Annotated in this window: 57 protein-coding genes and 1 pseudogene (1 of these 58 only partly in view); 22 read left to right on the forward strand and 36 right to left on the reverse strand. The window is 70.9% G+C overall.

Translation table 11 applies throughout. From position 1 onward, the window contains the following. The first annotated feature begins 483 nt into the window (after positions 1-483). Entirely contained in the window at positions 484-672 is a 189-nt protein-coding gene (locus tag ABEA10_RS27565) for a DUF397 domain-containing protein (RefSeq protein WP_329255654.1), read from the forward strand. Between the two features lie 281 nt (positions 673-953). Here the strand turns inward: ABEA10_RS27565 and ABEA10_RS27570 are convergent, their stop codons facing one another. Next, a complete protein-coding gene (locus ABEA10_RS27570; protein WP_345468875.1) occupies positions 954-1,877 on the reverse strand; it encodes a sulfotransferase family protein in 924 nt (307 codons plus the stop codon). Positions 1,878-2,080: 203 nt separating this feature from the next. Here ABEA10_RS27570 and ABEA10_RS27575 point away from each other — a divergent pair, with 203 nt between their 5' ends. Beyond that, entirely contained in the window at positions 2,081-3,292 is a 1,212-nt protein-coding gene (locus ABEA10_RS27575) for an MFS transporter (RefSeq protein ID WP_345468876.1), read from the forward strand. A 62-nt stretch (positions 3,293-3,354) separates the two neighbouring features. On the opposite strand, the gene ABEA10_RS27580 is transcribed toward ABEA10_RS27575, so the two are convergent. The 5 genes from ABEA10_RS27580 to ABEA10_RS27600 all read right to left on the reverse strand — a co-directional run bounded on the left by ABEA10_RS27580 (position 3,355) and on the right by ABEA10_RS27600 (position 8,031). Continuing rightward, positions 3,355-3,540 (reverse strand): hypothetical protein, encoded by a 186-nt coding sequence (locus tag ABEA10_RS27580; RefSeq protein ID WP_329255664.1) that lies wholly within the window; start codon positions 3,538-3,540, stop codon positions 3,355-3,357. Between the two features lie 97 nt (positions 3,541-3,637). Then, positions 3,638-4,441 (reverse strand): histidinol-phosphatase, encoded by an 804-nt coding sequence (hisN, locus tag ABEA10_RS27585; protein ID WP_345468878.1) that lies wholly within the window; start codon positions 4,439-4,441, stop codon positions 3,638-3,640. A gap of 344 nt (positions 4,442-4,785) precedes the next feature. Next, the gene (gene rsgA, locus ABEA10_RS27590; protein WP_329255669.1) at positions 4,786-5,772 is read right to left on the reverse strand and encodes a ribosome small subunit-dependent GTPase A; all 987 of its coding nucleotides are present in this window, start codon (positions 5,770-5,772) and stop codon (positions 4,786-4,788) included. A gap of 2 nt (positions 5,773-5,774) precedes the next feature. Then, complete coding sequence (gene aroA, locus ABEA10_RS27595) at positions 5,775-7,025, reverse strand: 3-phosphoshikimate 1-carboxyvinyltransferase (RefSeq protein WP_345468880.1); 1,251 nt, start codon at positions 7,023-7,025, stop codon at positions 5,775-5,777. A gap of 448 nt (positions 7,026-7,473) precedes the next feature. After that, a complete protein-coding gene (locus ABEA10_RS27600) occupies positions 7,474-8,031 on the reverse strand; it encodes a DoxX family protein (RefSeq protein ID WP_345468881.1) in 558 nt (185 codons plus the stop codon). Positions 8,032-8,041: 10 nt separating this feature from the next. On the opposite strand from ABEA10_RS27600, the gene ABEA10_RS27605 reads away from it, so the two are divergent. Beyond that, positions 8,042-9,088, forward strand: a complete 1,047-nt coding sequence (locus ABEA10_RS27605; protein ID WP_345468883.1) for an SOS response-associated peptidase — start codon at positions 8,042-8,044, stop codon at positions 9,086-9,088. Between the two features lie 19 nt (positions 9,089-9,107). After that, positions 9,108-9,440, forward strand: a complete 333-nt coding sequence (locus ABEA10_RS27610; RefSeq protein ID WP_329255681.1) for a TraR/DksA family transcriptional regulator — start codon at positions 9,108-9,110, stop codon at positions 9,438-9,440. Between the two features lie 134 nt (positions 9,441-9,574). Here the strand turns inward: ABEA10_RS27610 and ABEA10_RS27615 are convergent, their stop codons facing one another. Further along, positions 9,575-10,339 carry a class I SAM-dependent methyltransferase gene (locus ABEA10_RS27615; protein WP_345468885.1) on the reverse strand — a complete coding sequence of 255 codons (765 nt, stop codon included), beginning with the start codon at positions 10,337-10,339 and terminating at the stop codon, positions 9,575-9,577. A 262-nt stretch (positions 10,340-10,601) separates the two neighbouring features. On the opposite strand from ABEA10_RS27615, the gene ABEA10_RS27620 reads away from it, so the two are divergent. From ABEA10_RS27620 to ABEA10_RS27645, 6 genes are all read left to right on the forward strand, one after another. Next, positions 10,602-11,222, forward strand: a complete 621-nt coding sequence (locus ABEA10_RS27620) for a sigma-70 family RNA polymerase sigma factor (protein ID WP_329255689.1) — start codon at positions 10,602-10,604, stop codon at positions 11,220-11,222. 37 nt (positions 11,223-11,259) lie between these two features. Continuing rightward, positions 11,260-11,526: a mycothiol system anti-sigma-R factor gene (rsrA, locus tag ABEA10_RS27625; RefSeq protein ID WP_285570332.1), complete on the forward strand. Its 267-nt coding sequence runs from the start codon at positions 11,260-11,262 to the stop codon at positions 11,524-11,526. Between the two features lie 251 nt (positions 11,527-11,777). Then, the gene (locus ABEA10_RS27630) at positions 11,778-13,118 is read left to right on the forward strand and encodes an HD-GYP domain-containing protein (RefSeq protein WP_345468886.1); all 1,341 of its coding nucleotides are present in this window, start codon (positions 11,778-11,780) and stop codon (positions 13,116-13,118) included. Positions 13,119-13,173: 55 nt separating this feature from the next. Continuing rightward, complete coding sequence (locus ABEA10_RS27635) at positions 13,174-14,439, forward strand: HD-GYP domain-containing protein (protein WP_345468888.1); 1,266 nt, start codon at positions 13,174-13,176, stop codon at positions 14,437-14,439. 92 nt (positions 14,440-14,531) lie between these two features. Next, entirely contained in the window at positions 14,532-15,860 is a 1,329-nt protein-coding gene (locus ABEA10_RS27640) for an acetyl-CoA carboxylase biotin carboxylase subunit (RefSeq protein ID WP_345468889.1), read from the forward strand. A gap of 72 nt (positions 15,861-15,932) precedes the next feature. After that, complete coding sequence (locus ABEA10_RS27645) at positions 15,933-16,145, forward strand: biotin/lipoyl-binding carrier protein (RefSeq protein ID WP_285570319.1); 213 nt, start codon at positions 15,933-15,935, stop codon at positions 16,143-16,145. Between the two features lie 235 nt (positions 16,146-16,380). Here the strand turns inward: ABEA10_RS27645 and bsaP are convergent, their stop codons facing one another. The 9 genes from bsaP to ABEA10_RS27690 form a co-directional block, all read right to left on the reverse strand. Continuing rightward, the gene (gene bsaP / locus ABEA10_RS27650; RefSeq protein ID WP_345468890.1) at positions 16,381-16,566 is read right to left on the reverse strand and encodes a biotin synthase auxiliary protein BsaP; all 186 of its coding nucleotides are present in this window, start codon (positions 16,564-16,566) and stop codon (positions 16,381-16,383) included. Positions 16,567-16,736: 170 nt separating this feature from the next. Beyond that, the gene (locus tag ABEA10_RS27655; protein ID WP_345468891.1) at positions 16,737-17,273 is read right to left on the reverse strand and encodes a GNAT family N-acetyltransferase; all 537 of its coding nucleotides are present in this window, start codon (positions 17,271-17,273) and stop codon (positions 16,737-16,739) included. A 90-nt stretch (positions 17,274-17,363) separates the two neighbouring features. Next, a complete protein-coding gene (gene mctP, locus ABEA10_RS27660) occupies positions 17,364-18,983 on the reverse strand; it encodes a monocarboxylate uptake permease MctP (protein WP_345468892.1) in 1,620 nt (539 codons plus the stop codon). Then, complete coding sequence (locus ABEA10_RS27665; protein ID WP_345468894.1) at positions 18,984-19,229, reverse strand: DUF3311 domain-containing protein; 246 nt, start codon at positions 19,227-19,229, stop codon at positions 18,984-18,986. Positions 19,230-19,347: 118 nt separating this feature from the next. After that, positions 19,348-20,118, reverse strand: a complete 771-nt coding sequence (locus tag ABEA10_RS27670) for a hypothetical protein (RefSeq protein WP_345468895.1) — start codon at positions 20,116-20,118, stop codon at positions 19,348-19,350. A gap of 49 nt (positions 20,119-20,167) precedes the next feature. Beyond that, positions 20,168-21,187: a biotin synthase BioB gene (gene bioB, locus ABEA10_RS27675; RefSeq protein WP_345468896.1), complete on the reverse strand. Its 1,020-nt coding sequence runs from the start codon at positions 21,185-21,187 to the stop codon at positions 20,168-20,170. Next, positions 21,184-21,939, reverse strand: a complete 756-nt coding sequence (bioD, locus tag ABEA10_RS27680) for a dethiobiotin synthase (RefSeq protein ID WP_345468897.1) — start codon at positions 21,937-21,939, stop codon at positions 21,184-21,186. Before bioD ends, bioB begins: the two co-directional genes overlap by 4 nt. 214 nt (positions 21,940-22,153) lie before the next feature. Next, the gene (locus ABEA10_RS27685; RefSeq protein ID WP_329255710.1) at positions 22,154-22,906 is read right to left on the reverse strand and encodes a GntR family transcriptional regulator; all 753 of its coding nucleotides are present in this window, start codon (positions 22,904-22,906) and stop codon (positions 22,154-22,156) included. A 15-nt stretch (positions 22,907-22,921) separates the two neighbouring features. Continuing rightward, positions 22,922-24,088, reverse strand: a complete 1,167-nt coding sequence (locus tag ABEA10_RS27690; protein ID WP_345468898.1) for an 8-amino-7-oxononanoate synthase — start codon at positions 24,086-24,088, stop codon at positions 22,922-22,924. 39 nt (positions 24,089-24,127) lie between these two features. On the opposite strand from ABEA10_RS27690, the gene ABEA10_RS27695 reads away from it, so the two are divergent. Further along, a complete protein-coding gene (locus tag ABEA10_RS27695) occupies positions 24,128-25,609 on the forward strand; it encodes a sensor histidine kinase (protein ID WP_345468900.1) in 1,482 nt (493 codons plus the stop codon). Positions 25,610-26,064: 455 nt separating this feature from the next. Here ABEA10_RS27695 and ABEA10_RS27700 read toward each other — a convergent pair whose 3' ends face one another. Together ABEA10_RS27700 and ABEA10_RS27705 are read right to left on the reverse strand one after the other, a co-directional pair. Then, positions 26,065-26,319 (reverse strand): WhiB family transcriptional regulator, encoded by a 255-nt coding sequence (locus ABEA10_RS27700; protein WP_285570288.1) that lies wholly within the window; start codon positions 26,317-26,319, stop codon positions 26,065-26,067. Between the two features lie 252 nt (positions 26,320-26,571). Beyond that, positions 26,572-27,498, reverse strand: coding sequence for a diacylglycerol/lipid kinase family protein (locus ABEA10_RS27705; RefSeq protein WP_345468901.1), 927 nt, complete (start codon positions 27,496-27,498; stop codon positions 26,572-26,574). A gap of 85 nt (positions 27,499-27,583) precedes the next feature. On the opposite strand from ABEA10_RS27705, the gene ABEA10_RS27710 reads away from it, so the two are divergent. After that, on the forward strand, positions 27,584-27,961 hold the full coding sequence (locus ABEA10_RS27710) for a hypothetical protein (RefSeq protein WP_345468902.1): 378 nt from the start codon (positions 27,584-27,586) through the stop codon (positions 27,959-27,961). 177 nt (positions 27,962-28,138) lie between these two features. Here ABEA10_RS27710 and ABEA10_RS27715 read toward each other — a convergent pair whose 3' ends face one another. From ABEA10_RS27715 to sodN, 3 genes are all read right to left on the reverse strand, one after another. Further along, complete coding sequence (locus ABEA10_RS27715) at positions 28,139-28,897, reverse strand: RNA polymerase sigma factor SigF (protein ID WP_345468949.1); 759 nt, start codon at positions 28,895-28,897, stop codon at positions 28,139-28,141. Positions 28,898-29,003: 106 nt separating this feature from the next. Beyond that, positions 29,004-29,423: an ATP-binding protein gene (locus ABEA10_RS27720; RefSeq protein WP_285618314.1), complete on the reverse strand. Its 420-nt coding sequence runs from the start codon at positions 29,421-29,423 to the stop codon at positions 29,004-29,006. A gap of 308 nt (positions 29,424-29,731) precedes the next feature. Beyond that, positions 29,732-30,133 (reverse strand): superoxide dismutase, Ni, encoded by a 402-nt coding sequence (gene sodN / locus ABEA10_RS27725; RefSeq protein ID WP_329255720.1) that lies wholly within the window; start codon positions 30,131-30,133, stop codon positions 29,732-29,734. A 91-nt stretch (positions 30,134-30,224) separates the two neighbouring features. Here sodN and sodX point away from each other — a divergent pair, with 91 nt between their 5' ends. Beyond that, positions 30,225-30,536 (forward strand): nickel-type superoxide dismutase maturation protease, encoded by a 312-nt coding sequence (gene sodX / locus ABEA10_RS27730; RefSeq protein WP_345468904.1) that lies wholly within the window; start codon positions 30,225-30,227, stop codon positions 30,534-30,536. Here the strand turns inward: sodX and ABEA10_RS27735 are convergent. From ABEA10_RS27735 to ABEA10_RS27755, 5 genes are all read right to left on the reverse strand, one after another. Beyond that, the gene (locus tag ABEA10_RS27735; RefSeq protein WP_345468906.1) at positions 30,497-31,054 is read right to left on the reverse strand and encodes a CGNR zinc finger domain-containing protein; all 558 of its coding nucleotides are present in this window, start codon (positions 31,052-31,054) and stop codon (positions 30,497-30,499) included. The genes sodX and ABEA10_RS27735 overlap by 40 nt on opposite strands. A 370-nt stretch (positions 31,055-31,424) precedes the next feature. After that, positions 31,425-32,177 carry an amino acid ABC transporter ATP-binding protein gene (locus ABEA10_RS27740; protein ID WP_345468950.1) on the reverse strand — a complete coding sequence of 251 codons (753 nt, stop codon included), beginning with the start codon at positions 32,175-32,177 and terminating at the stop codon, positions 31,425-31,427. A gap of 80 nt (positions 32,178-32,257) precedes the next feature. Then, entirely contained in the window at positions 32,258-33,208 is a 951-nt protein-coding gene (locus tag ABEA10_RS27745; RefSeq protein ID WP_345468908.1) for an amino acid ABC transporter permease, read from the reverse strand. 7 nt (positions 33,209-33,215) lie between these two features. After that, entirely contained in the window at positions 33,216-34,115 is a 900-nt protein-coding gene (locus tag ABEA10_RS27750) for an ABC transporter substrate-binding protein (protein ID WP_329255728.1), read from the reverse strand. A gap of 113 nt (positions 34,116-34,228) precedes the next feature. Then, positions 34,229-35,083 (reverse strand): ABC transporter substrate-binding protein, encoded by an 855-nt coding sequence (locus tag ABEA10_RS27755; protein ID WP_345468911.1) that lies wholly within the window; start codon positions 35,081-35,083, stop codon positions 34,229-34,231. A gap of 436 nt (positions 35,084-35,519) precedes the next feature. On the opposite strand from ABEA10_RS27755, the gene ABEA10_RS27760 reads away from it, so the two are divergent. After that, entirely contained in the window at positions 35,520-36,626 is a 1,107-nt protein-coding gene (locus ABEA10_RS27760; protein WP_345468913.1) for an NAD(P)-dependent malic enzyme, read from the forward strand. A gap of 178 nt (positions 36,627-36,804) precedes the next feature. Then, entirely contained in the window at positions 36,805-37,773 is a 969-nt protein-coding gene (locus tag ABEA10_RS27765) for a zinc-binding dehydrogenase (protein WP_345468914.1), read from the forward strand. On the opposite strand, the gene ABEA10_RS27770 is transcribed toward ABEA10_RS27765, so the two are convergent. The 6 genes from ABEA10_RS27770 to ABEA10_RS27795 all read right to left on the reverse strand — a co-directional run bounded on the left by ABEA10_RS27770 (position 37,770) and on the right by ABEA10_RS27795 (position 46,192). Further along, positions 37,770-39,143: a PQQ-binding-like beta-propeller repeat protein gene (locus ABEA10_RS27770; protein WP_345468916.1), complete on the reverse strand. Its 1,374-nt coding sequence runs from the start codon at positions 39,141-39,143 to the stop codon at positions 37,770-37,772. The genes ABEA10_RS27765 and ABEA10_RS27770 overlap by 4 nt on opposite strands. A 425-nt stretch (positions 39,144-39,568) precedes the next feature. Further along, positions 39,569-40,288 (reverse strand): PadR family transcriptional regulator, encoded by a 720-nt coding sequence (locus ABEA10_RS27775; RefSeq protein ID WP_345468917.1) that lies wholly within the window; start codon positions 40,286-40,288, stop codon positions 39,569-39,571. Further along, complete coding sequence (locus ABEA10_RS27780; protein ID WP_345468918.1) at positions 40,285-41,112, reverse strand: DUF4097 family beta strand repeat-containing protein; 828 nt, start codon at positions 41,110-41,112, stop codon at positions 40,285-40,287. Before ABEA10_RS27780 ends, ABEA10_RS27775 begins: the two co-directional genes overlap by 4 nt. Positions 41,113-41,294: 182 nt before the next feature. Beyond that, positions 41,295-41,474, reverse strand: a complete 180-nt coding sequence (locus tag ABEA10_RS27785; RefSeq protein ID WP_329255740.1) for a DUF6104 family protein — start codon at positions 41,472-41,474, stop codon at positions 41,295-41,297. 180 nt (positions 41,475-41,654) lie between these two features. Continuing rightward, complete coding sequence (locus ABEA10_RS27790; RefSeq protein ID WP_345468919.1) at positions 41,655-45,356, reverse strand: multifunctional oxoglutarate decarboxylase/oxoglutarate dehydrogenase thiamine pyrophosphate-binding subunit/dihydrolipoyllysine-residue succinyltransferase subunit; 3,702 nt, start codon at positions 45,354-45,356, stop codon at positions 41,655-41,657. A 305-nt stretch (positions 45,357-45,661) separates the two neighbouring features. After that, positions 45,662-46,192, reverse strand: coding sequence for a hypothetical protein (locus ABEA10_RS27795; protein WP_345468921.1), 531 nt, complete (start codon positions 46,190-46,192; stop codon positions 45,662-45,664). Between the two features lie 238 nt (positions 46,193-46,430). Between ABEA10_RS27795 and ABEA10_RS27800 the strand changes: the two genes are divergently transcribed. Then, a complete protein-coding gene (locus ABEA10_RS27800; RefSeq protein WP_345468922.1) occupies positions 46,431-47,366 on the forward strand; it encodes a GlxA family transcriptional regulator in 936 nt (311 codons plus the stop codon). A gap of 15 nt (positions 47,367-47,381) precedes the next feature. Here the strand turns inward: ABEA10_RS27800 and ABEA10_RS27805 are convergent, their stop codons facing one another. Then, positions 47,382-48,404: a serpin family protein gene (locus ABEA10_RS27805; RefSeq protein ID WP_345468923.1), complete on the reverse strand. Its 1,023-nt coding sequence runs from the start codon at positions 48,402-48,404 to the stop codon at positions 47,382-47,384. Between the two features lie 31 nt (positions 48,405-48,435). Further along, entirely contained in the window at positions 48,436-49,338 is a 903-nt protein-coding gene (locus ABEA10_RS27810) for a glutathione S-transferase family protein (RefSeq protein ID WP_345468924.1), read from the reverse strand. Between the two features lie 109 nt (positions 49,339-49,447). Between ABEA10_RS27810 and ABEA10_RS27815 the strand changes: the two genes are divergently transcribed. Next, entirely contained in the window at positions 49,448-50,143 is a 696-nt protein-coding gene (locus ABEA10_RS27815) for a DedA family protein (protein ID WP_345468925.1), read from the forward strand. A 120-nt stretch (positions 50,144-50,263) separates the two neighbouring features. Next, positions 50,264-51,163, forward strand: a complete 900-nt coding sequence (locus tag ABEA10_RS27820; RefSeq protein WP_345468926.1) for an SDR family oxidoreductase — start codon at positions 50,264-50,266, stop codon at positions 51,161-51,163. Here ABEA10_RS27820 and ABEA10_RS27825 read toward each other — a convergent pair. Then, positions 51,164-52,169: pseudogene (locus ABEA10_RS27825) on the reverse strand (RNA-guided endonuclease InsQ/TnpB family protein). A gap of 206 nt (positions 52,170-52,375) precedes the next feature. On the opposite strand from ABEA10_RS27825, the gene ABEA10_RS27830 reads away from it, so the two are divergent. Continuing rightward, positions 52,376-53,179, forward strand: coding sequence for an enoyl-CoA hydratase/isomerase family protein (locus ABEA10_RS27830; RefSeq protein WP_345468927.1), 804 nt, complete (start codon positions 52,376-52,378; stop codon positions 53,177-53,179). A gap of 110 nt (positions 53,180-53,289) precedes the next feature. Here ABEA10_RS27830 and ABEA10_RS27835 read toward each other — a convergent pair whose 3' ends face one another. Further along, positions 53,290-53,949, reverse strand: coding sequence for a cupin domain-containing protein (locus ABEA10_RS27835; RefSeq protein ID WP_329255761.1), 660 nt, complete (start codon positions 53,947-53,949; stop codon positions 53,290-53,292). Between the two features lie 120 nt (positions 53,950-54,069). On the opposite strand from ABEA10_RS27835, the gene ABEA10_RS27840 reads away from it, so the two are divergent. The 3 genes from ABEA10_RS27840 to ABEA10_RS27850 all read left to right on the forward strand — a co-directional run. Further along, positions 54,070-54,726: a DUF1707 SHOCT-like domain-containing protein gene (locus ABEA10_RS27840; protein ID WP_345468928.1), complete on the forward strand. Its 657-nt coding sequence runs from the start codon at positions 54,070-54,072 to the stop codon at positions 54,724-54,726. A 100-nt stretch (positions 54,727-54,826) separates the two neighbouring features. Further along, complete coding sequence (locus ABEA10_RS27845) at positions 54,827-55,663, forward strand: L,D-transpeptidase family protein (RefSeq protein WP_345468929.1); 837 nt, start codon at positions 54,827-54,829, stop codon at positions 55,661-55,663. 7 nt (positions 55,664-55,670) lie between these two features. Next, positions 55,671-56,412: the 5' portion of an LLM class flavin-dependent oxidoreductase gene (locus ABEA10_RS27850; protein WP_345468931.1), read on the forward strand. Its footprint extends 242 nt past the window's final position; the window shows 742 of its 984 coding nt (coding positions 1-742); the start codon lies at positions 55,671-55,673; the stop codon falls past the right edge of the window.

Raw genomic sequence — 56,412 nt, forward strand, 5'->3', positions numbered from 1 at the left:
AAGGAAGAGGAGAGGTGACCCCGCGGTCAACGCGGAGAGTCCCTCTCCTCTTTCTTGTTTTTACGGTGAAATGAAGGGGGAGAGGTCAACCGCGGTACGCGGGCGGCCTCTCCCCCTTTCTTTTTCGCCGGCGGGGTCACGCTGAGGCTGTACGGTCTCGGCGGCGCGAGTGCACCGATATAGCGCGATACGCCGACATTCGCCCGGTTGGTGATGATGGTGCCGATAGAAGGGGGCCTCCTGGCGCTCCTTGGAGCTCTTCCGGCTGATCTGGATACCGTCGATCTCGGTGAGGGATGGCCTGGGGAGGAACGGGGCGACCGACCGTACGGTGGACATGAGGCCATTGCGGCGTCGGATACGAACAGGAAACCCCAAGACACCGCCGTGACCGGCGGTCCCTGCTACCGTTTACCACGTTGACTCTGAGGAGCGGCAAAGAGCCGTCTCATCAGCGATTCCTCACTAGAACAGAGGTGCGCGGTGTCCGACGCGTCCGAAGAGGGCCGGGGCGAGCGTCTCATCGCGGTTCGTGACAGCAAGGACCCGGACGGTCCCAAGCTGTTCTTCAGCGTGAGCGCCTGGAGAGACTTCCTCGACCGCATCAAGGCCGGCAAGCACGAGCTGCCCGAGGACATGCGCGCCCTGCTCGACGAGCGCTTCGTAGTCTGACCGCCCGTCCGAAGCCCCCGGTGCCCGCAGGGGCTCGACAACGCCCAGGCGTCAGGGGACGTTGTTCACAGGCCAACATCGCCTCTTCCCACCGATGACGGGTGTTGACGCCCTCAGTGCCACCGTCGTGGTGTTCGCTGATCAAACAGGAAGCGCTGGCCCGGCAGCCAAGCCGCGTCTGGGAACCGTGGACCGGTCGGCCCCGGCAGGCCAGTCCCGTCGCCGGGGACGGCTCCTCAGGAGAGGTCTCAGCGCTTCGAGTTCGTCAGGCCCAGGCGGCGTCAGGTCAGGCAGGAGGCCACGGGCTGTGGCTCGGCGGAGCGGACGTGGGCGTCCAGGACGGCGCGCTTCCGTGCGGCCAGGCGGCGGTGGGCGGTGATCGCCGCGTACCGCGCCAGGTGGCGTGTTGACGGGCGCGCGGCCGGGGCCGGTTCGTACCCGTACGCGAGCAGGCGTTCGGTCATCACGGCCTCGCACAGTTCGCGTTCCCACGGCTCCAGCGGGGTCTCCGTCTTCCCGTCCTGGGGCTCGCCGCACGGTCGCTGCTCCGCCATCTCCGGCGTGTAATCCTCCATCAGGAACGCGCACAGGCGTCGCAGCTCGCTCTCGGGGTCCGCGACCAGCCTCTCGTACTGCACCTCCGTGTAGGTCGACGACGGCAGCCGTTCGGCGGCGGAGGTGCCGGCGTCGATCGCCTGGGTCCAGGTGGCGATCGCGTGGTAGACGCCCATGCGCCACCACGAGGTGCCCTTGAGCTCCGCGACACAGGCGCGCCCGTCGCGGACCACGTGCACGATCTGCGCCTCCGGGAACAGGCGCAGCAGCGCGTCGATGTGCTGCACGTACCCCGGTCGCTTGTCGCCCCAGCGCGGCTTGCCCAGCCGTCGCGCGTACGCGCGCCAGGCGATCTCCAGGGCCGATCCCAGGGTCGGGGGCCCGGCCACGATCTCCTCGGCCACCGCACGGGCGTCCAGGCCGAGGCCGTCGAAGCGGGTGCCGGCGCCGGCGACGATCCATTCCGCGAGCGCCTGCCGGTTCGCCAGACGGCGCAGGTCCCCGTACGCGCTCCGGTGCTCGTACGCGTCGAGCAGGAGGCGTGTCTCCGGCGGGATCGCGATGCGCGGGTGGGCGCGCAGCATGCGCCGCAGCAGCGTCCCGCCCGAACGCGGGCAGCCCAGAATGAAGATCGGCCGGTGCGAGGCCAAGAGAAATCACCCCCGGCGGGTAATCCTCCAGGTCAGGCGCCTTCCGTACGCCTGTGGCACCCCCTTGGGTGAGTCCGGCCCAAACCGGCCGTACACGACAGCGCCGGAGAGGGGCGCGAAGCCGGGGGCGTCCACCGGCCCGGTCGCGGCGAGCGCCCGCGCGGGCGGACATCGGAGCCGAACGGCTCTAGGGTCATCGGCTTGTGAGATCCGCTCTGAGGCCACTCGCCGCCCCGCGTTTTCGCATGGTGTTCTTTGGCCGGCTGGTGTCCTTTCTTGGCAACGCGATGGCGCCGGTGGCGCTCGCGTTCGCGGTGCTCGGCCTGACGGGTTCGGCGAGCGACCTGGGGCTCGTGCTGGCCGCGCGCAGCCTGCCCACCGTCGCGCTGCTCCTGCTGGGCGGCGTGTGGGCGGACCGGCTGCCCCGGCACGTCATTCTCGTGGTGTTCTCCCTCGTCGCGGCCGGGACCCAGTCGGTCGCGGCCGTCCTGCTGATCAGCGGGAGCGCGCGCGTCTGGCAGCTGGCGCTCCTGGAGGCCGCGAACGGGATGGCCGCGGCGTTCCTCGGGCCCGCCTCCCTCGGGGTGGTGCCGCAGACCGTCGAGCCGTCCCTCATCCAGCCCGCCAACGCCCTGCTCCGCCTCGCCATGAACGCCGCGAAGGTGATCGGTGCGGGGCTGGCCGGCGTGGTCGTGGCGGCGTACGGGCCGGGATGGGCCATCGCGGTGGACGCGGCGACGTTCGTGGTGGCGGCGGTGTTCTTCGGCCGGCTCGCTCTTCCCCGCGTCGCCCTGCCGCGGCCGGGGGTGCTGGGTGAGCTCAGGAGCGGCTGGCGGGAGTTCCGCTCGCGCACGTGGCTGTGGACGATCGTGGCGCAGTTCGCGTTCGTGAACGCGGCGTTCTCCGGCGGCTTCAACGTGCTCGGGCCGCTGGTGGCCAAGCGCGACCTGGGCGGCGCGACGGCCTGGGGGCTCGTCGTCGCGTTCGAGGCGGCCGGGTTCATCGCGGGCGGGTTGTCGTCGCTGTGGCACCGGCCACGCCGGCCGCTGCTGCTCGCGACGTACGGCGTGCTGGCCGGCACGTCCGTGCTGTTCGCGCTCGCCGTGGCCGCGCCGGTGCCGGTCATGCTGGCGGCGGCCTTCGCGGCGGGCGCCGGGTTCGAGATCTTCGGGGTGCAGTGGGACACCGTGGTGCAGCACAACGTGCCGCCCGAGGCACTGTCACGGGTCTACGCGTACGACTCGCTCGGCTCGCTGGTCTTCAACCCGCTCGGCCAGACCCTCGCCGGCCCGGCGATGGCCGCGCTGGGACTCGGCGGCGCCATCGCGCTGAACGGCGCCGTCATCCTCACCGCGACTCTCGCCGTGCTGACCGTCCGCGACGTACGGACACTGACGGGCCACGCGACGGCCTGACAGGCCGCTGGGCGCGTCGTACGGCGGTGACCGCCCCGAGACTCCGGGGCGGTCGAGATCGGTCAGCCGAGGCGCTTACGGGCCTGCCCGCGCAGGCGGCGGCGCTGTGACGGGTCGAGCATCAGGTAACCCGCCGTCGGCACGCCCACGAGCAGCAGCACGCCGAGCAGCTTGACCCAGCCGGGCAGCAGGATGAAGGCGATCAGTGCAACGATGACCCCGACGACGACGTATCCGGTGCGTCCCACGATCTTCTCCGTTCCGTGGACTTCGCTAGGAGAACGAGCGGGCACGACGCCGCTGTTCCTCAAATCACAAGATATATCGTGTCGATCGCGTTGAGCGTCAGACGCGGCGCATGACCGGGCCGCCGCCGAGCTTGTCGAGCACGGCCGCGTGCAGAAGCCCGTTGGTGCACACGACGCTGCCGCCGTCGGCGGTCGGCACGCCGGCCAGGTCGGTGAAGACGCCTCCCGCCTCCTCCACGATGACCTGCAGGGCCGCGACGTCCCACAGCGACACCTCGGGCTCGGCGGACACGTCCATGACGCCCTCGGCGACCATCACGTGCGACCAGAAGTCGCCGAACGCCCGGGTGCGCCAGACGGAGCGGGTGAGGTCCAGGAACCCCTCCAGGCGCCGCTGCTCTTCCCACCCGGTGAGGCTGGAGAAGGAGAACGACGCGTCGTGCAGGTCGGTGACGCCCGAGACGCGGCAGCGGGTGGCCTTGGCGAGGCTGCGCCCGGTCCACGCGCCGCCCCCGCGAGCGGCCCACCAGCGGCGGTTGAGCGCCGGCGCGGACACCAGGCCGACCACCGGGTCGTCGCCCTCCATCAGCGCGATCAGCGTCGCCCAGACCGGCACGCCGCGAACGTAGTTCTTCGTGGCGTCGATCGGGTCGATCACCCAGCAGCGCGGGCCGTAGCCGGTGCGGCCGTACTCCTCGCCGTGCACCGCGTCACGGGGCCGCGCGCGCTTCAGCGTGTTGCGCAGGATCTCCTCGACCATGCGGTCGGCGTCGCTCACCGGCGTGAGGTCGGGTTTCGTCTCGACCCGCAGATCGAGAGCGCGAAACCGGCGCGTGGCGACATCGTCGGCCGCGTCCGCCATGACATGTGCAAGGCGTAGGTCATCCGAATAGTCCGCCACGGCGTGCAACGCTATCGCGACACAGGCGTGCGCAGACAGACCGGCCCGGCGAACGGTCCAAGATCATCGGCGTCAGGGGTGGCGGCGCGAGGTCTCGCGGAGCCGGTACGACGCCGGAGGCGTCCTCGGCCGCGCCGAGGTGAGGCCGCGCCGGCGGAGGGGGGAGAACGGCGCGAATGCCGTCACTGTGCGATCTGACCAGACATTAATCGCTATACAGATCAAAATTCAGCAAATCGTCCAGATCATGTGTGCACTCTTGCCAGTCGCGGCGACTTCTGTTGTCCTCTCGGTTGTGACCCGTCGTCAACGGCGCCGACGGGTCACTGTGCCACTCCAGCCCCTTAAGCCTCGTCGGCGTCGCGGCTCAGCAGGAGCCGCCGCAGCGAGTCCAGGCGTGAGGGGTCGGCGTGGCCCGCCGCCACCCAGGCGTCCAGGGCGCAGTCGTCCTGGACGTGCGTGCAGTGCGGCGGGCACTCCGCGTCGCCCTCGATCAGGTCCGGGAACGCCGCCAGAACGTCGTCCGGCTTGACGTGGGCGAGGCCGAAGCTGCGCACGCCCGGCGTGTCGATGATCCAGCCGTCGCCGTCCGGCAGGGCGAGGGCGATCGCCGACGATGACGTGTGCCGGCCCCGCCCGGTCACCGGATTGACCGCGCTCACCGCCCGCTCGGCGTCCGGAACCAGGGCGTTGACCAGCGTCGACTTGCCGACACCGGAATGGCCGACGAGCACGCTCATCCGGCCGGCCAGGTGGGAGCGCAGCTCGTCGACCGGCCGGTCCTTGCGCGTGACGACGTACGTGACGCCCAGCGGCGCGTACATCTCCTCCAGCGCGTCCGGCGCGGCCAGGTCGGCCTTGGTGAGGCAGAGCAGCGGTGACAGGCCCGCGTCGAACGCGGCGACCAGACAACGGTCGATCATCCGGGGGCGGGGCGGCGGGTCGGCCAGGGCGGTGACGATGACGAGGTTGTCGGCGTTGGCGACGATGACCCGCTCGACGGGGTCGCTGTCGTCGGCGGTACGGCGCAGGGTCGAGGTCCGCGGCTCGATGCCGACGACGCGCGCCAGCGTGTCCGGGCGGCCCGAGACGTCGCCGACCAGGCGGACGCGGTCACCGACGACGACGCTCTTGCGCCCCAGCTCGCGCGCTCGCATCGCCGTCACGGGGCGTCCGTCGACGAGACAGGTGTAACGGCCGCGGTCGACCGCCATCACGAAGCCGCCGACGGCGTCCTCGTGCGCGGGACGGCGACGGGTACGTGGCCGGGAGCCGCGGCCCGGACGTACCCGCACGTCATCCTCGTCGAGCCTCGCCCAATCGCGCGCCATGCCTAACGCAGCATCTCCGCCCACAGCTCGCCGAATTCGGGAAGCGTCTTGCCCACCGTCGCGAGATTCTCCACCTCGACGCCCGGGACGCCCAGGCCGAGCACGGCGCCCGCCATCACCATCCGGTGGTCGTCGTAGGTGTGGAAGACGCCGCCGTGCAGCGGCCGCGGCCGGATCTCCAGGCCGTCGGGGTGTTCGCGCACGTCGCCGCCCAGGCCGTTGATCTCCGTGGTGAGCGCCGCGAGCCGGTCCGTCTCGTGCCCGCGCATGTGCGCGATGCCGCGCAGTCGCGAGGGACCGTCGGCCAGCGCCGCGAGCGCGGCGATCACACAGGTCAGCTCGTTGACGTCGCCGAGGTCGACGTCGATGCCGTGGACGGCGCCGCCGCGCACGGTCAGGTCGCCGTCCTCGTACGACACCGAGGCGCCCATCGCGGCCAGCAGGTGGCGTAGCTCGTCACCGGGCTGGGTCGTCTCGGCCGGCCAGTCGCGTACGGTGACCCGGCCCCCGGAGACCAGGGCCGCGGCGAGGAACGGCGCGGCGTTGGACAGGTCGGGTTCGATGTCGATCTCACCGGCGCGCAGCCGGCCCGGCTGGACCCGCCACACGTCGGGCTCGGTCTCCACGGTGGCGCCGGCGTCGCGCAGCATCCGCACGGTCATCGTCAGGTGCGCGCCCGACGGCACGGGCGGGCCCTCGTGGCGTACCTCCGCGCCCTTGCCGTAGCGGGGCGCGGCCAGCAGCAGGCCGGAGACCATCTGCGACGAGCCGGACGCGTCGATCGTCACCGAGCCGCCCGGCACCGCGCCAGTGCCGCGCACGGTGAACGGCAGGGCGTCGCCGTCGACGTCCGCGCCGAGGATCCGCAGCGCGGCCAGGATCGCGCCCATGGGCCGCTTGCGGGCGTACGGGTCGCCGTCGAAGCGGATCTCGCCGGTGGCCAGGGCCGCGACGGGAGGCACGAACCGCATGACCGTGCCGGCCAGGCCGACGTCGACGGTCGCGGGGCCGCGCAGCTCACCGGGCACGATCCGCCAGTCGGCGCCCGCGTCGTCCACGGACGCGCCGAGCGCGCGCAGCGCACCGGCCATGAGCAGCGTGTCGCGGCTGCGCAGCGGCCGGCGCACCAGCGACTCGCCGTCGGACAGCGCGGCGAGGATCAGCGCGCGGTTGGTCATCGACTTGGACCCCGGCAGCGTGACCAGGGCGTCGACGGGACCGGCCGCCACGGGAGCGGACCACATCTCAGGCATGAATGAAGGGTACCGGCCGGAGAAGGGGTGAGATCTTGCGGAACGCCGAGGTGCCGCGACGGTCGTGGCCGGGGCCGACGTGGCGGGGCGCGCCGTGAAATGTCGGGCCCCCGCTCTACCGTGACCGCGGAGACCGATGGGACACCGGTGCGGTGGTCCTGGGGTCGGTGCGTCCCCAGAGGCTCCTGGGGAGTTTCCGGGAGGCGAACATGCCGAGTACGGCTCGCCGGCGAACGCCGGCCGGCGGTCACGCCCGGCCGTCCCCCCGGCAAAGATTCGCGTGCGGGCTCTCAGAGACTTCCCGGAACCCCCTGCCCCGCCGCACGGCGTCCAGGCGCCGTCTCGCCGCGTCGCCGTGGGCCGGCAAGCCGGCACCTGGCTTCCTCCTGCGCCCTGCGACGCGGCGGCCGGACGCCGCCCGCGACGGGCGAGGGTTCCGGGTGATCCCTCAGCGGCCGACCTTCACGGCCCGGCGCTGGGCGTGGGCGGCGCGCCTGGCCGCCTTGCGGCGGGCGCGTTCGGCCCTGCGGCCGGCCTCGGCCTTGGCGACCGCCGCCTGCAGGCGTGCCTCGCGCAGGTTGGTCTTGGCTGCCTTGACAGGGCGGTGCCGGCTCGGCGCCGCGGCGGCGTACAGCAGCACACCGAACAGCCCCGCGTTCTTCAGCATCAGGGCGCGTTCGACGTCGCGACGCTCAGGGTCCTCCTCCTTCCAGAACCGGTGCTCGGTGAGCAGCGCGGGTACCATCTCCGCCGCGAGCAGGAGCGTCGTGAGGCGCTCGAACTTTCCGAGGGCGAACAGCGCGCCGGCGCCGAGGCCGATCGCGCCCTGGATCCGTACGAGCGTCTCGGGATCCTTGGACGGCAGCCAGGCCACCCGGTCGGCGAGCGGCTTGAGAGCCGGGGCCACCTTCTCCGCGCGGGGGCCCGGATTGCGCAATGTCTCGAGTCCGGTGACCATGAATGGCGCCGCGACGAGCGGGCGCGCGATGGTCCTGATGATCTGCATAACACCGGTCATGCCCATCGAAGGCGCGGTCAAGCGCGGTTCGGTGAGAGAGCGGGCAGCGGGAGAGAGAGGGGAGCGCCGGGCGATGTGCGGCCGGTACGCGTCCACGCGCGGGCGCCAGGAGCTCGTCGACTTCTTCGGCGTCGAGCACGACGAGGCCGAAGATCTCGAACCGGACTACAACGTCGCCCCGACCAAGCCGGTACCGGTGGTCCTGACCCGCCGGAGCGGGAGCGACGCAGCGAGTGGAGTGGGCGGTGAGGGACGAGCCGTCCGCGGAGCGAGTGAGGAGCGGACGCGACCAGAAAGCCGGAGTGGGAGCGACGCAGCGAGTGGAGTGGGCGGTGAGGGACGAGCCGTCCGCGGAGCGAGTGAGGAGCGGACGCGACCAGAAAGCCCGAGCGGGAGCGACGCGGTGACTGGAGGGGGCGGTGAGGGAGCAGGCGTCCTTGGAGCCGGTGAGGAGCGGGCGCGGTCGGAGGACGTGCGTGAGTTGCACGTCGCGCGCTGGGGGCTGGTGCCGTTCTGGGCCAAGGACGTCTCGATCGGTGCGCGGCTGATCAACGCCCGGGTCGAGACCGCGCACGAGAAGCCCGCGTTCCGGCGCGCGTTCGCGCTGCATCGCTGCGTGGTTCCCGCCGACGGCTACTACGAATGGCAGGCGACCGACGGCGGCAAGCAGCCGCACTTCATCCGCCCCGCCGACGGGGGCATCCTGGCGATGGCCGGGCTGTACGCGGTGTGGCGGTCGCCGGACGCGGCCGGCGAACGGCTGCTCAGCTGCACGATCCTGACCACCGAGGCGACCGACGACGTGGGCCGCATCCACGACCGGATGCCGATGCTGGTGGAGCCCGAGCGGTTCGGCGCCTGGCTGGACCCGGCGCTCACCGACCCCGAGGAGGTCCGGTCGCTGCTCGTTCCGGCCGCGGAGGGGCGGCTCGAGTCGTACCCGGTGTCCACCGCGGTGAACAAGGTGGCAAATAACGGCCCAGAACTGGTCAGACCCCTGCCCCAGATGGGTATTCCTTCAGTATCTCCCCTCACTCTCTTCTGACCGCGTGTCGGAGGTGCGCATGGCTCTGGACACCGCGCGCAAGCGCCTCGACGAGATGCTCGCCGACCTCGAACGGTCGATCACGGCCGTGCAGGAGGAGCATCCGGAGGCCGAACACCACACGGCCGACGCGGGGGCGAGCCTGTCGGACACCGACCGGGTCGACGCCGCCCTCGCGGCGTTGCGGCGCCAGCGGGCCGAGGTGCTCGCGGCGCTCGCACGCGCCCACGAGGGCACGTACGGCAAATGCGTGGACTGCGGCCTGGGGATTCCCGAGGGCCGCCTGGAGGCTCGCCCTGAGGCGTCCCGCTGCGTCGCTTGCCAGGGGAAACGCGACCGGCTCCACCGGTAGCACCGCTCCTTCGCCCCCCGGTCGCGAGCCGGGGGCGGTGGAAGGTCCGCCACCCGGTCTCCTCGTCCGCGCCTGCGGGGACGTGGATGCCGGCCGGCCGGGGTCCCCGCTGCCCTCGGGCCGTGGGACGGCCGTTACCCGGTCTTCTTGATCGCGCTGGCGACGAGGTGGATGCCGACCGGCTCCTCGGCCTGCGGCGCGGTCAGCTCCGCTCGTACGAGGCGGGTGAGCGACTGGGGGCTGGCGTTCAGCACGTGCTCCACGGTCGAGGGCGACAAGGCCGTGCGCGGCCGGATCCACTCGACCTCCAGGCCGCACTCGGTGAGCAGGTCGCGCAGCTGCTCGACGCCGAAGCACCGGGTGATCGTGCCGTCCGGCCAGGGCACGAGCACGACCTCCGAGCGCGGCACGTCGGACAGGTGTGCCCAGTAGTTCTGCTCCGCCAGGATGGCCATGCCCAGGACGAGGGAGTCCACGCTCAGCAGCACCCGGCCGCCGGGACGGAGCACGCGGGCGATCTCCGCGACGACGTTCTCGGTGACCAGATGGCGCGAGAGCATGCGCCCCTCGGCCACGACGGCGTCGAACGAACCGGGGGAGAGGAAGCCGAGGGAGGACGCGTCCGCGACGATCGTGCGGGTGCGCCGGGGCTGTGGTGTGCCGCGGGGAGCGTCGCGGACCTCGACCACGGTGTGGCCCGCGTGCGCCGCCTGGTCGGCGTAGCGGGACTGGGGCCCGGACAGGTCGAGCACCCGTGACGGCCGGCGCGGCAGCCACCGGGACAGCTGTGCGGCGGCCACGGCCCAGTAGAACGTCCAGTAGCTCGCGAGCGACTCGGACTCGCCGACTGCGGGATGCTTCGCCGGAATGGACAGCACGGCGGCTCCTCGGGGATGCATTTCTCCCAATCCTTCCCTGTTGGCGGTACGAGCTATCGCACACTTCATGCCGGTGTGCCGGAGCATTCCCCCGCTCCTGGGAATCCCGTGGGCGCGTGGCGCGTTGCACAGCGTCATAACGGACACCGGCCTGCGAAAGTTCGAGGTGATGATGGCCGTCTTGCTGGCGGACCGGCGCGATGCGCCGGTGGCGCACCCGCTATCGTCTGGAGCGTATGGTTTCGGTGCCGGCCCCGAGCCCGGCACCGGCGCGACGGAGGGGGTGGGTCAGGTACCCGAGGCAGTGGAGACTCTGGAGCAGCGCAGTCGGCGCTTCGAGCGTGACGTGCTTCCGTTTCTCGACCAGCTGTACTCCGCCGCGCTGCGCATGACGCGCAACCCCGCGGACGCGGAGGATCTGGTCCAGGAGACGTTCGCCAAGGCGTTCGGCTCCTTCCACCAGTTCCAGGAAGGCACCAACCTCAAGGCCTGGCTCTACCGCATCCTCACCAACACCTTCATCAACTCCTACCGCAAGAAGCAGCGGGAGCCGAAGCAGTCGGCGTCGGAGGAGATCGAGGACTGGCAGCTCGCGCGGGCGGAGTCGCACACCTCGACCGGCCTGAAGTCGGCCGAGGCCGAGGCCCTCGAGCACCTTCCCGACTCGGACGTCAAGCGGGCCCTGCAGGCGCTGCCCGAGGACTTCCGGATGGCGGTCTACTTCGCGGACGTCGAAGGCTTCGCGTACAAGGAGATCGCCGACATCATGGGCACTCCGATCGGTACCGTGATGTCCCGGCTGCACCGCGGCCGGCGGCAGCTGAGGTCGATGCTCGAAGACTACGCGCGTGAGCGCGGGCTCGCCCGCGCGAACGGGTCCGGGCGCAAGGAGGACTCCGCATGAGCGACCGGACGCCCGCGCACCCTGGTGAGGTGGCGAAATGAGCTGCGGAAAGCCTCATGAGACCCCCTGCACGGAGGTCCTCGCCCGTATCTACTCCTACCTGGACGGCGAGCTGGACGAGCACGGGTGCTCCGACATCCGGCAGCACCTCGACGAGTGCGGTCCCTGCCTGCGGGAGTACGGCCTGGAGGAGTCGGTCAAGAAGCTCGTGCACAAGAGCTGCGGCTGCGACCCGGTGCCGCAGGACCTCCGGGCGAAGGTGCTTGGGCGAATCGAAGAGGTTCGCGCCAATCTCGTCGAATGACCGGCTTCGCAGCTCACGGGCGATACCGCCGACCGTAGGTGACGATTCATTCACGCTTTGCTCACGTTTCCTCGCGCGTCTGCGTGAGCAGGGGCTGTCGGGTTAGGCTTACCACCGATTCTTCCGGCGTCGATCCGAGGCGGGCGGTGAGTCAGGGATGAAGGGCTCCCGTAGCCGGGGCCCGACGGGGAGGCGGAGAAAGATGCGTCAAGGCGTGTCCTGGAATTAGCCCATAACCTGTGGGGGCGGCATTGCGTGGACTACCCCTCGCCGCATGGGCGTACGTCTGCACGGTCGTCGTGCTCGCGGCGTCGTCCATCGGTCTCTCGTCCTTCGATGGCATCGACTGGACCACCCTTGCCGTCCTCGCGGTGCTGTCGGTGATCTGCGAGTCGGCGCCGGCACTGCTCAACAGCGAGAACGCCCGGGTGTCGCTGAGCTACTCGGCGGGCCTGGCCTCGGTCGTGCTGCTCGGCCCGACGGGCGCCGCGATCGTCGGCGCGTCGGCGATCATCGCCTGGCGACGCGACATGGGCGTCGTGAAACGGCTGTTCAACGGGGCCCAGTTCGCCCTCTCGGGCTACCTCGCCGGCGTCGTGTACAGCGCGGCCGGCGGCACGACCGGCAAGCCCACCAACGGCTCGTTCCCGGACATCATCGCGCCCTACCTCACCGCCGTCGTCACCTACGTCGCCGTCAACCTCGCCCTGATCGGCGTCGTCCTCGTGCTCACCAAGACGGCGCCCCTGTGGGGGTTCCGCTGGCGGCCCATCGGCAGCCTCGCCGCGGGCCAGCTGGCGTACGGCATGTTCGGCCTGCTCATCGCCGCGCCGTGGGGGCTCATCGGCCCGTTCTCCGCCGTGCTCGTGCTGATGCCGATGCTGCTGGCCCGGTGGGCGTTCCAGCAGACCAGCGACCAGCAGCAGGCCCACGCCGCGACGATCGCGGCGCTCTGCCAGGCGGTGGAGACCAAGGACTACTACACGCGCGGCCACAGCGAGCGGGTCTCCCGCGGCGCGGTCATGATCGCCGAGGCGATCGGGATGCGGCCCGAGCGGGTCGGCGCGATCCGCTACGCCGGGATGCTCCACGACGTCGGCAAGCTCGGCGTGCCGACCAAGGTGCTGCAGAAGGCCGGCGCCCTGACCGAAGAGGAGTACGCCGCGATCCAGCTCCACCCGATGCGCGGCCTGGAGATCGTCCGTGAGATCGGCTTTCTCGACGAGGCGCTCGCCGGCATCATGCACCACCACGAGCGGATGGACGGCACGGGCTACCCCATGGGGCTGGCGGGCCTGGAGATCCCGGAGTTCGCTCGCGTCATCTCGGTGGCCGACGCGTTCGACGTGATCACCTCCACCCGGTCCTACCGTCCGGCGCGGTCCATCGAGGAGGGCATCGCCGAGCTGCGGCGCTCGGCCGGCACCCACTTCGACCCGGAGATGGTCGAGGCGCTCATCGCCGCCATCACCCGCCACGGGTGGACCCAGCCCGACCCGGTCCCGCCGCCCGAGGAGGGCGAAGAGACCACCCAGCAGGACCACGACGACCCCAGCGCGCCCCTGCGCGTCGCCGGAGAGGGTGTCCGGTGACCCGTCCGGTGGCCCGGGTGGCGGCGCGCCGGAGCACCGCGGGGGGAGCGCGCACGTGACCGCTCAGGCCGGACGCCCGCGCCCGGCATGGCAGTCGCTGGACTCCGCCCAGCTGCTGCTGATCGCGGCGGCCGGGATGCTGATCATCGCCTCTGTCACCCAGGTCGGCGCGGTCGGCCTCGAAGACTCCCGTACGGCGATCCTGTTCGGCGCGCTCATCGCGATCGGCGAGCTGCTCCGCATGATCATGCCCGGCAGCCGCGAGGTCGCCCCGATCGCGAGCGCGGGCTCCGTCGGGTACGCCCTGTTGCTGCGGGTGGGCAGCGAACCGGCCACGCACTCGGCGTTCCAGGCGGTGACGGTGACGGCCTGCGGCACGCTCATCGGCGCGCTGCCGCACATCGCGGTCGGCCGCATCCCGGCGCTCGACGCGATGGCCCGGCGCGTCCTGAGCCCGGCCCTGGTGGCCTTCGTCTTCCGCCCGATCGGCACCTCCTCGTTGCAGCACCACTGGCCGCTGCTCATCACGGTGATGGTGCTGACGGTCATGTTCGCCTGCGCCGCCGAGATGGTGACCGCGGCGACGATCCGCGCCGAGGCGGTGCGCACGCGGTTCGCCATCGCGTTCGGCGACGAGATCCGGGCGAAGGTCCCGCTCTGCGCCGCCTCGGGCGCCACGGGCATCCTGATCGCGGTGAGCACGTTCGTCATGGGCCCGGTGGCGCTGCTGGTGTTCAGCGCGCCGATCCTGGTGACCCAGGTCGCGTTCCGGCGCTTCGCCGGCATCCGGGCCACCTACCTGCAGACCGTACGCGCCCTGTCCCAGGTGACCGAGGTCGGCGGGTACGTCGAGGCCGGGCACTCCCGGCGGGTGAGCGAGCTGGCCGTGCAGATGGGGCGCGAGCTGGGTATGAACGAGGAGGCGCTGCTCGAGCTGGAGTACGCCGCGCTCATGCACGACATCGGCCAGCTGTCGCTGCGCGATCCGATCCCGGGCGGCGCGACCGTCCTGGCCTCGCCCAGCGAACAGCGCCGTATCGCCGGGCTGGGCGCCAACGTGATCACCGAGACCGGGGTGCTGAACGAGGTCGCGGAGATCGTCCGACGCCAGTCCGAGCCGTACCGCGCGGCGGAGGGATCCGCTCCGCCGCTGGCCAGCCGCGTCATCAAGGTCGCGAACGCCTACGATGATCTTGTCGGGGCGTCGTCCGACCGCGATCGGTCGGCGGCCGTGCTCGAACGCCTGCGGGGTGATTCGGCCGCGGAGTACGACCCGACCGTGGTCGAGGCGCTCGGGCACGTTGTCGACCGTATGCGCTGACAAGGCGGCACTCGGGTTTTTGTCGGCGAGCATCGCGCTCGGCCGGCCCATGCGTGGTTATTCTGCCTGCGCTGACGAATTGAGGAGGAGCGGTGTTCGAGTCGGTACTGGTGGCCAATCGCGGGGAGATCGCCCGTCGGGTGATCCGCACCGTGCGTGCCCTCGGAGTCAAGGCGATCGCCGTCTACTCCGAGGCCGACGCCGATCTGCCGTACGTCGCCGAGGCCGACGAGGCGGTCCTGATCGGCCCGGCGCAGCCCGCCAAGAGTTACCTCGACACCGACGCCGTGATGGAGGCCGCGCGGCGCACCAACGCTCGCGCCATCCACCCGGGCTACGGCTTCCTGTCGGAGAACGCCGCGTTCGCCCGCCGGGTCGCCGAGGAGGGGCTGACCTGGATCGGCCCGCCCGCGGAGGCGATCGAGGCCATGGGCGACAAGATCAACGCCCGTAACCTCATGGAGAAGGCGGGAGTCCCGGTCGCGGCCGGCACGCACGAGCCCGTCCCCGACGCCGACGCGGCCGTCGCCGCGGGCATCGGCTACCCCGTCATGGTCAAGGCGTCCGGCGGCGGCGGTGGCATCGGCATGAGCGTCGCCTACGACGAGGACGAGCTGCGCAAGGCCTTCGAGACGGCCCGCACGCGCGCCGAGCGGTTCTTCGGCAACCCCGACATCCTGCTGGAGCGCTTCATCGAGCGGGCCCGGCACGTGGAGATCCAGATCCTGGGCCTCGCCGACGGCACGGTGGTGGCCCTCGGCGAACGCGACTGTTCGGTGCAGCGCCGGCACCAGAAGGTCGTGGAGGAGACCCCGTCCACCGGCGTCGGTGCCGAGCTGCGGTCCCGCATGCTCGCCGCCGCCGTACGCGCGGGCGAGGCGGTCGGCTACCGCGGCGCCGGCACGGTCGAGTGCCTGGTCGACCCGGTGGCGCAGGATTTCGTCTTCCTGGAGATGAACACCCGGCTCCAGGTCGAGCACCCGGTCACCGAGCTGGTCACCGGCATCGACCTGGTCGAGCAGCAGCTCCTCGTCGCCGCGGGCGAGCCGGTCACCTTCACCGACGTCGAGCCGCGCGGGCACGCGATCGAGTTCCGCGTCTACGCCGAGGACCCCAAGCGGTTCCTGCCCAGCCCCGGCGACATCACGGTGTGGGAGGAGCCGTCCGGCGACGTCATCCGGGTCGACGCCGGCTACCAGGCGGGCAACAAGGTCACCCCGTTCTACGACCCGCTCCTCGCCAAGCTGTGCGTCTACGGCGCCGACCGGGCCCAGGCCCTCGCCACGGCACGGGAGGCGGTCGAGGCGTTCCGCGTCGAGGGCCCCAAGACCAACCTTCCGTTCTTCACCGAGCTGCTGGCCAACCCCGAGTTCCTCTCGGGCGACTACGACACCGGACTGGTGGACCGCATGCGCGCATGATCAAGGACTCGTCGCACAATTGGATCGGCAAGAGCGTCCGGCAGGCGCCGGCGTCTGAGGGAAGGAGCCGCGTTGGCTGAGGTGCGCGCGGAAATGGTGGCGAACGTCTGGAAGGTCGTTGTCAACGAGGGCGACACCGTGGAGGACGGCGACACTCTCGTCATCCTGGAGTCCATGAAGATGGAGATCCCGGTCATCGCCGAGGACTCCGGCACGGTCGCCAGCCTCAAGGTCGCCGAGGGCGATGTCATTCAAGAAGGCGATCTGATCGCCGTCATCGAGTAGCCACGAAGGCCGCCGGACCCCGGCTTGACGACTGCCCCGAGCCCCCGCCCGCCGCGAACGGCGGGCCAGGGGGCGCGTCGCAGGACGGCGGGCAGTCGGCCTGGTTTCGGCCCCCGGGCGATCGACGAGACGGCGAGGCGTTTCCTGGGCGCCGCTCGGCAGGGGTTCGAGCCCCGGGTGGTCTTTCGGCCCGTAGGCACGCCGTGGCTACGGGTATCGGGTCACGGGCGGCTTCTCAGCCCGTGAGCCTGCCGTGCCTGCTGCAGTCGGCGGTCCAGCCGCCGGGCGTCACCTGGACGACCATGCGGCGGCGGCATTCGGGGCAGTAACGCGGAGGCTCCATCGTCCGCGCCACGCGACACCCTCCATGGTCACCGCCGGTGAGCGGGTCTCCGCAGTGGTCGCAGTAGGTCGCCGTCACGGTGCAGCAGCGTAGTCCAGAAGCGACCCACGGCACCGGCGACAGGCCCGGAGAACTTCCGTCGCGGTGCGCTGCGTGCTCCAGAGTCAGGGCGCTGGTGAGGGGTGCGGAGAGTTCCCGTCGCGGTGCGGTGGGTGCTCCAGGAGCGAGTCAGAGCGCCGGTGAGGGGTTCAGAGTGCCAACGCGTATGTCAGAAGGTCCACGCCGGGCTGGGGCTGCCAGTCGCGCTCTGGCGTTCGTGTGAAACCCAGCCGCCGGTAGATCCGGTGCGCGGCGTGCATCATCGGCTCGGTGGACAGCCGTATGGCTCGGCATCCGTCCTCGCGGGCGCGGGCGATGCAGTGGCGGACGAGTGCCTCGCCGAGTCCCAGCCCGCGTGAGGCCGGTACGACGGCCAGCATCCGGAACTCCGCCTCGCCCGGCACCGTCAGCTGAGCCCAGGGGCTGCCGTGCCGGCAGTAGGTCACCGTGCCCGTCGGCTCGCCCTCGTGCGTGGCCACGAGCAGTTCGGCCTCGCGGGCGCGGGAGGCCGCGTCGCGCAGCCGCAGGATGTAGCCGCTGTTCGGGCTGATGTAGCCCGCCGCGACATAGATCGCGGCCGTCAGCTCGCCGATCCGGGCGAGCTCGTCCGGCCGCGCCAACCGGATCTCGACGCCGGGAGGGTGCGCGGGCGCGGGCTGGTCCGGTGGCCGAGTCTCCTCGCTCACGGTCAGAGCCTAGACCACCACAAAGAGGGATCGGTCCCCCAGTCCGGTCACCGGGGGGCCGATCCCACGGAACATGCCGGTCCGAGACGATCAGTCGGTGACGAGCTCGGGCAGGTCTCGTACGCCGGGGTCGTCGGCGTCGGCGGTGTAGTCATCGGGCCGGGTCTCGTCCGTTCCGTCCGGTACGCCGGCCGCCCGCAAGATCACCGTGAGCACGACCACGACGACCATGTTGATGACGAAGGCGGTCAGGGCGATGTAGCCGGGGTGGCCGAGGAACGGGATGTCCGCGGTGGACTGGGCGAAGTGCTTCTGCGTCGGTGAGTGCTGGTCGTAGGCGGTCACCGTGCCGTACACCATCGCGACCGCCCAGCCGGCCAGCAGCGCCCACCGGTGGAACCACCGGGTGTAGAGCCCCAGGCCCAGCGCCGGGAACGTCTGCACGATCCAGATGCCGCCCAGGAGCTGCAGGTTGATCGACAGGGTCTTGTCGAAGGCCAGCACGAAGACGAGCGCGCCGATCTTGATCAGGAGCGACACGAACTGCGAGACGCGGGTCTCCTCGGCGGCCGTCGCGGCCGGCCGGAAGAACGCCGTGTAGACGTTGCGGGTGAACAGGTTCGACGCCGCGATCGACATGATCGCCGCCGGCACGAGGGCGCCCACGCCGATCGCGGCGAAGGCCACCCCGGCGAACCAGCCCGGGAACATGTGGTCGAACAGCGTCGGCACGGCGAGCTGCGGGTTCTTGGCGGCCTTGACCGCGGCGGCGACGTCGGGCCGGGCCAGCGCCATGTAGCCGAGCAGGGCCAGGAGCCCGAGCAGCAGCGAGTACGCCGGGAGCAGTGCCGCGTTGCGTTTGATCACGTTACGGCGCCCGGACGCCAGCGCCCCGGTGACCGTGTGCGGATAGATGAACAGGGCCAGCGCCGACCCCAGCGCGAGCGTGCCGTACGCCCAGTGGGTCATGTCGCCGGTGACGAGCGAGCCGTTCGGCTTGCCGGTCGCCGGGTTGGGCTTGGCCAGGCTGCTCTGGGCGCTGTCGAAGATGTGCCCCCAGCCGCCCAGCTTCGTGGGGATGTAGATGATCGCCACGATGATCACGAGGTAGATCAGCGAGTCCTTCACGAACGCGATCAGCGCCGGCGCGCGCAGGCCCGAGGTGAAGGTGTACGCGGCCAGGAGCGCGAACGCGATGAGCAGCGGCACGTCCTTGGCGAGCCCGGAGCCCGTCACGCCCATGACGGTGAGCACGGCCTGGATGCCGACGAGCTGCAGCGCGATGTAGGGCATCATCGCCAGGATCCCGGTGACCGCGACGGCCAGGCCGAGCGACCGCGAGCCGAACCGCCCGCGTACGAAGTCGGCGGTCGTGACGTAGCCGTGTACGTGTGACACCGACCAGAGACGCGGGCCGATGAGGAACACGATCGGGTAGGCGATCGCCGCGTACGGCAGGGCCCAGAACCCCATCGCGCCGCTCGCGAAGACGGCCGCGGGCACCGCGATGAACGTGTAGGCGGTGTACAGGTCGCCGCCGAGCAGGAACCAGGTGGTGAACGTGCCGAAGCGGCGCCCGCCCAGCCCCCACTCGTCCAGGTGCATGATCGTCTGCCCCCGCCGCCAGCGCGCCGCGAGGAAGCCCATCACGGTGACCAGGGCGAAGAAGATGAGGAAGACGGTCAGCTCGACACCGTTGACGTCGTTCATCTACTCGTCCTCCTCCTCGGCGGGGCGCGGGGGCCGGGCGCGGCGGGTGAGCAGGTACGCGATGCCGATGAACACCGCGGTGAGGATCACCCAGAGGAGTTGCCACCAGTAGAAGAACGGGAATCCGGCGAGCCGCGGCTCGACCTTGGCATAGCTCGGGACGGCGAGATAGACGACGAACGGCGCGATCAGCAGGACCGCGACCACGACGCGTACGGCGGGTCTGGTCGAACGCGGATCAGACATGCGGAGGCCCTTTCGAAACCATGCTTCGCTGCGGGCCACTCTGAACGCGGTCGGTCACGACGGGGTAACGGCCGCGGGTCCTCGGCGGGCGCTGCCGGCCGGAGCGAAGGACGGCCCGTCAGAGTGCGGTGCAGTCGTGCTCGTCGGGGAGCAGCGGGCGGACGGCCACCCGGTACGTCTGGCCGCGGTCGCGCCAGGCCGGCCGTCCGGCCAGGCGCTGGACCGACGCGGCGTCGCGCCCGGTGAGGACCGTGCAGGTGCGGCCACCGACCTGGGTGCCCGTTCTCAGCGGCTTGAACGGCCACTTGGGCGCGGCGCCCTCGCCCGCGGGCGCGGTCACCGCCAGCACGGCGACGCGCGACGGCCGGTACGGCCGCGGGTCGGCGCTCTGGTCCCCACGCGGCCAGGAGGACGGGACGAGCCGGGTCAGGAACCGCGCGGCCGGGTCGCCGGCGTGCCGGCCCTCCTGGATGATCTTGGTGGTGTGCGGCCGGCCTCCGGTGACGAAGGTGATCACCTTGTAGGTCGCGTCGGCGATGTTCCGGTCGTCGACCGTCCGCGACCTGGCGAGCCCGGCCTCGGACGCGTCGGAGACCAGCCGGCGCAGCGCCTGCGGCGTGAGGTGGTACTCGGTCGGGTGCCCGCCGCCGGTGATCGCGCGCCCGTCGCCGTACAGGGAGAAGTCCGGCATGGTGCCGGGCCCGCCCAGGCCGGCGATGCCTCCTGTGGTCTTCGTGCGCAGCACGAGGGCGTCCGCCGAGCCGAGGCTCGGGGACGACGAACCGGGCCTCGCGGACGATGAGCCGCCGACCTGGGCCTGCGAGTCTCCGGCGCACCCCGAAACGAGCAGCGCGACGCCGCCGAGCACCATCACGACCGCCGTCTTCATCGTGACCACCTCCCGTCCGAACTCCGACGGTAGTGGGCGCCGGACGGTTCTAGAGCGTTTGTGACAGTGCCTTGATCGGCATTTTCAACTCGTCCAGCATCTCCAGGTCACTGCCGGTCGGACGACCCAGGGTGGTGAGGTAGTTACCGACGATGATCGCGTTGATGCCGCCGAGCATGCCCGACCTGGTGCCCAGGTCGCCGAGCGTCAGCTCGCGCCCGCCCGCGTACCGCAGGATCGTTCGTGGCAGCGCCAGCCGGAAGGCCGCGATGGTCTTCAGCGCCTCGGCGCCCTCGACCAGCGGGTAGTCGGCGAACGGCGTGCCGGGGCGCGGATTGAGGAAGTTGAGCGGCACCTCGTCGGGCTCCAGCTCGCCGAGCTGCGCGGCGAACTCGGCCCGCTGCTCGACCGTCTCGCCCATCCCGACGATGCCGCCGCAGCACAGCTCCATGCCGGCCGCGCGCACCATTTCACAGGTCCGCCAGCGCTCCTCCCACGTGTGGGTGGTCACGACCTTGGCGAAGTGGGACTTCGGCGCCTCGAGGTTGTGGTTGTAGCGGTGCACGCCCATCGCGGCCAGCTCGTCGACCTGCTCCTGGGTCAGCATGCCGAGGGAGCACGCGATGTTGATGTCCACCTCCTTGTTGATCGCCTCGACGCCCTCGCGCACCTGGCCCATCAGCCGTTCGTCCGGCCCGCGTACGGCGGCGACGATGCAGAACTCGGTGGCGCCCGTCGCGGCGGTCTCCTTGGCGGCCCGTACGAGCGAGGGGATGTCGAGCCACGCGGCGCGTACGGGGGAGGCGAACTGGCCCGACTGGGAGCAGAAGTGGCAGTCCTCCGGGCAGCCGCCGGTCTTGACCGAGATGATGCCCTCGACCTCGACCTCCGGGCCGCACCACTTCATGCGCACCTCGTGCGCGAGCGCGAGCAGGTCCTCCAGCCGGTCGTCGGGCAGTGTCAGGCACTCGTGGATCTGCCGCTCACCGAGCCCCTCGCCCCGCTCCAGCACCTGGGTGCGCGCGACCGCGAGGATGTCGTTCTGAGACGTCGGAGCGATCTCGCTCACGATTCTTCCTCTCGTGGGGTCAGTTCCCCGTACGTCTGCGCACGGGCACGGCAGTCCTCTCGGAACACCGCCGGGTCGAACACTCCGCCGAGCTGCGGCGCGAGGCCGGCACGGGCGGCGAGCAGGAACTCCGGTCCGTCGAGGCGCCCGGCCCGCTCGGGCAGCACGCCGGACAGCGGGCGCGCCGCGACGGTCTCCAGGTCACGCACGTTGCACAGGTCGTCCAGCAGGGGCCGGCGCGGCCAGGCCCCGATCACGATGCCGGCCAGGTCGATCCCGCGCCCGGCCATGGCCTCCAGCGTCAGCGCCGTGTGGTTGAGCGTGCCCAGCCCCGGCCGTACGGTGACGAGCACGGCGGCCCCGAGGGAGTGCGCCAGGTCGGCGAGCGTGGCGCCGTCGTCGTCGTACCGTACGAGCAGCCCGCCCGCCCCTTCGACGATCACCAGGTCGCGGTCGAGCGCCTTGATCCGCTCCGCGCAGCTCGCCAGATCCGGCGGCGGCAGCCCGGCGAGCCGCGCGGCGGCGGCCGGGGCGAGAGCCGCGGCGTACCGCGCGAACTCGTGCAGGTCGGTGATGCCGGCCAGCCGGCGTACCTCGTCCAGATCGCCGGGCATCCCGGGCCGCACGCCGGTCTGCGCCGGCTTGACGACCGCCACGGACCACCCGCGCGCCCGTGCGAGCGCCGCGACCGCGGCCGTGGTCACGGTCTTTCCCACCCCGGTGTCGGTCCCGGTGACGACGAGCACACTCACCCGGGCGACTCTAGCGAGTCATGTACCGGGCCGTCCGTAACGACCCGTCACCCGTCCCAGGACGTCCAGCGATCGGTGCCGATCTCGATGCCGAACGGCTCCGGCAGCCGGATCGCCTCACCGAACTTCCACGACTCGAAGCGCAGGTAGGCGCCGAGCCCGGGTCAGGTTCGGATTGTGGCGGATCGGCGTACCCAGATCGGCGGCGAAGGTGTCAGGGGGTCTCGTGGCGGCGGCGGAGGCGGGTGATGAACTTGTAGCGGTCGCCGCGGTACAGGGACTGGGCCCACTCGACCGGTTCGCCGGCCGTGTCGAAGGCGTGGCGGGAGAGCAGGAGGAGGGGCAGCCCGACGTCGACGCTCAGCAGGCTCGCGTCGTCCGGGGTCGCCAGGACGGTCTCGATGGTCTCCTCCGCCTCGGCCAGGTGCACGTCGTACGCCGTGGCCAGCGTCTCGTACAGCGAGTCGTGGCGGGGGAGTTCCTTGCGCAGGCCCGGGAAGCGGCGGGCCGGGAGCAGCGACGTGTCGATCGACATCGGCTCGCCGTCGGCCAGGCGGAGGCGGTGGATGCGCAGGGCGCGGCCGCCGGGGCGGATGCCGAGGAGGCGCGCGAAGCGTTCGTCGGCGGTCACGTAGCCGATGTCGAGGATGCGCGTCTCCGGGTTCAGGCCGTGGTGGCGCATGTCCTCGGTGTAGCTGACGAGCTGCAGCTCCTGGGCGACCTTGGGCTTGGCGACGAACGTGCCCTTGCCCTGGATGCGCTGCAGGCGCCCCTCGATCACCAGCTCCGCCAAGGCCTGCCGGACCGTCGTGCGCGACGTGCCGTACTTTTCCGCCAGGCTCCGCTCAGGCGGCAGCGGACTACCGGGTGCGAGTGCCTCGGTCAGCTCGACCAGGTGCTTCTTCAACCGGTAGTACTTGGGAACGCGAGGTTCCACCCCCAGCTCTGGTGCCCGCTCAGCCGTCACATGCTCTCCTCATGTTCACCGCCGCGTCGGGTCGGCGTTACGAGCAGAGTACGGGCCGATCAGCTCTCTGACACCAGTCAGAGCTCCCGTGACCTTTGTGAGTTCTGCCTCCTCCAGGGTCGCACGGCCGGTCAGGCGCAGGCACGCCCGCCCTCGCGGCACCGACGGCGGGCGGAAACAGCCCACTTTCACGCCGTGCTCGGCGCAGATCTCCGCGGCGTGTACGGCGCGGTCCGGGTCGCCGAGGACGACCGGGACGACCGCCGCGGCGGGCGTGGCCGTCTCCAGGCCGAGCGCGTCCGCCGCGGCGGCGAGGCGGTGGGCGCGGTCGCGGGCGCGGGCGGCCAGCTCCGGTTCGGCGGCGAGCACGCCGAGGGCCGCGGCGGCCGCGCCCGCCGACGCCGGGGCGAGCCCAGTGTCGAAGACGAACGAACGCGCCGTGTCGACGAGCGTCTCGATCACCTCGGGCGCGCCGAGCACGGCGCCGCCCTGCGAGCCCAGCGACTTGGACAGGGTGACCGTGACGATCACGTCCGGCTCGCCCGCGAGCCCCGCCGCGTACGTCGCGCCCCGCCCGCCCGGGCCGACCACCCCGAGCGCGTGCGCCTCGTCGACCACCAGCAGCGCGCCGTGGTGGCGTACGACCGCGTGCAGCTCGCGGAGCGGGGCGAGGTCGCCGTCCACGGAGAAGACCGCGTCGGTCACCACGACGGCGTCGCGCGCCCCGTCGAGGGCGGCGTCCACGGCGGCGACGTCGCCGTGCGGCGTGACCACGACCGGGCACCGGGCGAGGCGGCAGCCGTCGATCAGCGAGGCGTGGTTGCCCCGGTCGGAGACGATCAGGCCCGGCCGCAGCGCGGTGACCGCGGCGAGGTTGGCGAGATAGCCGGAGGAGAACACGAGCGCGGACGGCGCCCCGACGAACCCGGCGAGCCGCTCCTCGAGCGCCGCGTGCAGCTCGGTGGTGCCCGTGACCAGCCGTGAACCGGTCGATCCGGTGCCCCAGGTGCGGACCGCCTCGATCGCGCCCTCGGCCAGCCGCGGGTCGCCGGAGAGCCCGAGATAGTCGTTGGAGGCCAGGTCGAGCAGGACCGGGGCGGGCGTACGGGGTCGCAGCGTACGGCGCAGCCCGGCGGCCGTGCGCTCCCGTGTCGCGGCCGTCAGCCGCTCGAGAGGATCCACCCGCCGAATCATGCCAGGACCACCTGCGATGATGCAGACGTGCCCACGTTGAGCGACCTGATCAAAAAGCACACCGACCTCGGCGCCGATGACATGGAGTGGATCCACTCGCTGGTGTCGGACTGGCAGTTGCTCGCCGACCTGTCCTTCGCCGACCTCGTCCTCTGGCTGCCGCTGACGGCCGAGCGCGGCGAGGACGGAAGCTGGGTGGCGGTGGCCCAGATCCGCCCGACGACCGGTCCGACGGCCTACCCCGAGGACCTCGTCGGCATGGTGACCGGCCGCGGCGAACGCACGCTGGTCGACATCGCCTACCGCGAGGGCCGCATCTGCCGCGAAGGCGACCCCGAGTGGGGGAGCGGCGTCCCCGTGCGCGAGGAGTCCATCCCCGTACGCCGGGGCGAGCGGATCCTCGGCGTCATCCAGCGCAGCACGAACCTCAGCTCCGCCCGTACGCCGAGCCGCCTCGAGCTGACCTATCTGCAGAGCGCCAGCGACCTGGCCAAAATGATCAACGATGGGCGGTTCCCGTTTCCGGAGCAGGAGCCCAACCTCGCCCGCTCGCCGCGCGTGGGCGACGGGCTGCTGCGCATCGACCGTCAGGGGCGGGTCCTGTACGCCAGCCCGAACGCCCAGTCGGCGTACCGGCGGCTGGGGCTGGCCACCGACGTGGCGGGAACGAACCTGGCGGAGACGACCGCCCGCCTCGGCACCGCGCCGGTCGACGACTCCCTGGCCCTGGTGGCCGGGGGCCGCGCGGCCCGGGAGACCGAGGTCGAGGCGAACGGCGCGATCGTCCAGCTCCGCGCCATCCCGCTGATCGTCGACGGTCACCGTACGGGCGCGCTCGTGCTGCTGCGCGACGTCACCGAGCTGCGGTGGCGCGACCGGGAGCTGATGACCAAGGACGCGACGATCCGCGAGATCCACCACCGGGTGAAGAACAACCTGCAGACGGTCGCCGCGCTGCTGCGCCTGCAGGCCCGCCGGCTCCAGGTGCCGGAGGGCAGGGACGCCCTGGAGGAGGCGGTACGCCGCGTCGGCTCCATCGCGATCGTGCACGAGACGCTGTCGCACACGCCGGAGGAGCTGATCGACTTCGACGACATCGCCGACCGGGTGATGGCGATGGCGGGTGAGGTGTCCTCGCCGGAGACCCGGGTACGGCCGAAGCGGGTCGGCGGCTTCGGCGTCCTGCCGGCGGCGATCGCGACACCGCTCGCCATGGTCCTGACCGAGCTGCTGCAGAACGCCCTCGAACACGGGCTGACCGACAACTCCGGCCTGCTGGAGGTCCTGGTGACCCGCAGCGGCGAGCGCCTGGGCGTGGTGGTGGCCGACAACGGGAAGGGCCTGCCGGACGGCTTCGACGTCGAGTCGGCGGCGAGTCTGGGGCTGCAGATCGTCCGGACGCTGATCGTGGGGGAGCTGGGCGGGATCCTGGAGCTGCGCCGACGCGATGGGGGCGGCACGGAGGTGGCCCTCGACATCCCGCTCGCGCAGACGCCGCGGACGGGCTGAGGGGGAGGCCGCCCCGGACCCCGCGGACGGGTGGTGAGAGACTGCCCGGATCCGCCGCCCCGCGGCGCGACGGATTACGGCGATTTCTGAGGCGTGAGAGGACGGCCGCGGGGGAAGTTACCTTCGGGAAGACGACGGGTTTGGGAGGCATCGATCGTCATCGGCCGGAAAGCGCACGCCGTGGGGACATGCGCCCGGCGCCGGTCCCAGGCCGTCGGCCGTTCGCGCCGGGAAGGTCTGCTTGTGCCGAGACCTGAGAGTTCATCCGCGGCGGGGCGGAACGGGCCGTCCGTGCCGGGGCCGGAAGGCTCGTCCGCGGCTCGTCCGGACCAGGGCGGAAAAGCGCAGCGCCCGTGGTCGGGCCACGGGCGCTTGGATCGGCAGACCGCGAGTCCACGTCGGAGGCGCGGTGCCGGAGGGATCGACGGCAGGTGGAACGTGTCTTGGGGCGAGGCTCAGGCGTGGGCGCGCGCACGGGCGCGGGCGCGGCGGCGCTTCAGCGCGCGGCGTTCGTCCTCACTCATCGCTCCCCACACGCCGGCGTCCTGGCCGGAGTTGAGGGCCCACTGCAGGCACGACTCGGTGACGGGGCAGCGGCGGCACACCTGCTTGGCTTCTTCGATCTGCACGAGTGCGGGGCCGGTGTTGCCGATCGGGAAGAACAGCTCGGGGTCCTCGTCACGGCAGGCAGCGCGGTGGCGCCAGTCCATGCGGTCCACTCCTTCAATCGAGCGTGAAGCCATGACTCCACTTGTGAACGGTTTCACGATGTAACGAACAACCGGGTGCGGTGGCATGGCCCGGGGAAGTTGTCGTGGCGCGCTCGAGGTGTTCTCCCATGTCTCGCGCCTCTTTAGAGATTCGCAGGGCGTCCGGAGGGGCGCAAGGCCTTTGAGAAAGTTTTCTCAAAGTATGGCTGTCGGATGTGTCACACGATCGAAACACACATCAGACAGGTCACCTCAGATCACAACACGCACAGCCTTCGGTACAGAGCGGAACGTTACAAACTCCCGCTGCCCCAGATAGTCGCCGTCGACCTGGAACGCGATGGGCCGCCGGGACCGCAGCGTGAACTCGGAAAGATCATGCAGTCCGAGGATGTGACCGCCCCGCGGGAGCCGGTTGAACGGCGGCACTATCTGGGCCAGCACCCCCAGCGTCGACAGCAGGTCGAACCTGCGCAGCGCGAACAGGTCCAGCCCGGTGGCGAAGCTCGCCCGCGGGTTCGGGTCGATCGGCCACCGTCCGGCGTACGTCCAGGGCGCGGTGTTGGAGACGATCCCGATGAAGATGTGGCCGAGCGGCGGCTTGGACGGCGCCTCCAGCGTGAGCGCCGGCCGGCGACGGTCCGTCAGCACGAAGTACTGGCGCAGCGCGGTGCGCGCGTAGAGCGTGGAGTAGGCGCGTGACCCGGAGTCGCGCAGCTTCTCGACCGCGTGCACCACCTCGGCGTCCAGCCCCAGGCCCGCACAGAAGGTGAAGTAGCGGCTGCCGGCCTGGCCGAGCCCGACCGTACGGCTGCGGCCGGCGCGCAGCGCCTCCAGCACCTGACCCGCGGCGTCGAGCGGGTTGTTCTGCATGCCGAGCGCGCGGGCGAACACGTTGGCGCTGCCGGTCGGCACGATCGCGAGGGCGGGCCCGTCCGGGGCGGGGCCGCCGGAGAGCAGGCCGTTGACCGCCTCGTTCACCGTGCCGTCGCCGCCGAGCGCGATCACCACGTCGTACCCTTCACCGGCCGCCTGCGCGGCGAGTTCGGTGGCGTGACCGCGCCGCTGGGTCTCGGCGAGCTCGAGGCGTACCTCACCGGCGAACGCGCGCATCAGCACGTCACGGGCCCGCCGGGACGTGGTCGTCGCCTTGGGATTGGCGATGAGAAGTGCACGCACGTGCAAAAGGGTAGCTTCCACGCGAGTTGCGCCGATCGCCACCCTCGGTCACCGGACGCCGTTGATCCGGATAGTGTTCGGGGCTGTGTCCACACGTCCCATCACTCTGAGCACGGCGGCGGCCATCGAGGCCGTCGAGGGGGTCGCCGTGGCGGCCGTCGGCCTGTACGTCGGGATCGAGGCGATCGTCGGCAGCCCGAACGACCTGGCCAGCGCGATCGTCCTCGCCCTCATGGCGATCGCGGCCGGCGTCGGCCTCGTCGCGGTCGGCCGCGGGCTGTGGCAGGTGCGACGCTGGGGACGCGCGCCCGCCCTGCTCACCCAGATCTTCGCGGTGATCGCCGGGATCTCGATGATCCAGAGCAGCCGGCAGATCATCGGCGGCGTCTTCATCGTGGTGGCCGTCGCCGCCAGTGCGGCGCTGCTGAGCCCGCCGACCACGCGGGCCCTCGACGAGGACTAGGGCGCGTCTGGACGCCGCGCAGTAGGACAGCGGGGCCTTGAGACGCGCCCTGGCGGTCCCCGACCCGACCGAGCGGGGCACGGGGCCCTCGAGTGGGCGACCTCTGCCAGGCGTGACAAGAAACTGCCCGGGACCCTCGTGGAGGGCTCCCGGGCGGTTTCGCTCAGTCGTCTTGTCTCAGTCGTCGGCGGTGAGGCCGTCCCGCAGCTGGGCGAGGGTGCGGGCCAGCAGCCGGGACACGTGCATCTGCGAGATGCCCAGCTCGGCCGCGATCTGCGACTGCGTCATGTTGCCGAAGAACCGCAGCAGCAGGATGCGCTTCTCGCGTGCGGGCAGCTTTTCCAGCAGCGGCTTGAGCGACTCGCGGTATTCGACGCCCTCGAGGGCGTCGTCGACGATGCCGAGCGAGTCGGCGACCGCCGGCGCGTCCTCGTCGCCCGAGTCGGGGGCGTCCAGGGAGACCGTGGAGTAGGCGTTGGCCGACTCCAGCCCCTCCAGCACCTCTTCCTCGCTCATCTGCAGGTGCTCGGCCAGCTCGCTGACGGTCGGCGCGCGGCCCTCGCGCTGGGCGAGGTCGCTGATCGCCTTGGTCAGCGACAGCTTGAGCTCCTGGAGCCGCCGGGGGACGCGGACCGCCCATCCCTTGTCGCGGAAGTGACGCTTGATCTCACCGACGATCGTCGGCGTCGCGTACGTGGAGAACTCCACTCCGCGTTCGAGATCGAAGCGGTCGATGGACTTGATCAGCCCGATCGTCGCCACCTGGATCAGGTCGTCGAGCCACTCGCCGCGGTTGCGGAACCGGCGCGCGAGGTATTCGACGAGCGGAAGGTGCAGCTCGACCAGCTCGTCGCGGATGCGCTGGCGCTCCGGGTCGCCCTCGGGAAGTGTGGAGAGGCGTTCGAACAGCGTGCGTGCCCGCGCGCGGTCCGGCACGCTGTGTTCGTTGCCCGCCACGGTCGTCTTCTCGGTCACGGAAGCACCTCGCCTCGCGGCTCGGACTCACGGCCGAACGGGCGGTGCTGTGCCGCTTGGACTCTGGTCACGTCGTCTGCCCGCGCCGTTTCTGCAGGACGATCGTCACCCGGTCGTCGGCGCCGACCTCCGCGTCGACATCGCCGGCGAGCGAGCTCAGGACGGTCCACGCGAACGTGTCACGGCTCGGCTGCCGGCCGTCGACGGTGAGCACCGACACCCCGATGCTCATCGCATCGTCGGTCAGCTCGAACTCACACGTCAGGTCGGTGCCGGGAACCGCCTGAGCGAGGAGCATCGCGCACGCCTCGTCGATCGCGATGCGCAGGTCCTCGATCTCGTCAAGGTTGAAGTCGAGACGCGCCGCCAGCCCGGCCGTCGCTGTGCGCAGCACGGACAGATAGGCGCTGTCAGCCGGCAGCCGCACTGTCACCACATCACGGACATCAGAAAGACTGGCCGGCATGGCTGCGGTTTCCTCGGTCACGTCACTCCCTAGTTGGGGCTTCCCGCTTCCTTGAAACTACCGCCTGCGCGTACCTACTCGCGCGTCCGGCGCGCCTTCATATCCCCAAGGGATCTTTCCACTGCGCGGCGGGAGTCCGCCGGCGGGTCGCTGGAGTCCTGCCCTTATGAGCGGAAACGCGCGCTGACCGGCGGATTCTTCCAGTTACCAAGCTTGAAACGGACACGGCGAGGACCGTGCCCGCGGATGACCCGCGGGCGGTCCTCGCCGTGGACGAACTCGAAGATCGCTCGGGAACCGTGTACCCGGTTCGCTACGAACGGGGGTTCTCAGGCGTTCTTGGTCTCCCAGAAGATCTTGCTGATCTCGTCGATCTTCGCGAGGAGCTCGTCCGCCTTCGCCTTGTCGACGCCGCCCTTGGTGCCGGACGCACCGGCCAGCTTGGTGGCCTCGTTGAACAGCTGGTGGAGCTGCGGGTACTTCTCGAAGTGCGGAGGCTTGAAGTAGTCGGTCCACAGGACCCAGAGGTGGTGCTTGACCAGCTCGGAGCGCTGCTCCTTGATGATCAGCGCGCGAGCGCGGAAGACCGGGTCCTCGTTGGACTCGTACTTCTCGACGATCGCCTTGACCGACTCGGCCTCGATCCGGGCCTGAGCCGGGTCGTAGATGCCGCAGGGCAGGTCACAGTGTGCGGACACCGTGGTCTTGGGGCGCAGAAATCGTGCAAGCACCTGCGTGTCCTTCCGTTGTCTCTCGTAGAGCGTGCTGCGATTGAAGACACTACTCCTGGCCCCCTACCCCCGAGCGGAGAGGTTCATCATCATGCGAGCGGTCGAAGTGACGGGCGAATCGATGCTGCCCGCGCTGCGTCCCGGAGACTGGCTGCTCGTACGCTCCGGCGCGCGCATCGTCCCTGGCAGCGTCGTTGTCGCGCGCCATCCCCGCCGGGATCTGCTGATCGTCAAGCGGGCCGTACGGCGCGAGGCGGACGGCTGGTGGCTCGAGAGCGACAACCAGCGCGCGGCGGGGCGTCAGGACAGCTGGGACTTCGGCGCGGTGCCCGACGGGCTGATCGTCGGGCGGGTCGTGCTGCGCTACTGGCCGAGGCCGTCGCTGCGGCTCGGCCCGCCCTGAGAGAGCGCGCGCACGCCGGACTCGGCGCGTCCGGCACACTCGTCGGAGCAGTAGCGGCGGGACCGGTTCGACGACGTGTCGATGAAGACGTTGCGGCACGGCGTCGCCTGACAGACCGCGAGCCGGTCGAGCCCCTCGGCGGAGATGTAGACCGCCAGGCCCATCGCCGCCCCGGCGGCGTACCGGTCGGGCACCGAACCGCCCTCGGTGATGTGCAGGTGCCAGCGCTGCCCGTCGTGGGCGGAGACCTGGGGATGCACCGGGTGCTGGAGCAGCAGGGAGTTGAGGCCCTCGGCCGCGGTGTCCTCGTCGCCCGCGGTCACCGACTCGAAGATCGCGCGGAGGTCCGCCCGCAGCTGCACCATCGCCTCGAGGTCGGGCTTGCCGACCCGGCCGGACAGGTGCGGGCCGGCCGTGAGCAGCTCCCGGAGCGCGTCGAGATCGCCCAGGCGGTCACCTTCGGGCGTCTCGGTGTTCACCAGCCGGACCGCCAGGTCGGCGTACGACGCGAGGTCCACGGGCCGCTCCTACCACGAGGCAGAGGCTGTGGTGCTGTCCGGCTATTACACTCCACGCCGCCCCCGAGAGGAAGCCCGACTTGCCGGGTAACGGCGTATTTGCCCCGCGATATTGCGCGTCTTTCGCTCGGCCGCAGCAGACGCCGCCTGCCCGGCATGGTCCCCGGGCTCGGCATGGCCCGCGCCCGGGATGGTGTGCATGGTCCCCGCCTGGCATGGTCCCCGCCTGGCATGGTCCCCGCCTGGCATGGTCCCCGCCCGGCATGGTCCCCGCCCGGCCCGGGGGGCCACCCCACTTCCATTGTCCAGCGGACGTCTCGCCGCTGGGAGGTGGTGGCGGCGGATTGTGGATAACTCCGCCGCCACCCTCTCAGAGGACCTTGGACAGGAAGTCCTGCGTGCGCTGGTGCTGGGGATCGGTCAGCACGTCGCGGGGGCGGCCCTGCTCGACGATCGCGCCGGCGTCCATGAACACGAGAGAGTCGCCGACCTCGCGGGCGAAGCCCATCTCATGGGTCACCACGACCATCGTCATGCCGTCCACGGCGAGTTGCCGCATGACGTCGAGCACGTCCCCGACCAGTTCGGGGTCGAGGGCGCTGGTCGGCTCGTCGAACAGCATCAGCTTCGGCTCCATGGCCAGCGCCCGCGCGATCGCGACCCGCTGCTGCTGCCCGCCGGACAGCTGCGAGGGGTAGCTGGCGACCTTCTCCGACAGGCCGACGCGGTCGAGCAGATCCATCGCCCGCTCGCGTACGGCGGCCTTCGACTCGCCCCTGACCTGGACCGGCGCCTCCATGATGTTCTCCAGCGCGGTCATGTGCGGGAACAGGTTGAAGCGCTGGAACACCATGCCGATGTCCCGCCGTTGCGCCGCGACCTCCCTCTCGCGCATCTCGTGCAGTTTCTCGCCGCGCTGGCGGTAGCCCACGAGATCGCCGTCCACCCAGAGCCGGCCGGAGTCGATCTTCTCCAGGTGGTTGATGCAGCGCAGGAAGGTCGACTTGCCCGAACCCGAGGGGCCGATGACGCACATGACCTCCCCGGGCTCGACCTCCAGATCGATGCCGCGCAGCACGTGCAGCCGCCCGAAGAACTTGTGCACGCCCTCCGCCCGGACCATCGGCCCGGAGCCGGAGCCGGAGCCGGAGCCGGAAGGGGAACCGGAGCCGGAGCCGAAACCGACGCTGTCCTGTGGCTCGGTCATGAGGTCCCCCTCTCCGGCACCCGCGGGGGTGTGACGTGGAACGTCGTGAGGTTGCGCCGCAGCCGTTGCAGCGGGGTCGGGGGCAGCTCGCGGGAGGAGCCCCGGCCGAAGTACCGCTCCAGGTAGTACTGCCCGACCGACAGCACCGAGGTCACGATGATGTACCAGACGCTCACCACGATCAGCAGGGGAATGGTCCGGTAGTTGGCGTTGAAGATGTCCTCGCCGGCCTTCAGCAGCTCGGTGAAGGCCACGGTAGAGGCCAGCGACGTGGTCTTCAGCATCGAGATGGTCTCGTTGCCGGTCGGCGGGATGATCACGCGCATCGCCTGGGGCAGCACGATCCGCCGCATCACCTTCAGCCGCCGCATGCCGAGGGCCTGCGCGGCCTCGGTCTGGCCCTCGTCGACGGACAGGATGCCGGCCCGGACGATCTCCGACATGTACGCCGCCTCGTTCAGGCCGAGGCCCAGGATCGCCGCGACGAACGTGGTGACCAGGCTGTTGACGTCCCAGGTGATGAACATCGGCCCGAACGGGATGCCGAGCGAGATGTCGCCGAACAGGGCCTTGATGTTGAACCAGAAGATCAGCTGGACCAGCACCGGCGTGCCGCGGAAGAACCAGATGTACAGCCACGCCGCCGAGGACAGCATCGGGTTGGCCGACAGCCGCATCAACGCGAGGATCACGCCACCGACGATGCCGATGGCCATGGCGATCACGGTCAGCTCGAGTGTCGCCACCAGGCCCTTGAGGATGCCGCCGTCGAAGAAGTACTTCCCGAACGTCGACCAGTCCAGATTCGGGTTGGTGAACAGCATGTGGACGAGCATCGCGGCGAGTACCAGCACGATCACCGCGCTGACCCACCTGCCCGGATGCCGGACCGGCACGGCCTTGATCGTCTCAGGCCGTACCGGTTCCGTGGTGTCGATGTCAGTCACGGTGTCCTCAGGAGGCGGCGCCGTTGACCTTGGGGTCGGTGATGCCACCGTCGGAGATGCCCCACTTGTCGGTCAACTGCTTGTACGTGCCATCGGTGATCAGGTCCTTGACCGCCTTCTGGATCGCGTCCCGCAGCTCGTTCTCGTTCTTGGGGATCGCGATGCCGTACGGCGCGGTGTCGTAGGCCTTGCCCGCGATGACGAACTTGCCGTTCGACTCCTTGGCCGCGTACGCGGCGACGGGGGAGTCGGCGAGCACGGCGTCGGCGCGTCCGTTGCCGAGCGCCAGGTTCGCGGCGTTCTGGTCGTCGAGGGAGACCTTCACCGGAGCCGGCTTGCCGCCCTGCTTGCACTTGTCCACGCGGGCGCCGGCGTCGGGCTTGGCGCTCGACTTGGGCGTCAGCTCGTCCTCCTGCGTGGTGCCCTTCTCCACCGCGATCTTCTTGCCGCACAGCGACAGGTCGTCCGGCGAGAGCTTCAGCGGGTTGCCCGCCTTCACCATCAGGCCGGTGCCCGCGGTGAAGTAGGTCACGAAGTCGAAGCTCTGCTCCCGCTGCTTGTTGTCGGTGAAGGACGACAGGCTGATGTCGTACTTCTTGCTCTGCAGCGCGGGGAGGATGTTGTCGAACTTGACGTCCTGGAACTCCGCCTGGACGCCGAGCTTCTTGGCGATCGCGCCGCCCAGGTCGATGTCGAAGCCGACGATCTGCCCGTTCTGCTTGAACTCGTTGGGCGCGTACGACGCGTCCGTGGCGATGACGATCTTGCCGTTCTTCTTGATCGTGTCGAGCGCGCTCTTCTTGCCCGGCGTGGTGGTCTTGGCGTTACACGCGGACAGCGCGAGGGCGCCTGCGATGACTGTGATGCCCAACGCGGTGCCGCGGCTGCGCAGAGGACCGGTGTGCACGGCGTCCTCCTTCAGTGGGGGGAAGATGTCCCATGATGGCCAGATCAATGGGGGACATCTTGGCGTAACCCTGCCTCAAGTGGGATTACTGGCTTGAAACAATCACGCAACGGCTACTCGGCGGCGTTGATCCGCGTATCGGGCACCGCGCCCGAGGTCAGGCCCCACTGCGTGGTCAGCCGCCGGTAGGTGCCGTCGGACATCAGCGTCTTCATCGCCTTGAAGATCGCGTCGCGCAGGTCGCTCGAGCGCTTGGGCACCGCGACGCCGTACAGGCCGGTCCGGTACGGGGAGCCGGCGCACTGGAGCCGGCCGCCCGACTCCTTCGCCCCGTAGACCGCCGAAGGCGAGTCGGTGAGAGAGGCGTCGGCCCGGCCCTTCGCGAGGGCCTCATTGGCGGCCACCTGGTCGTCGTAGGACAGCCGGATCGGGGCCGGCCGGCCGGCGCTGCGGCAGGCGTCGATCCGCGTGCCGGTGCCGGGCCGGGTCGCGTCCTTGCGGGAGAGCTCCTCCTCCTGGGTGGTGCCCTTCTCCACCGCGATCTTCTTGCCGCACAGGGACAGGCCGTCGGGCCGCAGACGCCGCGGGTTGCCCTTGGGGACCAGGAGCATCGTGCCCGCCGAGAAGTAGGTGACGAAGTCGAACCTGCTCTCGCGCTCGCGCGTGTCGGTGAAGGAGGAGAGGCTGATGTCGTACTTGCCCTCGTCGAGGGCCTGCAGGATGGTGTCGAACCGCACGTCCTGGAACTCCGCCCGCACGCCGAGCTTGCGGGCGAGGGCGTTGCCGAGATCGACGTCGAACCCCACGATCTGGTCACCGCGCTTGAATTCGTTCGGCGGATAAAGGGCGTCCGTGGCGATGAGGATTCTTCCCGCCCGCTGGATTCTGCCGAGGGCGCCGGTCGAGGTGTTCCGGCAGGCGCCGGTGGCGGGGACTCCGAGCAGGGCGATGAAGGCCGCCGCGGCCACGCGGCGGACGATGGGCCGGGCAAACAGAGCGTTCTCCTGGGGGCGGAGGTTGGGCGCGTACAGGTAAGGGGCTTAGGTGGCATGTGTGACGGGCACGCTCTAAGCGGGACCAACAATGGCATAAACCCTTTACGGACGGGTCCCAATGGCACGGCGCGCCGCCGTGTTCGGGGGTGGTACGGTCCCCCGCCTGGGGTTCGCCGGGTGATGTGGTTCAATCGGTGAACGGGTGACCCCCGTACACCGAGAGACGTCCGCGCCGCCCGTTGACCCAGGGATGACAAGGATGTCTGCCCGTATTTGTCACGAAATAGCAGGGGTCGCTGTGGCTGCCAAGCCCGATCAACCTAAGCCTGACCAACCCAAGCCTGATCAATCCGAGCGTGACTACGACGCCGATCCGGCCTTCGCGCTGCACCGAGGAGGCAAGCTCGAGGTGCGCTCGACCGTTTCGGTCCGCGACCGGGACGATCTCTCACTCGCCTACACGCCCGGCGTCGCCCGCGTCTGTACGGCGATCGCCGACGAACCCGACCTCGTGCACGACTACACCTGGGTCTCCAAAGTCGTGGCCGTCGTCACCGACGGCACCGCCGTACTCGGCCTCGGCGACATCGGCCCCGCCGCGGCCATGCCCGTGATGGAGGGCAAGTCGCTGCTGTTCAAGGAGTTCGGCGGGGTGGACTCCGTGCCGATCTGCCTCGACTGCACCGACGCCGACGACCTCGTCGAGACGGTGATCCGGCTCGCGCCGAGCTTCGGCGGCATCAACCTGGAGGACATCAGCGCGCCGCGCTGCTTCGAGATCGAGGACCGCCTGCGGGCCGCGCTCGACATCCCGGTCTTCCACGACGACCAGCACGGCACCGCGATCGTGGCGCTCGCCGCGCTGCGCAACGCCTCCCGCCTGACCGGCAAGCCGCTGTCGTCGATGCGCGCCGTCGTGGCCGGAGCCGGCGCCTCCGGCGTCGCCGTCACCCGGATCCTGCTGGAGGCCGGCATCGGCGACATCGCCGTCTCCGACAGCAAGGGGCTCATCTACGACGGCCGCGACGGCCTCAACCCGATCAAGCAGAAGCTCGCCCGCGACACCAACCGCGCGCAGCTCAAGGGCTCCACCGAAGACGCCTTGGTCGGCGCCGACGTCTTCATCGGGCTTTCCGGCGGCACCATCCGCGAGGACTGCGTGGACGCGATGGCCGACGACGCCATCGTGTTCGCCCTGTCCAACCCCGACCCGGAGATCCACCCGGAGGTCGCCCGCCGCCACGCGCGTGTCGTCGCCACCGGGCGGAGCGACTTCCCGAACCAGATCAACAACGTGCTGGCCTTCCCGGGAGTGTTCCGCGGCGCCCTCGACGTACGGGCCCACTCGATCACCGAGGGCATGAAGCTGGCGGCCGCCACCGCCCTGGCGGACGTGGTCGGCGACGAGCTGGCGGAGGACTTCATCATCCCGAGCCCGTTCGACGAGCGCGTGGCCCCCGCGGTGACCAAGGCGGTCGCCGACCAGGCCCGCGCGGAGGGCGTCGCCCGCCTGTAGCCGTCCGGCACTGGACACGGTCCGTACTCCGATTCGAGAGTACGGACCGTGTTTCGATGGAGCACGGATGCGAGTTCATCACCGCGGCCGGGACTTCGCGAGGCTCCGCGGATTGCGGTACCGACACCCCCTTGGGTAGGGCGCGGCGGCCGGGGGGTCGTGAACTACAGTGCGGATCATGTTCGCCGTCACCGCAGCACGCATCGATGCCGACAACCCGCTGAACGGTCTGGAGCACGGGGAGCGCCCCGAGCCCACGGTGCCCGAGGGCTGGACGACCGTGACCGTCAAGGCCACCGCGCTCAACCACCACGACGTCTGGACGCTCCGCGGCGTCGGAATACGAGAGGACCGGTTGCCGATCATTCTCGGCTGCGACGCGGCCGGGGTCGACGAGGACGGCAACGAGGTGATCGTCCACTCGGTGATCGGCGACCCGGAGCGCGGCGGGGGAGATGAGACGCTCGACCCGAAACGGTCGCTGCTGTCGGAGACCTACGACGGGACGTTCGCCGAGAAGGTCGCCGTTCCCCGGCGCAACCTCGTGCCCAAGCCCGCCTCCCTGTCGTTCGAAGAGGCGGCCTGCCTGCCCACCGCGTGGCTGACCGCGTACCGCATGCTGTTCGGCAAGGCCGGGCTGGAGCCCGGATCGACCATTCTCGTGCAGGGCGCGGGCGGCGGCGTCGCGACGGCCGCGATCGCGCTGGGTTCGGCGGCCGGCTACCGCGTGTGGGCCACGAGCCGCAGCGGCGACAAGCGCGAGCGGGCGCTCCAGCTCGGCGCGGACCAGGCGTTCGAGACCGGCGCCCGGTTGCCCGAGCGCGTGGACGCGGTCATCGAGACGGTCGGCGAGGCCACGTGGAGCCACTCGCTGAAGTCGCTGCGCCCCGGCGGCCGCATCGTCGTCTCCGGCGCGACCAGCGGCCAGGTGCCCCCGGCCGAGCTCAACCGCGTGTTCTTCCTGCAGCTCTCGGTGGTGGGCTCGACCATGGGCACCCGCGACCAGCTCGTACGGCTCGCCCGCTTCCTCGACGTCACCGGCGTACGCCCGAAGATCGACCGCGTCCTGCCGCTGTCCGAGGCCCGCGACGGCTTCGCCGCGATGGCCGAGGGCGACCTCTTCGGAAAGATCGTCTTCACGCCCTAGCCCAGGGCGTACACGCTCGGGGTGCCGGTCACGGTCGTCAGCGAGATGCCGAAGAGCCGGGTGCCGTCCCAGTACAGGCGGCTCGTCCTGGGCTTCTGGATGAAGTCGCGGGAGTACGCGGGGCCCATCGGCGTCGCCTTGCCGTCGGCGGCGGCGAGCCGGAACACCCGCGGTGGGTTTTCGTACGTGCCGTTCGTCATCGCGATGACCCCGTCCTTGCCGAACGTCACCGGCACGCTGGTCACCTTCCCGCCGAGCGATTTCGCCCAGCGCTCGCGGCCGGTCGCGAGGTCGAAGGCGACGATCTTGTTCGTCTCGCGCAGACTGCTGACGGCCGTCTCCTTGGTCTCCACCACGAGCGTGTCGGAGGAGACGGCCGCGTGGATGAGCATGTGGCTCGCCAGGCCGGAGTAGGGACTCAGGTCGAGGGTTCCCGCGGCGTCCTTCTGCGGGATGGTCGCCCTGACCTGGAACGCGTCGTCGAGTGTGATGAGCGCGCCGTTGTCGACCGGGCCGCCGCTCAGCACGACCGGCTGGGCGGACACCAGCCGGAAGGTGGCGGTATCCATGCTCGCGGGGATGGTGACGGGGGCCTTCTTGGCGATCGTTCCGTTGGCCGGCGACACCTGCGCGACCGTCACGGTGTGGTCCGAGCCGAGGCAGTCGAAGAGCACCGTCGCGGTGTTCGTGCCCGGCAGCAGGTCGTTGACGAAACAGTCGCCGCCGGCCGCCTTCGGGCCGAGCCGCCAGCGCTGGTGCCCGGACAGGTCGTAGCCGGTGAGGCTACCGCCGTACTCGATCACCGCGGTGCCGGCGATGACCTCGGCTGACATGGTGTTGTCGCCGAGGCTCGTGCCGGACTGCAGCGTGCCCTGCCCGCGCGTCCGGCCGGTGGCGAGGTCGACCAGAGCGAATCCCTCGCACTTGGTGACGGTGCCGCCGCTGCCGGCGCCGAACCCGATCACGCCCACGTTGCCGGCGGTCGTCGTGCTCACGCCGCAGATGAGCGACGCGCCGCCGGCGGGGAGCGGTGGGGAGGGCAGCTGCCAGCGTCGCCGCCCGGTACGGGCGTCGTACGCGACGAGCCCCCGCGGCGCGACGGTGACGGTCAGGTCGGCGGTGTGCCAGCCGCCGAGGAAGCTGAGGCCGAGAGCGTTCTGCGGCGCGTCCTGGCTCTGCCAGAGCACTTTGCCCTTCAGCGGCCCGCCCGACGCGGCCGTTCCGCCGGAGGCCCGGCCGAAGACCGCGTAGCCGCCGACTCCGATGCCCACCACGACGACGACGGCGATGACCACGGCGATGAGCCGCCCGGCTCCGCCCTTCTTCGCGCGGGGAGCAGGGCCGCCGGGTCCGCCCGGCCCGTACGGCATCTTCGCGCCGGGTCCGTACGGTGCTTGGGCTCCGGGTCCGTACGATCCCGGCTGAGGTCCCCACGGACCCTGGGGAGGGCCCCACGGACTCTGGGCCGCACCCGGGCCGTACCCACCGGGCTGCTGTGCGCCCGGACCGTCGCCCGCCCGGCGGGGGCCGGACGCCTCCTCGGCCGGGCTCCAGGCCTGCGTCGCCTCATATCCCGGCGAGGGCGACGAAGGGGGCTGCCGGCGGCCGTCAGGGCCGCCTTCTTCCGGACGCTGCGGCTCGGGTGACATCACGGGCGAAGGCCTCTCAACACACGGGGCGGGTGGCCGCCTGGGTGGCAGTGCTCACTCTGACGCGCGGAACGCGCCGGGCGTTCCGGCGCGATGACACGCCCGCGTACGTCCCGGCGGTGCGCGGTCACCCCACCCGCCGCGCCCTACTGCCGCGGAGGGAAGATCTCGGTGCGGAGGCGTTCGGAGGTCTCGGCGAGCAGCTCGCGGGTCCGGGCGAGCTGCTCATCGCTCACGCCCTCGCGCGCGGCGGCGCGGGCCTCCTCGACGAAGCGGCGGAGCGTACGATCCAGCTTGACGCGGGCCGCGTCGTCCGGGGTGCCGGTGGCGGTGGCCCAGGCGTCCTCCCAGGTGTGCCGCCACTCTTCCTTCAGCGCACGCTTGTGGTGCTTCCACTGCTCCTTCTGGCGCTGCCACTCGTCCTTCTGCCGCTGCGTGGTGGCCTTGAGGTTCTGCGTCGCGCCGGCCGGGCCCTGCTTGCGCATCTCGCGCGCGGCCTGGGTCAGCTCCTCGCGCAGCGAGCGTACGGTGTCGCGGACGTCCTCCTGCACCTCGCGGGCGATGTCGCGGACCGACTCGGTCAGCTCCTCTTCCAGCTCGGCGAGCTCGTCCATGCGCCGTTCGAGTTCGGCGCGGCCCGCGTCGGTCAGCCGGTAGACCTTCTTGCCCTTGACGACCTCGTGGGTGACGAGCCCTTCCTCCTCCAGCCGGGCGAGCCGGGGGTAGATGGTGCCGGGCGAGGGAGAGTAGACGCCGAGGAAGCGGTCCTGGAGCAGCCGGATGACCTCATAGCCGTGCCGCGGGCTCTCTTCGAGCAGCTTCAGCAGGTACAGCCTCAGCCGGCCATGGCCGAACACCGGACTCATCGGTCGTGTGCTCCTTCTCGCTTCAGTGCATCGGGATCGGGACGGCTCAACAGGGTGATCGCGCCGGAGACCGAGTTGACGTTGAGGGAGGCCGCTCCGCCGCCGAGCGTACCGCTGATGCTCTTGCCGACCGGGGGATCCTGCCGGCTGAGGCCGTCGAACGCCGCGTCGATCCGGCCGCTCATGGACAGCAGCGAGACCTTGGCGGAGGTGGACGCCGGCAGGCGCATGGTCACCTCACCGGACACGGTCCGGAGCTGCACGCCGGCGCCGTCGCGGAGGTCGACGTCGGTGGTGATCCGCCCGCTCACGGAGTGGGCGCTCAGCCGGTCGACCGTGCCGCGGGCGAGGGCCAGGTCGCCGGACATGGAGTTGAAGGTCATCGAACCGTCGACGCCGTGCGCCTCGACCGCGCCGGTCGCGGTGTTGGCGTCGATCGAGCCGGTCACGCCGTCGAGCGTCACGTCGCCCGAGGCGGTCTTGACCGACACACGCCCCGACATGCCGTTGACGACGGCGTTCGCGGTGACCAGGTTGAGGGTGACCGGGCAGTCCGCCGGCACCGTGATGGTGATCGCGGTGTGCCCGCGGGTGTTCTGGAGCCAGCGGAAGACGCCCTCGATCCCGCTCTGCTTCTGGCTGATGCTCAGCATGCCCGCCTCGTGCGCGACCTCGAGCGGGTGGCCGGAGACCTCGCTCACGTGCAGGGCGGGGCGGTCGCTGGTCGGCAGCACGGAGACGGTGCCCGCCACGATGTTCGCCTTGAGGGCGACCACTCCGTCAAAGTCGATCTTCGTCGGCTCCTCGACCGTCCAGCGTGCCATGAGCCTCTTCCCTTCCGTCGGAACGCTATGGAAACAAGATATGTCGCGTTTTACGAAAGTTCAAGATGTATCGCGTTTCGGCCTCGAGGGTGGCCGGATGCCGATCAAGGCTTGCGGGGAAGCACAACAAACCAGGACTGACCGCCGTCCAATGCGGAGCGCAGCGGGGCATCGGACGGCGGTCAGTCGTCGTCTTCGTCGGCGAGGCGGGCCAGCCAGGTCGCGAGGCGCTCGACCGGCGTCTCGAACTCGGGGTTCAGGTCGACGAACTCCCGGAGCCGGTCGGCCATCCATGCGAGCGAGACCTCTTCCTCACCACGGCGTTCGGCGAGTTCCTCGATACCTCGATCGGTGAAGTACATGCGTCCACGTTCGCAATCGTCAGGTGGTGGTCTGGACGGCGCCCAAGGTAGCAGCGGTATGCGCCGCGGCCCCGCACCGGTCGGTGCGGGGCCGCGGCGAGGACCTTGGGGCAGGCCGGAGACCGCACGGAGACCCTCATTCCGCTCGCGACGGGCGAGGGCTCCGGGCGGTCCGATCTCTCAGCGTTCGCCGAACAGGGCGGCGAGCAGGCCCTGCTGCTCGGCGGCGTGCATCTTGGCCGACCCGACGGCGGGCGACGAGCTGGCCCGGCGGGACACCCGCTTGAGCTCGCGGCCCTCCAGGTGCGCGGGCAGCTTCAGCGACATGAACGGCCAGGCGCCCATGTTGGCCGGCTCGTCCTGGACCCAGATCAGCTCCGCGTCGGCCGGATACTTCGCCAGCTCCGCCTTGATCTCGTCGACCGGCAGCGGGTAGAGCCGCTCGACCCGAATGATCGCGGTCGAGGTGTCGCCGGCCTTGTCCCGCGCGCCGAGCAGGTCGTAGTAGAGGCGGCCGGTGGTGAGCAGGACGCGGCGCACCGTGCCGAGCTCCGCCCTCTCACCGATCACCGGCCGGAACGAGCCGGAGGTGAACTCCGACGTCGCCGACGTCGCCGCCTTGAGCCGCAGCAGCTGCTTCGGCGTGAAGACGATCAGCGGCTTCTCCCGCGGCGACAGCGCCTGCCAGCGCAGCAGGTGGAAGTAGTTGGCGGGCGTGCTCGGCTGCGCGACCGTCATGTTGTCCTGCGCGCACAGCTGGAGGTAGCGCTCGATGCGGGCCGAGGAGTGGTCCGGGCCCTGGCCCTCGTACCCGTGCGGCAGCAGCAGCACGACCGAGGAGTGCTGACCCCACTTCTGCTCACCGGAGGAGATGTACTCGTCCACGATCGACTGGGCGCCGTTGGCGAAGTCGCCGAACTGGGCCTCCCAGCACACCAGGGCGTCGGGGCGGGTCATCGAGTAGCCGTACTCGAAGCCCATCGCGGCGTACTCGCTCAGCAGGGAGTCGTGCACGTAGAACTTCGACGTGCCCTGCCCGAACTGCTTGAGCGGGGTGTACTCCTCGCCGGTCTTGCGGTCGAACAGCACCGCGTGGCGCTGGCCGAACGTGCCGCGGCGGGTGTCCTGGCCGACGACGCGCACCGGGCGGCCGTCGATCAGCAGCGAGCCGAACGCGAACATCTCACCGGTCGCCCAGTCGATCGCGTTGTCCTCGATCATCTGTGCGCGCTTCTGCAGCAGCGGCTGCACCCGCGGATGCGGGGTGAAGCCCTCGGGCAGGTTGAGCTGCGTGTCGATGATCCGCTTGACCGTCTCGTCCGAGATGGCCGTGGGAACGCCCTTGTGGTCGACCGGGATGCGTTCGGTGTCGGGCTTGGTGAAGCTGTCCTGCGGCGGCTGGTTGGTGGCCTCGCGCGTCTCCGAGAAGGCCCGCTCCAGCTGCTCCTGGTAGTCGCGGAGCGCCTGCTCGGCCTCCTCGACGCTGATGTCGCCACGCCCGATCAGCGCCTCGGTGTACAGCTTGCGGACCGAGCGCTTGGCGTCGATCAGGTCGTACATCAGCGGCTGGGTGAACGACGGATTGTCGGACTCGTTGTGGCCGCGCCGCCGGTAGCAGATCAGGTCGATGACGACGTCCTTGTTGAACGCCTGGCGGTATTCGAACGCCAGCCGGGCGACCCGCGCGCACTGCTCGGGGTCGTCGCCGTTCACGTGGAAGATCGGCGCCTGGATCATGCGCGCCACGTCGGTGGCGTACACGCTGGACCGGGAGTACTCCGGGGCGGTGGTGAAGCCGACCTGGTTGTTCACGACGATGTGCACGGTGCCGCCGGTGCGGTAGCCGCGGAGCTGGGAGAGGTTCAGCGTCTCGGCCACGACGCCCTGGCCGGCGAAGGCCGCGTCGCCGTGGATGAGGATCGGCATCACCGTGAACTCGCCCTCGCCGAGGTCGAGGACGTCCTGCTTGGCGCGGACGACGCCCTCGGCGACCGGGTCGACGGTCTCCAGGTGGCTCGGGTTGGCCACGAGCGAGGTGCGGATCTTCGAGCCGTCGCGGGCCACGAAGTCGCCGTCGGCGCCGAGGTGGTACTTCACGTCGCCGGAGCCCTGGGCGCTGCGCGGGTCGAGGTTGCCCTCGAACTCACCGAAGATCTGGCCGTAGGACTTGCCGACGATGTTGGCCAGGACGTTGAGGCGGCCGCGGTGGGCCATGCCGATGACGACCTCGTCGAGGTGCTCCTGCGCGGCCGCGGTGATCACCGAGTCGAGCAGCGGGATGAGCGACTCGCCGCCCTCGAGGGAGAAGCGCTTCTGGCCGACGAACTTGGTCTGCAGGAACGTCTCGAACGCCTCGGCGGTGTTGAGCCGGCCGAGGATGTGCTTCTGCTCCTCGCGGTCGGGCTTCTCCGGCGGCACCTCGACGCGCGACTGGATCCAGGCCCGCTCGTCGGGCTCCTGGATGTGCATGTACTCGATGCCGACCGTGCGGCAGTAGGAGTTGCGCAGCACGCCGAGGATGTCGCGCAGCTTCATCGTCGGCTTGCCGCCGAAGCCGCCGGTGGCGAACTCGCGCTCCAGGTCCCACAGGGTGAGGCCGTGCTTGAGGACGTCGAGGTCGGGGTGGCGGCGCTGGGTGTACTCCAGCGGGTCGGTGTCGGCCATGAGGTGGCCGCGCACGCGGTAGGCGTGGATCAGCTCGTGCACCCGGGCGACCTTGGCGACGTCGTCCTCGTGCGTGGCGCTGATGTCCTGGACCCAGCGGACCGGCTCGTACGGGATGCGCAGCGCTTCGAAGATCTCGTCGTAGAAGTCGTCCTCGCCGAGCAGGAGCTGGTGGACGACGCGCAGGAAGTCACCCGACTGGGCGCCCTGGATGATGCGGTGGTCGTACGTCGAGGTCAGCGTCATGACCTTGCTGATGCCGAGGCGGGCGAGCGCCTCCTCGGACGTGCCGGCGTACTCGGCGGGGTACTCCATCGCGCCCACGCCGATGATCGTGCCCTGGCCGGGCATGAGGCGGGGCACCGAGTGCACCGTGCCGATCGTGCCGGGGTTGGTCAGGCTGATCGTGGTGCCGGCGTAGTCGTCGATCGTCAGCTTGTTGTTGCGCGCCTTGCGCACGACCTCTTCGTACGCCGCCCAGAACTGGCGGAAGTCGAGGGTCTCGGCGTTCTTGATGTTGGGCACGACGAGCTGCCGCTGGCCGTCGTCCTTCTTCAGGTCGATCGCCAGGCCGAAGTTGACGTGCTCGGGGCGGACCAGCGTGGGCTTGCCGTCCACCTCGGCGTAAAAGGCGTTCATCTCCGGCATGGCCTGCAACGCCCTGACCAGGGCGTACCCGATCAGGTGCGTGAAGGAGACCTTGCCGCCCCGTCCGCGCTTGAGGTGGTTGTTGACCACGATGCGGTTGTCGATCAGCAGCTTGGCGGGCACCGCGCGCACGCTGGTCGCGGTCGGCACGGCCAGGCTGGCCTCCATGTTGGTGACGGTGCGGGCGGCGACGCCGCGCAGGCGCACCTCCTCGGCTCCGCCGGGGACCTGGGGCGCCGGGGCGACCTTCTTGGCCGGCTTCTCGGGTGCCTTCGCGGCCGGCTTCTGCTCGGGCCTGGCGACGGGAGCGGCGGCGGGCTTCTGCTTGGGTACGGGCGCGGTCGGAGCGGAGGGCGTCGTGGGAGCGGGTGTCGGAGGAGAGGCGGCCGCGCCGTCAGCGGCCTTGGCCGGGCGGTCCGGCTGGTAGTCGGCGAAGAAGTTCCACCAGGCTCGGTCAACCGAGTTGGGGTCTTCGAGGTACTTCTGATAAAGCTCGTCGACCAGCCACTCGTTGGGACCGAAGTCTGGAGTGGTCTGGTCGGCGGAGGATCGCGACGACTGAGTCGACACGGCGGAGATCGCCCTCTTCCGCGCTCGCAGGTGGATCTGTAATCGAGACAAGGCTACTCGTCCGTGACCGTCCGCGATGCAAGGCTCAGGGTTCTCACGATGTGGACAGGCCACGCTCATCCATAGCGCTCCCACGGATAGGGATATTCCGCTCGAATTCGGGCGTGCATAAAGGCTTTCGGTGGACGGCGCGATGGCCGTGTCCTTTTGGCCGAACGCCGTTCGCGGACCGGATCCTCCGCTCACGGCCCCGCGAGCCCTCCGGTGGAGGGGCTCGGCCGCGGGAGACCGCCCGGTGACGCAGATCACGCTCCGGTGCTGGACCCGGGCCGGACGATCATCAAGACGGTGACCGCCGCCCACAGGATGTTGAACAGCCCGGTGTACATGGCGAGCCGCGCCGGGCCGCGCTCGGTGGCCGTGGACGGCCGCGGGCCGGCGAGGAGCGCCTGCTGGCGAGGCAGGACGAGCAGCGCGAGCACGGCGGCCGCGAGCGCCGTGAGGGCGATGGAGACGATCACCCACGCGTCGCCCGTGACGTGCATGGCGCCGGCGGTGGCGAAGCCGAACAGCGGTACGGCGACGCCGGCGACGGCGTACACGCGGCAGACGCGGTGCAGGAGCCGCGCACCGGCCATCGCCGGGCCGTCGTCGCCCGGGGTGGCGGTGGATCCGAGGGCGGGTTCGAGGGCGGGCTCTTGGGTGGGCCGGGCGGAGGCCCGGCGGATCGCGGCGGGGAACATGCTGGCCGCCACGGCCACCGGTCCGACGGCGAGGACGGCGGCCAGGACGTGGACGATGAGAAGGATCTTGGTCACGGATGCGGGTGCCTTCATGCGGGGAACGGTGTGATCGCCGCCGGCGTACGGCGGCGCGGGCACGACGCTATTGACCGGTCCCCGGGCTTGACAGTGGCGTAAGTGCCACGCTCCACCTGATTCTCGCCAAGTCCGGGAGCGGGGCGCGTACCTGGCGGTGGACGCGCCACGACGGCCGACCGGGTGCCCTGATGCGTGCAGGCGGTGCCGGTCACGGATGGTTGGCGGGAAACCGGCGGTGGCGTACGTTACGGCCATGCACACGATCGCGGTGCTCGCGCTCGACGGGGTGATCGGATTCGACCTGACCACGCCCCTGGAGGCCTTCGGGCGTACGCGCCTGCCCGACGGGAGGTCGCCCTATCGCCTGCGGGTCTGCGCGCCCGCGGAGGAGGTCGACGCCGGAGCGTTCACGATCCGCGCGCCGTGGGGTCTGGAAGCGCTGGAGGAGGCGGACACGATCATCGTGCCGGGCGTCGCCGCGCCGGCCACGCCGCCGCCCGAGGTGCTCGCCGCGCTCCAGCGCGCGGCCGAGGCCGGCACGCGGATCGCGTCGATCTGCGCCGGGGCCTTCACCCTCGCGGCGGCCGGGCTGCTGGACGGGCGGCGCGCCACGACCCACTGGGCCGCCGCCGGGTTCCTGGCCGAGCGGTACCCGGCCGTGAAGGTCGACCCGGACGTGCTGTACGTGCACGACGGGCAGATTTTGACCTCGGCCGGCGCCGCGGCAGGCCTCGACCTGTGCCTGTACATGATCCGGTGCGACCACGGCTCGGCCGTCGCGGCCGACGCGGCCCGGCTGTCGGTGATGGCGCTGGAGCGGGAGGGCGGGCAGGCGCAGTTCATCGTGCACGAGCAGCCGCCCACGCCGCGCGGTTCGGTGCTGGAGCCGGTGCTGCACTGGATGGAGGACAACTCCGGCCGCGACCTCACGCTCGAGGAGATCGCCGCCCACGCCGGGATGAGCACCCGCACGCTCAACCGGCGCTTCCGCGAGCAGACCGGCACGACGCCGCTGCAGTGGCTGCACCGCGCCCGCATCCGGCGGGCACAGCACCTCCTGGAGACCACCACGCATCCGGTCGACCGCATCGCCGCGCAGGTCGGCTTCGGCTCGCCGACCGCCTTCCGCGACCGGTTCAAGCGCGTGGCCGGCCTCAGCCCGAACGCCTACCGCCGTGCGTTCCGGTGAGGTCCCGGACGGTGATCAGGGTTCGGCGACGCGGGCGAGGAAGTAGACGGCTCCGCTGGCCGGGTGGCGTACGACCACGAGGAACGGCCGGTCGACGCGGAACTCCACCGGACGGCTCAGGTCCATGCCCGCCGGCACCATCACGGCCGCGGTGGCCGCAGCCCCCTCCAGGCCCTGCTCGTCCACCTCGAGCACGGCTTTGTGCTCGACCCGGTCGATCCGCACGGGCGCGGGTGTCATGCCGGAGAAGTCGGCGTCGTCGGTGAAGGCGGTCCGTACGCCGAGGGCGCCGAGCGGCTCGGTCAGGCTCGCTCCGCTCTCGACCCGGAACTTCGGCACGGCCAGCTGGACCTTGACCGGCTGCGCCGCGTCGTACAGCGGGCGGAGCGACTCCGGTGCCGGCGGGCCGTCCTCGGGCCCGAGCAGCACGTCCGCGACCACGCCGCCCCCGGCCGTGAGCGTGACCATCCGCCAGCCGCCGGCCTCGGCGTACGGCATGCGGCCGGTGCGGCGCATCATCGGCACCCGCCGTCGCCCGCCGGAGCCGTGGAAGGGCACCGGGACCGTGTCGCTGTGGGAGAACGGGATCCGCCAGGCGGCCTTGAGGTACAGCGCGTTGACGAGGACCGCGACCGTGCCGGGGTCGACGGCGCCGGCCGGCAGGAGGTCACGGATGAGCTCGCGCGTCGTCTTGGCCACCTCCGCGTTGATGGCCCGGCGGGCGGCCTCGGGGTCGCCGGCGAAGTCGGCGCTGTGCAGCGCCGCGCCGGTCGTGCGTTCGTACTCCTCCTCGACGGGCACGCCCTCGCGCAGCCACAGCGTGTCGGCCACCGCGATCTCGGCGTCGTCGAGCGCCGCGGCCTCCGCGAGGCCCAGCTCGCCCGGCGCCCCGCCCAGGGCGCCGGCCAGCTCGTCGTACGTGCGGCCGCGCGCGCCGGCCGCCGCGAGCGCCAGCGCCGACGCGACGGAGTAGGGAGACCAGACCAGGCCGCCCTCGGAGCCGAGCCGCCGGTTCAGGCGGAGTGCGAACTCATCCATTCTTCGACCGTACTCCGGCGCGCGGAGACGATCACGTCCATGAGATCGCCGGGCCCTTGGCCACGATGCCGTACGGGTTCAGGTGGCGGTGTGTCTCGTAGTAGTGACGCTTGATGTGGTCGAAGTCGGTGGTCTCGCCGAACGCGGGAATGGCGTAGAGCCGCCGGGCGTACGCCCACAGGCGCGGATAGTCGACGATCCGCCGCAGGTTGCACTTGAAGTGCCCGTGGTAGACGGCGTCGAAGCGCGCCAGCGTGGGGTACAGGCGTACGTCGGCCTCGGTCAGCCGGTCGCCGACCAGGTAGTCGTGGCTGTCGAGGCGGGCCTCCAGGCGGTCGAGGGTGGCGAAGAGCGCGTCGAACGCCTCTTCGTACGCCTCCTGGGTCTGCGCCATGCCCGCCTCGTAGACGCCGTTGTTGACGTTGTGGAAGACCTCGTCGTTCACCGCGTCGATCTCGGCGCGCAGCTCCTGCGGGTACAGCTCGGGCGCGCCGGGCCGGTGGAACGGCGCGAACGCCGACTCGAGCGTCAGCGTGATCTGGGGATAGTCGTTGGTGACGAGCCGCCCGCCCACGGTGTCCCAGACGCACGGCACGGTGTGCCGCCCCTCGTACGAGGGGTCGGTGGCGGTGTAGAGCTCGGCCAGGAACCGCGCGCCGGTCACGGGATCGCGGCCGTCCGGCGACAGGGTGAAGCGCCAGCCGCGTTCGTCGCGGATCGGGTCGACGATCGTGACTCCGATCACATCCTCAAGCCCGAGCAGCCTGCGGACGATCAGTGAACGGTGCGCCCAGGGGCACGCGAGCGAGGCGTAGAGTTGGTAGCGGCCGGTCTCGACGGGGAGCTCTTCATCGGTGCCGATGCGGTCGGTGAACCGGTTCGCCTGCCGGACGAAGCGGCCGTTCTTCAGCTCGGCGCTCATGATGTTCGCCATGTAGTCCCTCCGATTGACGGGAATCTGCGACCTTAGAGCGATCCGCCGGTGCCGACCTGCTCATACGATAATCGTCATGGAGACGCCGGAAACGGGACGCTGATCGCCCGTGGGTCATATCACTGACGCTCTGCTCCACCTGCACGGCCCGATCATCTACGGGGTGGTCGCCGCGCTGGTGTTCGCCGAAGCCGCCCTTTTCTTCGGGTTCGTTTTCCCGGGGGAGACCGCGATCGTCGTCGCGGGCGTGCTCGCCAGCCAGCACCGGGTCTCGCTGCCCATCCTGCTCGTCGTGATCGTGTGCGCCGCCGTCGTGGGCGACTCGGTGGGGTACGAGATCGGGCGCAAGTTCGGCGACCGGCTGCTCGATACCCGCGCGCTGCGCAAGCACCGCGACCGCCTCGGCAGCGCACAGGACCTGCTGCGCCGACGTGGCGCCTTCGCCGTCTTCATCGGCCGCTTCACCGCCCTCCTGCGCGCGATCATGCCCGCACTCGCGGGGAGCGCGCGGATGCCGTACGGCCGGTTCCTGGTCTTCAACGCCCTCGGCGGCATCGCCTGGGGCATCGGCTTCACGATGGGCGGCTACCTGGCCGGAACGGCGTTCGAGCAGGTCGCCCAGTGGGCCGGCCGGGTCCTCGCGGTCGTGGTCGCGGTGATCGTCGTGATCGCGCTCGGCGTCTGGCTGTACCGCCGCCGGAAGAAGGAGGCCCAGGAGACCGAGACCGCCCCGGAGCCGGTGTCGGTTCCCGACCTGCGCGAGGACCTGCGCGAGGACCTGCGCGAGCACCAGCACGACGACTGAACCCCTTCTGGTCTTCCTCCTCCGGGAGTCACCGCCGGCGGGGCGTCCGCCTGGACCGTCCGAGTCGGATTCGGTTTGATACACACGGAGTCGGTAACGCGTCGCGAGGAGGATGTGGACATGGCGGAACTGCGGTTCGACGGACGGGTGGCGATCGTCACCGGGGCCGGGCAGGGGCTCGGCCGGCAGCACGCGCTCGAGCTGGCCGCGCGGGGCGCGAAGGTCGTCGTCAACGACCTCGGCGGCTCGCTCCATGGCAGCGGCTCCTCCGCCGGGCCGGCGGCCGCCGTGGTCGAGGAGATCAAGAAGAACGGCGGCGAGGCGGTCGCCAGCACCGACAACGTCGCGACCCCCGAGGGCGCCGAGGCGATCGTACGGACCGCGCTCGACGTTTTCGGCAAGGTGGACATCGTCGTCAACAACGCCGGCATCCTGCGGGACAAGTCCTTCAAGAACATGGTGCCGGAGGAGTTCGACCAGGTCCTCGCCGTGCACCTGCGCGGGTCGTTCCTCGTCACCCACGCCGCGTGGCCGCACCTGCGCGAGCAGGCGTACGGCCGCGTCGTCATGACCACCTCGCCGGCCGGGCTGTTCGGCAACTTCGGGCAGGCCAACTACTCCTCGGCCAAGATGGGGCTCGTCGGGCTGACCAAGACGCTGGCGGCCGAGGGCGCCAAGTACAACATCAAGGTCAACGCGATCGCCCCGATCGCCTGGACCCGCATGACCGAGGAGCTGTTCCCGCCGGAGTACAAGGAGAAGCTGAGCGTCGAGCTCGTCACTCCGGTCGTGGCCTGGCTCGCGCACGAGACCAACGCGTCGACCGGCGAGACCTACAGCGTGGGTGGCGGACGGGTGGCCCGCGTCTTCGTGGCCGAGGGGCCGGGCTTCACCAAGCAGGGCGGACTCAGCGTCGAGGACGTGCGCGACAACTGGCAGCAGATCAACGAGGTCGAGCCGTACCTGCTGGCCAAGGACATCGGCGAGCAGACCATGGCCGTCTTCAACGCGATCAATTGACTATTCCCGGCCCTGAAGCTGAAGGACGGGGATCCCGGCCCTCGCGGGCTGGGGTTCCTGTTTCTGTGGCGACTGCGCCCGAGGGGGCCCCGGGTGTCTGACGTCACCTCCACAGGCCGACACGGCAAGACCTGCCGCCAGGATGTTCTTTGCCGCGTTGATGTCCCTGTCGTGCAGGGTACGGCAGGACGGACAACGCCACGCCCGGGTGGAAAGCGGGAGTTCGACGAGCAGGTGTCCGCACGTCGAGCAGGTTTTGGAGCTGGGGTACCAGCGGTCGATCACGATCAGATGGCGACCGTGCCTGGCTGCTTTGTACTTCAGTTGGCGGCGGAACTCTCCCCATCCGCAGTCGGAGATGGCTTTGGCGAGCCGCCGGTTACGGATCATGCCCTTGATGTTCAGGTCTTCGATCACGATGACGTCGTGGTCGCGGACCAGGCGGGCACTGGTCTTGTGCAGGAAGTCCGTGCGGGACGCGGTGACCTTGCGGTGCGCGCGGGCCACCTTCGCCCTTGCCTTAGCCCGGTTGTTCGATCCGGGTTGCTTGCGTGCCATGCGCCGCTGGTAGCGGGCCAGGTTACGTTCTCGTTTGGCCAGGCGGCGGGCATTGGCGATCTTGCCTCCGTCGGAGGTGACCGCGAAGTCCTTGATGCCCAGGTCCACCCCGACGACCGCGCCGGTCGGGGGCGCCTGTTCAGGGCCTGGGACCTCGACGGCGAGGGAGACGTACCAGCGTCCGCACGGCTCACGCGAGACCGTCACCGACGTCGGCTCGATCGACGCGGGATCGACATCCGGCCAGGACCACACGACCTCCAGCGGTGTGTCCATCATCTTGGCCAGATAAAGGCGGCCCTCCCGCCAGCGAAACGCCGACCGGGTGAAGGTCGCCGACTGCTTGCGCAATCTTGTTCCACACCAGACGTACGCAGCCGAACGTGCGGTTCAACATCGCCGCCTGCTCCTGGGTGGGGTAGGCCCGCACCTTGTAGCTCGTACGCACGTTCGAAAGTCTCGCAGTGCCCCAAGATCAGCAACGAGTAACGGAAGAACGGGATGGAAAGACGGCTATGAACGCTTCATGCCTGGAGTACCCGGCTTCGTCGGGCCAGCTCTTTCGGGGGCCGGATTTCCTCCCGGCCTCGAAGAACTGGGCCTCCTCCGAACTTATCGGTGAGTGGCGCGGATGAGTGCCGAGGGAATCGCCGCATGAGCGCGGTCACGTTCGAGCGGCGGGACGGGGTGGCGGTGGTCACCCTAGCCCGGCCCGAGCGGCTCAACGCGGTCACGCCGGCGATGGTCGAGGAGCTTCTCGCGATCCTGGACCGGCTGGCCACCGACGTCGAGACCCGCGTGGTGGTGCTGACCGGTGCCGGGCGGGCCTTCACCGCCGGCATGGACGTCCGGGGCGACGGTCTCGGCTCCGGTGAGGAAGCCGAGGAGGGCCGGGTCGCGCGGGTCTACCGCGGCATGGCGCGCAGCGGCGAACTCATCCTCCGGCTGCGCGACATCCCGCAGCCGGTGATCGCCGCGCTGCACGGCCCGGTCGCCGGCATGGGCATGTCCATCGCCCTGGCCTGCGACCTGCGGGTCGCCGACCCGACGGCGACGTTCATCGCGCCGTTCCTCAAGCTCGGGTTCTCGGCGGGCGATCTCGGGCTCACCTGGCTGCTGCCCCGGCTGATCGGTGCCTCACGGGCCGCGGAGATCTTCTACCGGGCCCGTTCGGTCACCGCCGCGGAGGCGTACGACCTCGGCCTGCTCGCCACGCGGGCCGATGAGGGGGCCGACCTCGACGCCGCTCTCGAACTCGCCGCCGACCTGCTGAAACGCTCGCCGTTCGGGTTGCGGCATACCAAGGAGCTGCTGAACCTGTCCCTCGACACCTCGGGGCTGCGCGGTCACCTCGCGGTGGAGAACCGCACGCAGACCATGGCCTTCCTCACCGAGGATCTGGCCGAGGGGCTCGCGGCCAGGATGGCCAAGCGCGAGCCGCACTTCCGCAACCGCTGAGCGTTCCGGCCCATCCGGGCGCGGGGCCGAGGTTCACGAGGGGCGCCACGCGGAGGTTCCCCGACGCCGCGCCACGGCGGAGAGCCGGCCGTACGGGCCGGGGCGCCGGTTCAGACGCTGAAGTCGGCCGGGTCGAAGCCGGGGGAGACGACGCAGCTCACCAGCACCTCCTGGCCGGCCGCCGGCCGGGCGGACTGCCAGACGCCGCCCGGCACCAGCGCCTGCGGCACCTGGCCGCGCTCCAGGTCCGGGCCGAGCAGGACGGTGTTCTCCTCGGTCGGCGCGTCGCCGCGCGTCGTCAGCTCCAGCGGGCCTCCGCGGTGCCACAGCCACAGCTCGTCGGAGCGGACGACGTGCCACATCGACTCGTCGCCGACGCCGAGCAGGAAGTAGATGCCGGTTGCGGTGTCGCGCTCACCGCCGTGCGCCTGGAGCCGGGCCGCGGTCCGCCACGTCTCGCGGAACCAGCCGCCCTCCGGATGCGGCAGCAGGTCCAGCGCCTCGGCCACCGGGGGACGGGCGTGGAATCCGGTCACCCGGCCGCTCGGGTCGCGCCGGGCGTACCGCACCTCCTCGACCGTGGACCGGTTGACCGCACCGGGCAGCGGCACGCGGGAGAAGGGAACGACCAGCGCGATCACCTGACCGCCGGGGAAGGCGTCGTTGGCCAGCGCGACCGCGTCCTCCTCGGGGGAGTAGGCGGCGGACTCGTCGCGGAACGGCTGGTCCGGCTCGGCGCGCCAGGCGTCGAGCGTCGTGAGTAGCAGCACACGCCCAACCTAACGGCCCGTACGGCCGGCGCCCGGGCGCGCTGGTCCGGCGAGTCGCCCACCGGGCAAGGTCTCGCCATTAGAGAGAAGTGGGTTTAAGATACATCTCGTTTTGCGGCCATGAAGGGGGATTCATCGATGGAGCCGTACCGCGAGGCGAGCCCGCCCGCGCCGAGCCCGCCCGCGCCGAGCATGCCAACGTCGAGCATGCCCGCGTCGAGCATGCGCGCCTCCGACCAGGAGCGGGACGCGACCGTCCAGCGGCTGCAGGTCGCCTTCGCCGAGGGCCGCCTGGCCGACGTGGAGTTCGACGAGCGCATGCGCGCCGCGCTGGCCGCGCGTACCCACGGCGACCTCGACGCGCTGCTCACCGATCTGCCGGCCACCACCGCGCCGGTCGCGGGGCCTCCGGCCGCCCCGGCGCCCGCCCGGATGCCCAAGCCGGGCCGTAGCGCGGTCGCGTACAAGAACAGCGTGCGGTACGCCGGCCGCTGGCGGGTGCCGGGCACCTTCCGCGCGATCGTCTACAAGGGCAGCGGGGTGATCGACCTGCGGGCCGCCGAGCTCACCGAGCCGGTCACCGTGATCCGCGCGGTCGCCTACAAGTCCGACATCGAGATCATCGTGCCGCCGGGCGTCCGGGTCGAGGTGAACGGCTTCGGCGCCACCCGCGACGAGGACTGGAGCGGCGACCTGCCCGCCGACGCGCCGCTCGTGTACGTACGCGCGCTCGCCTACAAGGGGCTCGTCGAGACCCGCACGATGCCCCGCCGCTGACCTCGGACGCGCGTCAAGCGACGGGCCGGCAGGAGTAAAGCGCGCGGCAGCGGGGACGCAGGGAAAGGACGATCCCTCTCGACTCCTGGGAGTGAAGCCGATGCGCATCCGCTTGAGCGCGGTCGTCCTCACCGGGACCGGCTCGGCGTTACTGCTGGTCGCGGCGATCGCCGGTCAGGCCACCCACGTCTCCACCACCCCCAAGGCCGTCCCCAAGGCCGCTCCCAGGGCCGCGGCGAAGGCCGCACCCAGGGCACCCGCACGGAGCGCTCCGGCGCGGAACACCACCGTGGACGGCGGCCCGGCCACGACCCCGATCCCGCGTGCCGGGGCCGCCGGGCCGACGCTCCGCCGGGGCGACCACGGCGCGGAGGTGAAGGCGCTCCAGCAGCGGCTCGTGGACCTCGGCTACGACCCCGGCAGCGCCGACGGGAGGTGGGGGCCGGCGACGAGTTTCGCCGTCTGGGCGTTCCAGAAGGTCAACCACATCAAGCCCGCGTCGCGGACGAGCGCGCGGTTCTGGAGCGCGTTCGCGGCGCCGCGGACGCCCAAGCCGCTCGTGCCGCGCGGCGCCGGCGACCGGGCCGAGGTCGACGTCAAGCACCAGCTCCTCTACGTCTACAAGAACGGCCGCCTCGTGCTGACGAGCCACATCTCCTCAGGGTCGGAGCAGTACTACTCCTCGCAGGGGCACACCGGGTTCGCGCACACGCCGCGCGGGAACTTCCGGGTGTACCGCAAGGCCTCCGGCTGGGAGACCTCGCCGCTGGGCACGCTCTACAAGGCCAACTACTTCGACGGCGGGTACGCCATCCACGGCGAGCCCTCGGTGCCGCTGCGGCCGGCGTCCCACGGATGCGTACGGGTGCCGATGAGCACGTCGACGATCGTGGCGAAGCTGCTGCCGATCGGCACGCGCGTCTACGTCCGCGGCTGATCCGCCGATGCGGATCGGGCTCTTCCTGCCGGCGGCGCAGTTCCCCGGCCAGTCGCACGCCGAGGTGCTCGCCCGTACGGTCGAGGCGGCCGTCGAGGCCGAGCGGGCCGGGTTCGACGGCGTCTGGTTCGCCGAGCACCACTTCATGTCCTACGGCGTCTGCCCCTCGGCGGTGACCCTCGCCGCGTACGTCCTGGGGCGCACGAGCCGGATCACGGTCGGCACCGCCGTCAGCGTGCTGTCCAACCAGCACCCGGTGGCGCTCGCCGAGCAGGCCGCGCTGCTCGACCAGGTCGGCCGGGGACGGTTCCGGCTCGGGGTCGGGCGCGGCGGCCCCTGGGTGGACCTGGAGGTCTTCGGCACCGGGCTGGCGCGGTACGAGTCCGGTTTCGCCGAGAGCCTGGACCTGCTGCTCGCCGCGCTGACCGAGGAGCGGGTCGCGGGCACCGCGACCTTCCCGTTCCGCGAGGTGCCCGTCGTGCCGCGCCCGCTCACCGGACCGCCCGTCGTCGTGGCCTGCACCTCCGCCGCGACGGCCGAGCTGGCCGCGCGGCGCGGGCTGCCGATGCTGCTCGGCATGCACGCCGCCGACGAGGACAAGCGCGCCATGGTCGAGCACTACGCACGGTACGGCCCGGCGAGACCCGGTCACCTGGCGGCCGGCGTCGCCCATGTCGCGGACACGCGCGCCGAGGCGCAGCGGGCGCTGCGGACGGCGATGCCGCGCTGGCTCGGGCCGGGCCTGGCCG

The sequence above is a fragment of the Actinoallomurus oryzae genome, assembly GCF_039541955.1.
In the GTDB taxonomy this organism is placed as follows: Bacteria; Actinomycetota; Actinomycetes; order Streptosporangiales; family Streptosporangiaceae; genus Actinoallomurus; species Actinoallomurus oryzae.

Coding starts and splice junctions, on each gene's coding strand:
- ABEA10_RS27740 (WP_345468950.1), bottom strand. CDS start 32,177: ATGGTCCGGGCGGAGGGCGTGCACAAGTTCTTCGGGCGGCTGCACGTG.
- ABEA10_RS27820 (WP_345468926.1), top strand. CDS start 50,264: ATGGCGGAACTGCGGTTCGACGGACGGGTGGCGATCGTCACCGGGGCC.
- ABEA10_RS27840 (WP_345468928.1), top strand. CDS start 54,070: ATGAAGGGGGATTCATCGATGGAGCCGTACCGCGAGGCGAGCCCGCCC.
- ABEA10_RS27670 (WP_345468895.1), bottom strand. CDS start 20,118: ATGAAGACGGCGGTCGTGATGGTGCTCGGCGGCGTCGCGCTGCTCGTT.
- mctP (WP_345468892.1), bottom strand. CDS start 18,983: ATGAACGACGTCAACGGTGTCGAGCTGACCGTCTTCCTCATCTTCTTC.
- aroA (WP_345468880.1), bottom strand. CDS start 7,025: ATGCCTGAGATGTGGTCCGCTCCCGTGGCGGCCGGTCCCGTCGACGCC.
- ABEA10_RS27615 (WP_345468885.1), bottom strand. CDS start 10,339: ATGCATCCCCGAGGAGCCGCCGTGCTGTCCATTCCGGCGAAGCATCCC.
- ABEA10_RS27785 (WP_329255740.1), bottom strand. CDS start 41,474: ATGTACTTCACCGATCGAGGTATCGAGGAACTCGCCGAACGCCGTGGT.
- ABEA10_RS27700 (WP_285570288.1), bottom strand. CDS start 26,319: ATGGACTGGCGCCACCGCGCTGCCTGCCGTGACGAGGACCCCGAGCTG.
- ABEA10_RS27665 (WP_345468894.1), bottom strand. CDS start 19,229: ATGTCTGATCCGCGTTCGACCAGACCCGCCGTACGCGTCGTGGTCGCG.
- ABEA10_RS27795 (WP_345468921.1), bottom strand. CDS start 46,192: ATGAAGGCACCCGCATCCGTGACCAAGATCCTTCTCATCGTCCACGTC.
- ABEA10_RS27800 (WP_345468922.1), top strand. CDS start 46,431: ATGCACACGATCGCGGTGCTCGCGCTCGACGGGGTGATCGGATTCGAC.
- ABEA10_RS27810 (WP_345468924.1), bottom strand. CDS start 49,338: ATGGCGAACATCATGAGCGCCGAGCTGAAGAACGGCCGCTTCGTCCGG.
- sodX (WP_345468904.1), top strand. CDS start 30,225: ATGCGAGCGGTCGAAGTGACGGGCGAATCGATGCTGCCCGCGCTGCGT.
- ABEA10_RS27600 (WP_345468881.1), bottom strand. CDS start 8,031: ATGCAGATCATCAGGACCATCGCGCGCCCGCTCGTCGCGGCGCCATTC.
- ABEA10_RS27610 (WP_329255681.1), top strand. CDS start 9,108: ATGGCTCTGGACACCGCGCGCAAGCGCCTCGACGAGATGCTCGCCGAC.
- ABEA10_RS27845 (WP_345468929.1), top strand. CDS start 54,827: ATGCGCATCCGCTTGAGCGCGGTCGTCCTCACCGGGACCGGCTCGGCG.
- ABEA10_RS27770 (WP_345468916.1), bottom strand. CDS start 39,143: ATGCCGTACGGGCCGGGCGGACCCGGCGGCCCTGCTCCCCGCGCGAAG.
- ABEA10_RS27780 (WP_345468918.1), bottom strand. CDS start 41,112: ATGGCACGCTGGACGGTCGAGGAGCCGACGAAGATCGACTTTGACGGA.
- rsrA (WP_285570332.1), top strand. CDS start 11,260: ATGAGCTGCGGAAAGCCTCATGAGACCCCCTGCACGGAGGTCCTCGCC.
- ABEA10_RS27775 (WP_345468917.1), bottom strand. CDS start 40,288: ATGAGTCCGGTGTTCGGCCATGGCCGGCTGAGGCTGTACCTGCTGAAG.
- ABEA10_RS27605 (WP_345468883.1), top strand. CDS start 8,042: ATGCCCATCGAAGGCGCGGTCAAGCGCGGTTCGGTGAGAGAGCGGGCA.
- ABEA10_RS27830 (WP_345468927.1), top strand. CDS start 52,376: ATGAGCGCGGTCACGTTCGAGCGGCGGGACGGGGTGGCGGTGGTCACC.
- rsgA (WP_329255669.1), bottom strand. CDS start 5,772: ATGGCGCGCGATTGGGCGAGGCTCGACGAGGATGACGTGCGGGTACGT.
- ABEA10_RS27765 (WP_345468914.1), top strand. CDS start 36,805: ATGTTCGCCGTCACCGCAGCACGCATCGATGCCGACAACCCGCTGAAC.
- ABEA10_RS27805 (WP_345468923.1), bottom strand. CDS start 48,404: ATGGATGAGTTCGCACTCCGCCTGAACCGGCGGCTCGGCTCCGAGGGC.